The sequence below is a fragment of the Dolichospermum sp. LEGE 00240 genome, from assembly GCF_015207875.1.
GTDB classification, from domain to species: Bacteria; Cyanobacteriota; Cyanobacteriia; order Cyanobacteriales; family Nostocaceae; genus Dolichospermum; species Dolichospermum gracile.
The window spans coordinates 1-57,671 of sequence record NZ_JADEVZ010000018.1; the positions used below are offsets into that span (position 1 = coordinate 1).

Genomic DNA, 57,671 nt, shown 5'->3' on the forward strand with positions numbered 1-57,671 from the left:
CTCTCTATTTGATCACACTATTTTAACAAATAAAAGCCTGAAATCTTTGCTCGGCAATCTTTTCAGGCTTTACTTTCTCTAAATTTTTAATTCCTAAATTTGCTTTAGTATCTGCGGAATGTGGGTTCTAAAGCAGCATTGGTTGATTTTTGATTCTCTGCAAAATTGCTTTGGAGAGTAGCAAGGTTAGTATCTAATCTTCCTACCGTTTCATTTAGTCCTACTACCACATCGTTAAGGATGGCATTTCTCCCCAAAACACTGGTAGCAGTTCCCATAAAGTCATCAACCTTATATATCAGTTCCGTCAGGTTAACTGCTGTAGTTTCCTGTTGAACTGCCACGCGCTCTAATATCGCTTCTATCCGGTCTAATCTATCTACTGGTGGTGTATTCATATTGTTATCGTTGGGTTTCCTTGCGTCAACCCAACCTACTACTAATTTACTCAGAAAGCATTTTCAAGAACTCTTCTGGCAACATTGCCGGCACTAAGGAAGCTACAAAATCAGCTTGATTGCGGGTGACAATTATTTCTAAACCTGCGGACATTGCTGCTGCACTTGTTACCGCATCTTCAAAATCTTTAATTGGACTTTGCAAGGCTTGGTGAATTACTTGATTTGTAACGCTGGCAATTTGAATATGTTGCAATAAGTTTTCTATTAATTTACGTGCTGATTCGCTACCAATTTGACGGCGTAAAATATAGAAAATATTGGTAACAGCGTGTCCAGAAATAAAGCCTTGCACCTGTTTTTTCATAACTGTATTTAATGCTTGTGCTGAAGCAACAACAAACGGTTGACGCTGTGCTAATATATCCAGCAAAACATCGCTGTCAAATAATACCTGTTTCAACTATATTTCTCCTCTAGGTAATTAATATAACTTTCCTCTGGATTTTCTGAATCTAAGCGAATTACACCTATTAGGCTTTGTGTCCAGGGGTCAAGTTCAGATAAGGTTTCTAGGGTAGGTTGAGGAGGAATAGAAGATAGTGTTTCTTGTTGAATTGATGCTAGTAAGGTTTGTACAAGAGTCCAGCGTTCTTTGATTGGTAATTCCAATACCTGTTCTTGCAATTCTTGTAATTTAATCATTACTTTGCGGTTAACTTGATTATTCGCCATTATATACTCAAAACGGCTAGAAGCCGGGCTTTTTTATCATACAAAGAACAAGTTCAAAGCCTCTCCCCGTTGCGGGGAGAGGTTTGGAGAGGGGTTTCATATTTGGTTAAACTATTAACCGTTTTCAGTATAACAGGTCAGAAGATACAGCACTTTGTGTTAATCTGTTCCTAGTAAAGAATAAGGAATAATTTGATTTAAAGTTTCTCCTAAATTTCTTTTTGCTGCCATTATTTCATAAGCATTTTGCAATCTTAAGAAATAACCATCTGAAAGTCTAAAATAGCGACAAAGGCGTAAATCTATATCTGCTGTCATTTTAAGTTTACCTGTAATAATTCCTTGAATAGTAGGATAAGTTAAACCTAAATTAACAGCTAAAGTATTTTCGCTGATGTCTAATTCTTCTAAAAATTCATATTTTAAAATTTCACCAGCATGGGGATTATGTAGTAAGTTATTTTCCATGACATTTTCTCCTAATGGTAATCCACTATTTCTATATTATAAGCATTTCCATTTTCCCAAATAAAACAGATCCGCCATTGCTTTGTAATACGGATACTGTATTCTCCTATTCTATCTCCAGAAAGGGCTTCTAAGCGATTTCCTGGCGGGATACGCAAGTCATCTAAATTAGCTGATGCTTCTAGTTGTCGCAATTTGCGCAATGCTCGTTCTTGGATATCTACTGGTAATTTTCTTGAACTTACCCCCTGCCATATTTTTTCGGTTTCTTTACAACTAAAGGAAACAATCATTATTTTTAATTATTTATTATCATTAATTATAGGTTACGCTGTTATTAGTTATTATTGCGTTTTCTTGTGTCAACCCAACCTACCAAATTACAAAAACCTAATCACCAAGTAATTCTCTTCTCCGTCGCTCCTGTTCCTGCTGCTCAATCCTTGCGCGTGTTTTTCTATATTCTTCTACTGCTTTTGTAGATTCATTAGCTAGTGAGTACCTCAATTGAATAGCTTCATCTTCATCCCCTAAAATAGAAATTACTTCTCTCCTTTGTGGTTTATCAAGTTTAAGAAACCATTCGATAAAAGCTTTTAAAATTGCCTCTTGTGAACCTGATACTTCGTCATGAGCTACAACACAAGAAGGGCAAACATAAGGTAAGTAGGATAATATTAAACCATTAGACCTATATTTTGTGCCTCCAGATATCCTCCTGCAATTGGAGCATACATCACTAGAGGTATCGTTAGCAATAATACAGTCTAACAACTGCATCCTGGTATGACCATAATAACTAAAGATGCTTGCTAGTTGTCCAACAGCTACATAACCAGGATATCCAGGTAATATGTCTCCTGTTAAAGCGAGTTCAGGGAATTTATCCAAAATTAAGGAGCTATAATATCGGCAGTAGATACATTTTTCTAAATCATTGTTATCCCACTGATCAACATCCAGTAGCATTTGTTGATAGTATTCTTTAGAAAACACATCTTGCTGACAACTTTTAGTCACCTCAGCCAGTCTCTTCATATTAACTTGAGCATCACTCCTGATTGAAGTTAAAAACAAAGCAATTAAACGTTTAATTGTGAATTTCATTATTGATTTATCTGTTCTAATTCATCGGAAGCTTTAGGAATGGGATGTGTATTTTCCCAAGCTTTAGTGGCATCAACTACATTATCATGTAAACGTGATGTAGATTCTGAAATGGGGATAACTGGTGATGAATTAGAAATACTAGGACTCTTGCTGAATAAGTTGTCTGTGAGGAGAGGTGACAGGTGCACTTATTCAGCAAACCCTATTTAGTAATTTTACCCATATAATTACCCCAAAGTTGTGCTGCTTGGGCGCTGCTGCCGGAGGTAGGTGAATTATTATCATTTCCTAGCCAAATGCCGGTGACAAGTTGACGACTAGGAATAAAACCAATAAACCAGAGGTCAACATTATCATTTGTGGTTCCGGTTTTACCTGCTTCACCTAAACCAATAGCTGCGCTACGACCTGTACCACTAGTAATTACTCCTCGCATCATAGTAGTCATTTGATTGGCAACTGCTGGTTTTAGCACTTGTTTAGAACCATTTGGATCTGTATCGAAGGAGTAAATCACCCGACAGGTTTCAAAATCTTTAAGATCCTTGCAATCACTACTGTCACGGATTTTACTAATAGCATGGGGAGGATTCCAGACTCCACGATTACCAATTGCCCCAAATGCGCCAGTCATTTCTAAAACATTAACTACACTTTGACCTAATACCAAACCGGGTACTGCCTCAAGATTGGATTTAACACCCAAACGCTGCGCCATATCTACGACTTGATTTAAGCCAATTTCCTTGGCTACCCGCAAAGCAATGGGGTTTTCTGACATTGCCAAACCAGTGGCTATGTCTAAACTACCACCAGCACCAGCCCGACAGGGTTTATAGGTAAAGCCTTGCCAAGTTAAAGGACTGCAAGAATAACTTTTGTAGGTCGAAAACCCTTTTTCTATAGCCGCAGCGTAGGCAAAAATTTTAAAGGTAGAACCCGGTTGTCTTTGGGCTTGAACGGTGCGATTAAACTGGCTTTTTTTGTAATCAGTCCCGCCTACCATAGCTATAATACTCCCGGTTTTTGAGTCGAGAGTCACCATTCCCCCTTGGGAAAAGCCAAAATTTGAGCCGGCTTTGGTGACGGATTTTTTTAACTCGGCTTCGGCTTTGGCTTGGATAGCTGGATCTAGTTGGGTTTCGATGATATAGTTACCTTCTCTGGCTGCTGCTGGACCTAGCCTTGATGTGAGTTCTTGAAAGACGTAATCATAGAAATAGGGGGCAATGGTTTTGGCTTGCCTTTCGCAAACTTTGGGGCTAACTTGAACTGTAGAACGGCGAGCGCGGTTGGCTTCTTCTTGGGTAATTTTGCCCATTTCTAGTAGTCGTTTAATGACTCGATTGCGGTAGTCGGCTGCACCGAGTTTCCGGGGACCACTGCCACAAAAATCGAAGGCATTGGGGGCGGGTAAAATCCCTACTAGGGTGGCTGCTTCCGCTAGGGTTAATTCTTTGGCGGATTTGTTAAAATAATATTTGGCTGCATCTTCAAAGCCGGAGGTGTCTGCACCTAAAAATACGCGATTTAAGTAAGTTAGTAAAATATCGTCTTTGCTGTAAAAGGTTTCTAGTTTGAGAGAGACGACGGCTTCTTTAACTTTCCGTCCTAAAGAGTCTTGACTGCCTACATATTCCCGGAATAAACTTCGAGCTACTTGTTGGGTAACTGTACTTGCCCCCTGTTGAACGTCACCGCTACGACTGTTGATAAGTACGGCTCGCAATACACCCAAGGGGTCTACGCCAAAGTGCCAATAGTAACGACTATCTTCGGAGGCTACAACCGCAGCAGCTAAATATGGGCCAAAGTCTGATATTTTTTTCAGGTCTACGTGGGCGATATTACGGGGTTCACGGAGTGGGGTTGAGCCATCACGGGCATAGACAACGACAGGGGCGCGAGTGGCTGTAGGTAGGGGTCTAACGGAAAATTTCAGCCATTCTGCACCTATGGCTAAGGCAATTAAAGCCGTGACACCACCGACTCCATAGGCTGTCCAGGTGACAGCTTTGACGTACCAGGTAGGTGGGTCTATGTATTGAATGCTCACAGCATCAGCTAGATCCTGTGGTCCTAAGTTAATAACATCACCATGACGCAGTTCTAGGGTATTTATGCGCCTTTTGCCAAGATAAATCCCGTTGGTGGAGTTTTCGTCTTTGATTGTGAAAACGGGGGTGTTTTGGGTGGAGTCCCGTGATAATGAGAGGTGAACTGTGCTGATAAGTGGGTTACGGACGACGATATCACAGGATTTTGAACTCCGTCCTAGTATATAGCGATCGCCTAATAAATCATATTTTTCTTCTTGATTCCCGCCGGCATCATGCACCAATAGTTTTGGTACTCTCGCATTGGGTTTGAGCTTCATGGAAAAGTTGACTCTAGCATGAATGGTGCTGACCGCTTGAGTTACTTGACCAATTATAGTTTTTGGCTTTTGAGGAGGTTGGGGAGAACTCATAAACAATTGCAAGTTAAAAGTTAAAAATTAACGGGAAAGTAGGGGAATTTTCCTAAGAAGAATTAAATTTTTTAATTACTTGGTGTTTTTTTCCATGAGGCAATTAACAAGCAGACTATACCAATGCTAATAAAAGAATCAGCCATATTAAACACGGCAAAATTAATTAACCGAAAATCCAGAAAGTCAATGACATACCCTAGTATAAATCTATCAATACCGTTGCCCATTGCTCCCCCTAAAATCAAACCATAACCCATTTGCTCCCAAAAACTTAACAATGGTCCAGATAATGCAATGGTTATCAATACTAAACTAACGCCCAAAGATAGCCAGCGTAACCATTCTACTTTGCCACTTAATAAACTAAAAGCTGCACCTGTATTAGTCACATAGGTAAAATGAAAGACTCCCCTCAATAGTGGTAGTGTTTGTCCTGGGTTAAAGGTCTTCACTACCCAGTATTTTGTCAGTTGGTCTAATAGAAATGCTATCAGAGCGGCAATCCAGAAGAAGCGATTTTTTATACGCATGATGAATTTGTCAGTTGTCGGTTGTCAGTTGTTCTTCTTTGCTACTGACCAATGACCAATGACCAATGACCACTGACCAATGACTAATAAAACATTATATGTCGTAGCACATAAGCTACTATGGTAACGGCACAAACAACCACTAGTTGTCCTGGCAGTGCAAAGCAGGAGTATTTCAGAATAGCTTGAATCAGTGATAGATTGTCTGTTCCTCTCCAGGGTAAGATATAACTGATGATTAAATAAGCAATACCGCAGATGTGAACGGTGAATAAGCCACAAAGACAACTAAAAGCTAGAGTTTCTAGCCGAGGTCGAGCTTTAAAGGCTAAATATCCACAAATCCAAGCTCCGGGAATAAATCCTAGCAAATAACCAAACTGAGATAGTCTAACATAACCGATACCGCCTCCTTCGGCAAATACGGGCAATAAGGTTAATCCCATGACTAAATAGGCAATTTGCGAGAGCGCACCAGCATTTTGACCTCCTAAACAGCCGACCAGTAGGACTGCACCAATTTGATAGCTGACACCTAGTGAAAGGGTTTGAATTCCGTGCTGACTCCAATTCCAAGGTGAGGTAACACCATAAGCTTCCAGGAAAGTACCACCCACTGTGAGGAGCAAGCCTATCATAGACCATAGCAGTTGATTCGAGGCAGCAAACATTGATTAGGCGCAAGGGTTAATTAACAGTAGGTACAAAAGAAGCGATCGCTAATATAACAGAAATTGTCAAATTATACATTGAAATTCTCCTAATGGATCATCAACCTATCTTTAAGAGGATGTTTGACAAGTTTTCAGTGAATATAATTACGCTATCACCGATACGTTCTCAACTCAAATAGGATTGCTCTACTTAAAATCAGTTTCATGAAAAATCATCATCTGATAGTTTCAATATCTGTATTAACAGTAGTAATTAGTCTATCAGCTTGTGGAGAAACTAACTCAAAGAATCCAATTATGAGTGAGTCTCCTAGTAAAACGACAAATACAACTACTGCCGATGCTCAGAAACTAGATTTAGGAGGTAATGTAGAATTAATCGGCGCGGGTGCTTCTTTTCCTGCCCCACTTTATCAAACTTGGTTTACAGAGTTAAACAAAAAATATCCCAATTTAAATGTTAATTATCAGTCTGTGGGTAGTGGTGCGGGTGTTGAGCAGTTTACCCAAGGAACATTAGACTTTGGCGCTAGTGATGTAGCAATGCAGGATGAAGAAATTAACAAAGTTCCGGCAGAAAAAGGTGTGTTACTATTACCTCTAACTGCGGGTAGTATTGTTCTCGCTTATAATTTGCCAGAAGTTCCTCAACTCCAGTTATCACGAGCAGTTTACACTGATATTTTCTTAGGTAAAATAAAATTTTGGGATGATCCGGCGATCGCTAAAATCAATCCTAATCTAAAATTACCAAAAGAGGAAATCAAAGTTATTTTTCGTGCTGATGGTAGCGGAACTACAGGCGTTTTCACCAAACATCTTAGTGCCATTAGTCCAGAATGGAAAACTCAAGTCGGTGAAGGTAAAAGTGTCAAATGGCCGATAGGAGTTGGTGCTAAAGGTAATGAAGGTATTACCGCCCAAATTCAACAAACTCAAGGTTCTATTGGTTATGTAGAATATGGCTATGCTAAGGAAAGTAAACTCAAATTTGCATCTTTAGAAAATAAATCCAACCAGTTTGTTTTAGCTTCTGAAGAATCAGCATCTAAAACTCTAGCATCAGTAACTTTACCAGAAAATCTTCGTGCTTTTATTGCCGATCCTGAAGGTGCAGAATCTTACCCCATAGTAACTTACACTTGGATTCTCGCCTATAAAAAATATACTGATGCCGGCAAAGCTAAAGCAATGGAAGCAACTATTGAATATGCTTTAACCGATGGACAAAAGATAGCTAGTGAATTAGGATATGTACCCTTACCAGCAAATGTAATTGCTAAAGTAGCAGCAGCGGCAGATCAAATTAGTCCTGATTATCATATTTCCGTTTCTCAAAGTAGGGGCGCAGGGCCTGCGCCCTTTCTCAGAAGCCAGAAGTAAGGAGTCAAGAAAATGACTACAGTTTTTCAAGAAGATTCATTAACCACAAAAAACCGTTCGGAAATAGATAGAAATCTAGATCGCAGCTTTATTTGGATAACCCGAATTTTTGCCCTAGCGATCGCTGCTATTCTATTATGGATTGCCTGGCAAATTACTACTAGTGCTTTACCAGCTATCCAAAAATTCGGGATTAATTTCTTTTTTACCAGCAGTTGGAACCCTGTTAATAATGAATATGGGGTACTCCCAGCAATTTACGGAACTCTCATCAGTTCTTTGATTGGACTGATTTTAACCCTCCCTATTGGTGTAGGAACAGCAATTTTATTGAGTGAGAATTTTCTCCCCCCCCAAGTAAATTTAGTTCTGGTATTTTTAGTAGAACTCCTAGCAGCTATTCCCAGTGTTGTTTATGGAGTTTGGGGAATTTTTGTCTTAATCCCTATGTTAAAAAATTTAGGCACATGGCTACATACTTATCTAGGCTGGTTGCCAATTTTTAGTTCTGCACCCACTGGACCAGGGATGTTACCAGCAGGAGTAATACTAGCAATTATGATTTTGCCAATTATCACGGCTATCTCTCGTGATGCCTTGATTTCTGTACCTTCAAGTCTGCGTCAAGCCGCTTTAGGAATAGGTGCAACCCGTTGGGAAACCATTTTTCAAGTTATTATTCCTGCTGCCTTTTCTGGCATTGTCAGTGCGGTAATGTTGGCACTTGGGAGGGCAATGGGTGAAACAATGGCTGTGACAATGTTAATAGGTAATGCTAATAATATTAATATCTCTCTCTTAGCACCAGCGAATACGATTTCCTCTTTATTGGCAAATCAATTTGCGGAAGCTAATGGGTTACAAATTGCGGCTTTAATGTATGCAGCTTTAGTTTTATTTATCTTAACAATGATCGTCAATATTCTGGCGGATTTTATTGTGGCACGAGTGCGGCGAATTTAGAAGGTATAAGATCCCCGACTTCTTTGATTGATTGTGTCCACAAAATATAAATTGATCTCAGAAGTCGGGGATCTGAGGATAAACGCAGATAATTTTGTATTTTATGAAATTAGTAAATATATTGGTTAAATTATGAATTCTTTGTTTCCGCGAGGAAGCCTGACTCGTTCTCTTTCGTCTCCTCGAACATTAGTTAATATGGTCATGACTGGATTAGCTTTTGTTTGTGGAGTTTTGGCACTGATTCCTTTATTGGCAATGCTTTATTATGTAGTAATTAGAGGGTTTAGTAGTTTAGATATCCATGTTTTTACACAGTTGCCACCTCCTCCCTTTGGTAAAAATGGCGGCTTTGGAAATGCCATTTTGGGAACATTATTAATGGTAGGAATTGCTGCGATAATTAGTGTTCCTGTTGGTGTGTTGGCGGCAATTTATTTAAGTGAGTTTAGTTCTCAAAGAATTGCCAGATGGATACGTTTCGCTACTAATGTTCTCAGTGGAGTTCCCTCGATCATTGCTGGGGTATTTGCCTATGGAATTGTGGTTTTAACCTTAGTAAAATTGAATTTAGGCTCTTATTCAGCCCTGGGAGGTGGAGTCGCCCTAGCAATTTTAATGTTACCGATTATTGTGCGAACTACAGACGAGGCTTTGCAATTAGTGTCTCAAGATTTACGACAAGCATCTATTGGACTAGGAAGCACTAATTTGCAAACTGTGATCTTGGTGGTATTACCAACTGCCTTACCTGCAATTGCCACTGGTTCTATTTTAGCGATCGCTCGTGCTGCTGGAGAAACTGCACCATTACTATTTACGGCTCTTTTTTCTTCTTTTTGGCCAGATAGTATCCTCAAACCAACTGCTTCTCTAGCGGTTTTAGTATACAACTTTGCCACTTCTCCCTATCAAACTTGGCAATCTTTAGCTTGGGCTGCGTCTTTAATTCTTGTATTCATGGTTTTAATTACTAGTATTATTGCTCGCTGGGTTACTAGAAAAAAAAATTAATTTAGCTATCACCAAAAAAAACTTTTTCATCAAACCCGATTTTATGAATACTATCATTAGCACAATTAATGGAACTGAATCGGTTTTACGCACAGAAAACTTAAATATCTATTATGGCAATTTTTTGGCTTTACAAAATGTTTGGTTAGATATTCCTAAAAATCGAGTCACCGCTTTTATCGGTCCTTCCGGTTGTGGTAAAACTACCTTATTGCGATGTTATAATCGGCTAAATGATCTAATTGACTCATTTAGAGCCGAAGGTAAAGTTTATTTCTACGACAAAAATATCTATGCACAGAATATTGATCCTGTAGAAGTGCGAAGACGCATTGGTATGGTATTTCAAAAACCCAACCCCTTCCCCAAGTCAATTTATGAAAATATTGCCTTTGGTGCGAGAATCAATGGCTACAGAGGTGATATGAATGAATTGGTGGAACGGAGTTTGCGACAGGCGGCTTTGTGGGATGAAGTCAAGGATAAATTGCGACAAAATGGGTTATCATTATCCGGTGGACAACAACAGCGTTTATGTATTGCGCGGGCGATCGCTGTCCAACCAGAAGTTATCCTGATGGATGAACCATGTTCTGCCCTTGATCCTATCTCTACTGCACGGATAGAAGAACTAATTCACGAACTCAAAGAACAATATACCATCGTCATTGTCACCCACAATATGCACCAAGCATCACGAGTATCTGATAAAACCGCGTTTTTTAACGTTAAAGCTTCCGAAACAGGTGGACGTAGTGGCTACTTAGTAGAGTACAACTCAACTGAGATGATTTTCAGTGATCCTCAACAGGAAGACACCAAAGCTTACATTAACGGTAAATTTGGTTAATTCTTTTATCTAAAATTAACTTAATTTGAGCATCTATGTTAACCTTGTGGCTGTAATCCTTGATTTAAGGTGATTTAGAAGTTATTAGATCCTAACTTGTTGCCAACCAAACATGATTTTAATAGCAGATTAATGTGATGAATATAGCTAATTTCCCGTGGCTGACGACGATTATTTTATTTCCCATAGCCGCATCACTACTCCTTCCCATCATCCCAGATAAAGATGGAAAAACCGTGCGCTGGTATTCTCTCATTGTCGGGTTGATAGATTTTGTCCTCATTGTCTGCGCTTTTTATACTGGATACGATTTCTCTAATCCCGATTTGCAACTGGTGGAAAGCTATCCCTGGGTTCCCCAATTGGGCTTAAATTGGTCTTTAGGGGTTGATGGCTTATCCATGCCCCTAGTTCTCTTAACAGGATTTATTACCACTCTGGCAATCTTAGCAGCTTGGCCTGTCACACTAAAGCCGAAATTGTTTTATTTCCTAATTTTGGCAATGTATGGCGGTCAAATTGCCGTTTTTGCCGTCCAGGATATGCTGTTATTTTTCCTGGTGTGGGAATTGGAACTTGTCCCCATATACTTCCTGTTGTCAATTTGGGGCGGGAAAAAACGCCAATATGCAGCGACTAAATTTATTTTGTACACCGCTGGTGGTTCGCTGTTTATTTTGCTGTCTTCCTTGACAATGGGGTTTTATGGCGATACAGTGACATTCGATATGCGATCGCTGGCCTTAAAAGATTTTGGACTCAATTTACAACTTTTACTCTACGCTGGCTTCCTGATTGCCTACGCTGTCAAGTTGCCTATCATTCCCCTCCATACCTGGCTACCAGATGCCCACGGTGAGGCTACAGCCCCCGTGCATATGTTACTAGCAGGTATTTTGTTAAAAATGGGTGGTTATGCCTTAATTCGCATGAATGCCCAAATGCTACCCGATGCCCACGCTTACGTTGCCCCAGTGTTAGTAGTTTTGGGGGTAGTAAATATCATCTACGCTGCCCTAACCTCCTTTGCCCAAAGGAATTTAAAACGGAAAATTGCCTACTCTTCAATTTCCCACATGGGCTTTGTTCTCATTGGGATTGCCTCTTTCACCGACTTGGGTTTAAGTGGCGCAGTTTTACAAATGGTTTCTCACGGCTTAATTGGGGCAAGTTTGTTCTTTTTAGTCGGTGCAACTTACGATCGCACACACACCCTCATGTTAGATGAAATGGGTGGTGTCGGTAAGAAAATGCAAAAGATTTTCGCCATGTTTACAACCTGTTCAATGGCTTCTTTAGCATTACCAGGAATGAGCGGTTTTGTCGCCGAATTAATGGTATTTGTCGGCTTTGCCACCAGTGATGCTTATAACTCGACATTTAAAGTCATTGTCATTTTCTTGATGGCTGTTGGTGTGATTTTAACGCCAATTTATCTCCTTTCAATGTTGCGCGAAATTTTCTACGGACAAGAAAATGAAGAGTTAGTTTCTCATCAAAATTTGATAGACGCTGAACCCCGTGAAGTCTTTATCATTGCTTGTTTGTTAATACCTATTATTGGTATTGGTTTTTATCCCAAATTGCTAACCCAAATGTACGACGCTACAACTGTACAATTAACAGCAAGATTGCGTGATTCTGTACCAACCTTAGCCGCAACCAAAGCAGTACAAAATGTCTCTTTGAGTGCGCCGATAATTGGTAATTAATTTGTAATTACAACTGGGGTGGGTTTGATACCCGCCCTTTTTTGTTTCGTGCAGAGTCGCTAAGTAGTCGGACAAAATTAAATTCACTCGTTGGTTTAATTGATGCTGTTTAAGTCCCATTCATTTGTTTCTATGACGCGACGGTGGGAAAATAATTTGCGGTGAGTCCAATGGATACTCAAGAAAATTAAACTTACCAAGGTGAGCATGAGGACTTTGAAAACTGTAACATAAGCATATAAATGCCATAAAACTCGATGTATTGAAAATATGCGGAATAAGTTCTGGAAATCTTGAATCTCCATCTGTTTTGCTAGGTTCATTTTAAACTACGGTAATCCGATAGATTTAGTGATATATATAATATGACATAGATTGAGTGAATAAGCAAGATGGAATGTTAAGATTCTGTTCCTAGGTTATGTTTATATTTGAGGTTTTTAACCTCTTAGTTGCAAGTCACAGTCACAGTAAGAATGTCTAATCAAGTTTGGTTGTCACAGTTAAAATTACATCGAGCGATCGCTGTTGTTCGCGCCCCGAAGATGGTATGGGGTGAGAAAATGGCTTTAGCTGTAGCATCTGGAGGAATGCAGTTAATTGAAATTACCTGGAATAGCGATCGCGCACCAGAATTAATTGCCCAACTCCGTGCTAAATTACCTAACTGTATGATTGGTACGGGGACTTTATTTAACGTTCAACAATTACAAGAGGCGATCGCCTGTGGGGCGCAATTTCTCTTCAGTCCCCACACTGATCTAGATATGATTCAAGCTGCATTAACCGCAAATATCCCCATTATTCCCGGTGCATTGACACCTACAGAAATTATTACTGCTTGGAATCATGGTGCAAGTTGTGTCAAGGTGTTTCCGGTGCAAGCAGTGGGCGGAACTAGCTATATCAAGAGTTTACAGGGACCTCTTGGGCATATTCCCTTAATTCCTACGGGGGGTATAACATTAGAAAATGCTCAAGATTTTTTACAAGTTGGTGCAGTAGCAGTGGGATTAAGTGGCGAATTATTCCCGAAAAAATGTGTATTAGAAGAAAATTGGGATGGGATTATTGAACAAGCAAAGAACTTAAAACAGCGCCTACTAACACTGGATATTAAGTAGCTTTGTTTAGTAAAAGTTAATTTTATATTAAAAAAGCACCAATATAGATGTATACAGTATAGAGTATGAGGCTAAGTGTTAATGATTACATTTATACTTATTAGTATTTGTAACTCAAGTTGAGGTAAATGTAAGAGTATGTCCTTTGAATCATTTATAATGCCGCTCTTGTCTTTCATTATGAGTATAGTTTCAATTTATGCAGACTCAAAGGACAGCAGGCAAAAATGGCTAAAACATATCATAATTTCTGGACTAGTTTTAACTTGTGGATTTAGTATTTATTTTGGAGTGCAGAAAGATACAGAAAATCAACTAGAGAAAGATAAACTATCTGAAAAAATTAAGCAATTGGAAAATAATACAACTCAGATAAGTAATAATACGAATGATATAAAGAAAATACTCACTGAGCGTGGATTTACAATTAATAAAGCTCAATCGGCAACTCTTGATACTGTCCAACAGAGTAACCAGGCAAATGACGAATTAATTCCAGAACTTCAACAAAATAGGGGAAACAAAGAATTAATCACAGTTCAGTATTTTCCTAAAGATGTTGATCCCGATATCATTCGGGAGACTCTACAAAAATTAGGATTTAAATTGGAAATTGGGAACCCTAAAATTACAGAGGTTTCTACAAACTCGATTTGGTTTGGCGAAAAAGTAAAAGTTGAGGATGTCAGACTTATAGCTTACACTATGATCCGTGCTGGTGTCCAGATTAAAGCCATAAGACCATTTAGAAATTTATCAGAAAAAAATTCTTTATTAATTCAAATTGGATCTGATGCTCAGATTCAAGATATTCAGCCTTTAACTGTAGAGAAGATTCGTGAAACTTCTCAATTTACAAGGTAAGAAGTTTCTTGATCTAGTTCTAGTTCTATTTTTTTCATGATTAGTCATTATTGAAGTACAGAGACTCTTTATTATAGCATATTTGAGGAGTATTTTTCCTATTTTCAATCTCTCTATACTCATAATTAATAATACATGATAATTAGGGATAGAGCGCATTGCTGATATCTATCAACTGAAGCAAGGGAATAAATTCCCTGTCTCATAGCTAAAATCCGTTAAAACGGACTAATAAATTTCCCTAGTTTTTAGGGTTCTTCGGTTCTTTTTATGGAAAACCTGGTTCAAAACCATTGAAAGCCTTATTGTGTAGGCATTTCATTGAAAATATGGTCATAATTTTTTATAACCCCTGCCCCGTAAGGGTTTTGTTATAATCAATCCTCAATTACCATAAAAACAACGCAAGAGCCGTTTTTAGTCATCTTTAGATGACTTTAGCTATTAGCCAGGAACTTAAGTTCCTGGCGGGGTGGGGTTTTTACGACTGATTACACTCTAGGATTAAACGCCGGCATGACCTAATGCAATACCCGTCACCAACATTCCCAACACCAAAAACGGTTGGGCGCTGGCTTGATATTTGACATCATTGGCTATGGGGTCACGAAGAAAATACATATCTTGGAAAGTGATTTGGGGAATGATTAATAACACGAGAATGGCTGCATATAAATTCTCGTGAATACTCACCAAATAACCTGCGACCAAACCTTGAAATAAGTCAATCATGACTACACAAATCAAAGCCGCAGTTTTTATCCCAAACATAACTGGTAATGATTGTAATCCCAATTGGCGATCGCCTTCCACACTTTTAAAATCATTGACAATGGCAATCCCTAAACCTGCCAAACTGTAAAATAGAGTCAGAATCACAATTTTCCAATTCAATTCCCCAAATAAAGCATGACCAGCCCACCAAGGTAAAGCAATGTAACTTGCACCTAAAGCATAGTTTCCTAGCCAACCATTTTGTTTTAATTTCAATGGTGGTGCAGAATAGATATAGGCAATGAAACTACCAAAAACAGACAATAGTAAAACATTAGGAACTGAATGACCTGCCCATAAATCTAAGGTGTAGGCTACCCCATATCCTAGTAATAGTAAAACCACGAATTGGCTAACTACTTGCTTTTCCGAAATTGCCCCCGAAGGGATAGGACGGTAAGGTTCGTTAATCGCGTCAATTTCCCGGTCATAATAATCATTAATAGTTTGGGTATAACCAGTTAATAAAGGACCCGAAAGCAACATACATAGGGCAGACTTCAAAACATTTTCTAAAGTCCAGGTATAGTTACCAGAAGAAGCCGCACCACAGACCACACCCCAAATTAGGGGAATCCAGGTAATCGGTTTCATCAATTGCAGACGAATTTTCCAAATAGAAGTTTCTCCAGCGCTCGCACCTTTCATTCCCAGCAATTGCCGAGTTTTAGCATTGCGGTCTTCTGTGATTATTACCTCTGGATTTGCAGATTCCATAGACTCATTCGGCTGCGAATTGGGATTAATAGGAGTTGATTCAGACATAAGGTGTAATGGTAATTGGGGAAGAGGTGATTGGTAATAAGTAATTGGTAATTGGAAAAACTTTTACCCATTACCCATTACCTATTACCTATTACCTAAAAAGAAATTATCAAATAACTATTTTGAAACTTTGCACCAGTGACAGGCTTACCACTTAAAGCCGGGGGAAGGAAGATATTACGCCTTTGATCTCCGGCTTCTACGGTGACTTCTGGACCCTGTTGAATAAGCTTGACTTGTTTTTTGTCGAAACCAGGTAAAAATAGGCGTACTTGGCGATTATGCACGTCAATTTCAATGGGTGGGTTAGCTTGTAATGCTTGTTCAGCAAGGTTGGGTAAAGCATCTATCAGAGGTTGCCATTCCCCATTGACAACATCAGGAACTATGCTCACAGGTAGAGGTGCAAATCCCTCGGATAAATTGGTATTTTCTCCACCAGGAACTAAAATTGCTCCACCAACAGTTAAACCAATTTGTTGAGCGCTTCCCCACAGATAGCGGGAATTTGCCACATCAATAGGTTCTGATGTTGTCACCAAAAAAGCAGCAACCCGCCGAGGATTAGCTAAGGCAGCTTTACCTTCTTGGAGAAAATTATTAACTTGGTTAGTGGGTTGAGAGAAATTATCAGCAGTCCAATTAAAATTAAACAGGCTGCTAATTAAAGGTTGCGTGACGGGAGATTCGGAAATTGTTTTCCCTAAATCGGAGTTAACAAACAATTGTCGGAATCGTCTCATATACCAACTTAAAGATTCTGGCATTCCCAACATTCGCAAACTGGCAGCGTCCCCCGTGCCATCATAAATAATCGCGTCATATTTGCCACTAGCATCATATTCACGAATCGCATTGAGAGCGAGGGCGTTATCCATGCCCGGTAATACTACCAATTCTTGCCCATAAACCTCTTTAAAAATTGGTGTGCGGAGGTATTGAGCCTCCAATTTTTTCACTTCTTCCCAGTTGCGTTCTAGCAGTACAGATGCTTGAAACTGTACTGCTTGGAGATTGGGAGAGATGTCTTGGGGGTCAGAAGTCAGAGGAGTATTGAGTAGAATTGACAAAGTTGGATCTGCTAGTCCTGCTAGGAGTACCCGTTTACCTTGTGTTGCCAAACTAATGGCTGCGGCGATCGCTATCTTACTGCGAGCGATGCCGTTTTTGCCCAAAAATGTCAGTATCAAGGCCATTACTCAATTTCCAATTTTGCCGATCTTGTCAATAACAACTTAGCACTCAACCAATCTTCTTAGCCTCTGCTATAAGTTGTTTTGACTAAGCTGGTTTGATTTCATCTTCAAAAAACCAAGTGGAAGAGTTGTCGTCAAACTTCACCACCACACCAATTCCCCGACCATCTGTGACTTTGTAGCCCTCGATAATGCCGATTTTTCCGAGTTTTTGAGCGATAGGAGAGGATACGCGATCGCGCAAACGAATCACCTTAACTTTCTGTCCGATGTCCATGATCTAGTTAAAATAAAATAATCCAAATCTCAGTGTAGCTGAATCTGGCACTCTGTTTTCACTGTTCATGGCTTAAAATTAAATCAGTAAGCAAGTAGGTATACTCTTATGTTTGTTACAGCCCAACAGCTAGAACAACAAATGCCCGATGCGACTCGTTTATTAAGTGATGAGCCGGAAATGGAAAGTTCTTTGCATTATATGCAGTTACTATTATTGGTAACTAGCTTAGAGTGGTTATGGCGTGATCAGAATGATTTTTTTATTGGTGCAGATCTAACTATTTATTTTAGTCGTCAGCAATTAAAAAATCGAGAATTTAGAGGTCCAGATTTCTTCCTAGTTAAAAATACAGAAAAACGTCCCCGCACTTCTTGGGTTGTCTGGGAGGAAGACGGGCGCTATCCCGATCTCATTATTGAGTTACTGTCCGATAGTACAGCAAAAGTTGACCGCAATTTAAAAAAAGTTCTCTATGAAAGTCGCTTTCGTACCCCTGAATATTTCTGGTTTAGCCCGGAAAGTTTAGAATTTGTGGGTTTTAAACTGGTAGGCAGTCAATATCAAGAAATTGTCGCTAATAAACAGGGATTACTTTGGAGTGAAGTCCTGAATTTATATTTAGGTGTGGCAAATGGTAAACTCCGCTATTTTACATCGGAAGGTGAATTAGTACCAACACCGGAAGAAGCGGCTATAAAGATCCAAAAAGAAGCTCTTGTTGCTCAAAATCAAGCCCTTGCAGCCGAACGGCAGTTAGCAGGTGAAAGAGAGAAAGTACAAATTTTAGCAGCACGATTGCGATCGCTGGGAATAGATCCTGATACAATACTGTTCGGTTAAGACTAAAAAGCAAAAATACGTAGGTTGAGTTGAGGAACGAAACCCAACATTTTCAATTCAATTCGTTCCATATGGCTAACGCCACGCAATGACATTGTGTAATTAATTCTGTCTCACTACTTAGGGAACACCAAAGAATAAATTACCCAATTTCGTGGGATGGGCATCCTGCCCGTCCTTGATGATTAGCGGGCTTTTCGTCCCGCACTACAAGAAATTTTTGGGTATTTTTTTAGTTGGATGTCCCCTATTTGCGATCGCTAGGCGTAAGTGAGTTGGCGTTAAAAATTGTCGTTATGGCAAGGCAAGAGGCAATGGGCAAGAGTAAAGAAGTTTTCGGCGATTTTACGTTTCTTTACACAGTTTGGTTTTATTGTGTTCACCTACTTAGATCCTGATAGTGTGGTTAATTAGGAAAAAACTATGACTACAACCATAAAGTTAACCGATGTCACCATCGAATATCCTAGCTCTGATGGAGAACCCGTGGCAGAAACCTATATACATCTCTATGCGATTTTAACTACCTTAGAAGTTTTAAAACAGTACCTAGCAGGAAGACAAGCAACGGTACTCGCAAATCAATTTTTATACTATGCTCAAAGTTTTCCGAAATTAAGAGTAGCACCGGATGTGATGGTAATTTTTGATGTGCCACCTGGGGGTAGAGATAATTATAAGGTCTGGGAAGAAGGTCAAGTTCCCCAAGTTGTCTTGGAAATGACTAGTGCCGGAACTCAAAGGCAGGATCAAGAGCAAAAGAAGTTATTGTATGAACAATTAGGGATTTTAGAATATTGGTTATTTGACCCGAAAGGAGAATGGATTAACAAAAAGTTACAGGGGTATCGTTTACAGGATGAGATTTATCAACCCATTACCGATAGTTTATCTCAGCCGTTGGGATTGCGTCTAGAAGTGGAAGGGGAGCTTGTAAGATTTTACCGTCTTGATACAGGTGATAAATTACTCATACCCACAGAATTGGCAGAAAAGGCTGAAAGTGAACGCCAAAGGGCTGATGATGCGGAGGCTAAAGTAGCAATTTTGGCTCAACGGTTAAGGGAGTTAGGTATTGACTCTGATAGTTTGTAAGTAATTACCTGAGATAGATAAAATTTCACTTAAGTAGGTGAACACAATCAAACTAAACTGTGTAAAGAAACGTAAAATCGCCGAAAACTTCTTTACTCTTGCCTTTTGCCTCTTGCCTTTTGCCTCTTGCCTTTTGCCTTGCCATAACGACAGTTTTCAACGCCAACCTACTTATCTGAAAATTAATCGTCAATAATTGCACTCCTATGGTATAGAATGCCAAAATGACTTTTTTCCGGTGTGTAATGGTGCTATAAGAATGATACTTTCTCTGAAGGATAATTTAAATTGGTTACAAGTGCAGCGTTATTGCGAACTCCTGCACGTCTTAGTTGGACGGACGCTGAAAGTCCGTTACCGGGGGTCTTTTCTAGGGGTTTATTGGTCACTATTGAACCCATTGATTATGACAGGGTTGTATACTGCCATCTTTGGTGCTACCTTTGCATCCTACTATGGTAACTCCATCATTAACTATATGCTAGCAGCGCTGACAGGACTGTTAGTCATTAATTTTTTCTCCGCTTGCACATCCCAAGCTTTAACCAGCGTAGTCGGCAATGGAGCATTATTAAATAAAATTCGCTTGCCGGTTAGTGTTTTTCCTGTATCAATGATTTCGTCCAATGTCTTTCAATTTTCAGTGGGAGCATTTCCCTTACTAGCAATGATGACATTGCTTAATTCCAAAAGTCTCATCAATGTCATCGCTTTAGTATTTCCATTTTTAGCATTAATTTTAGTTTCTACAGGAGTCGGTTTTTTAGTCAGTGCTTTGTACGTATTTTTCAGGGATTTACCTTACTTTTATGAATTGGTAGTATTTGTAATTTGGATTAGCAGTCCGATCTTTTACCCAGCAGCTATTGTTCCCAAGCCGGTAAAACAGTTTTTAGGTTTGAACCCCCTATCCCCAATCATCGAAAGTCTCCGTCAGATTACATTATCAGGTTCTCCACCAGATTTAGGTCTGATTTGGGGGGCTTTACTGAGTGGCATCATTATTTTAGCCGTGGGATGGACTTGTTTTCACCTGTGGCGGCATCAATTTATGGATTTGCTGTAACATAGCTATCATTTGGTAATTGCATAGACTAGAACCAGATAGTTTATAATTAACCAAAGATAGTAATTTATCCTAATAAAATCTATGGCTTTAACCGCACAAGAAATAGAAGCATTAATGCCAGACTGCACTGAACTACTCAGCGACGAACCAGAAATGGAAAGCTCTTTACACTATACACAACTATTAATATTAGTAACTTGTTTAGAATGGTTATGGCGTAATAGAGAAGATTTTTTTATCGGTGCAAATCTTAGCGTTTACTATAGCCGACAACAGTTAAAAAATCGAGACTTTAGAGGACCAGACTTTTTTCTTGTTAAAGATACGGAAAAACGTCCACGTCTTTCTTGGGTAATATGGGAAGAAGATGGTAAATATCCCAATGTAATAATTGAATTACTTTCTGATTCTACAGCGAAGGTAGATAAGGGATTGAAAAAACAGTTGTATCAAAATCAATTCCGCACCCCTGAGTATTTTTGGTTTTCCCCGAATACCTTAGAACTGGTAGGATGGCGACTAACAGACAGTGAGTATAAAACTATTCCAGCATCAGAAAATGCCTGGTATTGGAGTCAGGAGTTAGGTTTATATCTAGGGGTTTGGGAAGATAAGTTAAGATATTTTACTGTTGAAGGAAGATTAGTCCCTACACCAGAAGAAGCTAATTTAGAAGAGATTAGAAAAGCTGAAGTTGAACGTCAAAGGGCTGAAGTTGAACATCAAAGGGCTGAAGTTGAACGTCAAAGGGCTGAATCTGAACGTCGAAAGGTTGAAGTTGAACGTCGAAAGGTTGAAGTTGAACGTCGAAAAGCTGAATCTGAACGTCGAAAGGTTGAAGTTGAACGTCGAAAAGCTGAATCTGAACGTCAGCGTGCTGATGACGCAGAGAATAAAGCAGATGTTCTAGCGCAAAAATTAAGGGAGTTAGGTATTGAACCCGATAGTTTATAAATCGCCGGGCTTTGCTTAAGAGGATGTTTGAAAAGTGGTATTCCGTAATTTTCATCACATTGCTACCCCCCTTAGTCCCCCCTTGTAAAGGGGGGAAACAATAAAAATCCAGTTCCCTCCCCTTTACAAGGGGAGGGTTAGGGTGGGGTAAAAAATATTTGATACATCAACCATAACTTTTCAAACACCCTCTAAGAGACTTCCAAGAAATAAATTATCCTAAGAAACGAACCACAGAGGCACAGAGTACACAGAGAGAGAATTTCTGCATCAGTTTTGGGACATTTTTTTATTTGGAAGTCTCTAATGGCATAATTATTTTAGCCTTGAGACAATACCTTGTCCATTTCCTGCTTTGTTGGGTTAAGCGACAGCGCAACCCAACGCTCATGTTGGGTTTTATGCTAATTGCTCCGCGAACGTTCACGTTCCACAACCCAATCTACAAATTAAGGCTTTTTTCCAATTTGGACAAGGTATTGCTGGAGATGGACTTGTTTTTACCTGTGGCGACATCAATTTATGGATTGGCTGTAAATGGAAGTAATACGTTTGGACAATGTTTCGCTGTGGAGAAGGACTCAAGAGGAATTTTCCTATGATTTGAAAAAAACGCTCCTATCTGTGGTAGAGGGTAAATATCGTCAACCTGCGAAGAAATTAGTTTTAGATAATATTGACTTGGTGGTTGCGAAAGGAGAAAAAATAGGTATAATTGGTGCTAACGGTTCAGGTAAGTCCACTCTGTTAAAGATAATTTCTGGGATTTTACAGCCTACCACTGGTACTGTCAGAGTCCGAGGTCAAGTTGCGCCTTTAATTGAATTAGGAGCAGGTTTTGATGCGGAAATCTCTGTAATGGACAATATCCTCCTTTATGGTGTATTGTTGGGTTTTTCTAGGGCTGAGATGAAAGCAAGAGCGCGTTCTATTTTGGAGTTTGCAGATTTGGAGGATTATGCTTTAGTTCCAGTTAAAGGTTTATCATCAGGTATGGTAGCTCGTTTGGGTTTTGCTATTGCCACAGATGTACAGCCAGAAATTTTAATTTTGGATGAAATTTTATCAGTAGGAGATGAGAGTTTTAAAAACAAGTGTAAGCAAAGAATGGAGAAGTTCTGGGATGATAATGTGACTATTCTAGTAGTCTCTCATGATTTAGCGTTTATTAGTACATCCTGCAAAAAAGCTATTTATTTAAGTCAAGGTAACATTATATTTCAAGGTGAATCACAGGAGGTTGTGGATTATTATTTAGAACGTATTAAAGAATCTGAAGTATTTACCTATTGAAGTATTTTTTTGTAAAATTGATCGTAGTAATTATTCAGAAAAGAACAAATATAAAAACCTCAATATAGGAATCCAGTTTGATTATTGCTAATTATACTGAGACTCAATCTTTGATTCGATGAGGTTAAGAGTTTAGATTTTGTTCAAAGATCAAATAGTAGTCCTATATAATTTTCTAATAAATAGTTGTTTGACTTTTGATAGCACTATTTAAAAAAATACAGGAAATAACTTATTAAGAAATGTGAGAAATAAAATGGATTCCGAAAAAATACTAGAACGGATGAAAGCTGTTTATCAACAATCTGTCAGATTTCAAAATAATGGGCAAAAAATGCAAATAAACTCAGAATCTCAATCACTCAATAATAGCGACAGCCATTTTATAGAAATAGATGGTAACTACCTATTATTTTTTAATGATATATATACCACTAATTTAGGCAAATTTCTCAAGAATATACTAAAGAAATTAGCATGGCCTATTTTAAAAAGACAGACTTATTTTAACTCTGCCATCAAAGAGCTTGTATATAAGCTAGTACAAAAAAGCTATGAAGATTCAGTAAAAGCTAGAGAAGTAAATGAAAAAATTACTCAACTTGAACTGAAGCTTGAAGAGCTATCTACCAAAACACAAACTGATAATATTCACATAAATCATTTTACATCTGTTGAATCGGCAAAGATAAAAAGTGGATTATGGTTTAATGAACCAATAATTATTGACTATAGTACTGAGGGTGAGGCTTATTGGGCTGTAACGAATGAAAGAATTTTAGAAAAAACCTTTGTAATACATTCCCTAGCTCGTTTTTGTGATTCTAGGGACATAGAAATTTTAGACATAGGAGCAGCCGAAAGTCTTTTATCGTATGAATTAGCAAGCTTTAATTACTCAGTTACAGCAATAGATATTCGTCCCATAGCTTTATCTCATCCTAATTTAAAATTTGTTAAAAGTGATATTTGTCAGCCTGTATTTTCATCAGATAGCTTCGATTGTGTAATTGCTATATCTACTCTCGAACATATTGGATTGGGATGGTATGGAGATAAAAAAGTAAATAATTATGATCTGGAGGCCGTTAAACAAATCTATTTGCTTTTAAAACCAGCAGGCATATTTATACTTACAGTTCCCTATGGTAGAAAAGCTGTAACACCAGTACATCGAATTTACGATCAAGAATCACTCCAAAAATTAACTCAAGATTTTACAGTGATACAAATATCCTATGGAGTGCGTAAGGATAACTTCACATGGACTATCACTGAAGATGAGTTAGAAGCATCAGTCAAAGAACATAATCCATATAACTACCTCCCTGGTGCAGTAGCTATGTTGGTATGTAAAAAAAATATTCTTTAAGAAAAATAAATTTAGAAAATTGGAATTAATACAGAATGAAAATTGCAATTGATATTCAAGCCTTACAAACAAAAAATTCTAAAAACCGGGGAATCGGACGTTATACACAATCAGTGATAGAAGCTTTATTTAATCAACAAAATGCACCTAGCTTCGATCTATATGCCAATAGTACATTACCAGAACCATTGTTGAATAAAAATTTATTTTCATATAGTTCCATAGATTACCCATATATTGGTAGTTGTGCAACTAATGATCTATTGCTCAAAAGTACCTTAATATCCTCTGATGCCAATATGGTATTTATCCCCAGTCCTATGGAGGGATTAGATTCTACAATACCGGACTACACTAATTTTACTAAAAAGATTTTTGTCATTTGTTATGATTTGATCCCACTTATATTTTCTGATAGATATTTATTAAACGATAAAAATATGCAATCTCTTTATATGAGGAGATTAAAAAATATACAAAATGCTGATTTTATATTTGCAATTTCTGAATCTACTCGCCAAGATGTAATCAAATATCTTAAAATACCTCCTAACAAAGTTTTAAACATTTCGGGAGGTGTTTCTCCGTTCTTTACTCCCGTCCAAGTTAATGAGCATTATTCTTGGTTGAAAACTTTTGCTGATAAGTTTGGTATTCACAAAAAATTTATTCTATATACAGGAGGTGAGGATTGGCGTAAAAATATTGAAGGATTAGTTCATGGTTTTGCTAAATTACCCAACAGCTTTCGTGAAAACTACCAATTAGTGGTTGCTTGTAAAGTCTCTGATTTCTTTACTCAAGAAATTAGCCGTTTGGCTGCCAAATTAGGCATTGGTAAATCTCTAGTTTTAACAAATTATATTACAGATGAAGAATTAAGAGCTTTATATTCAACTTGCTCTTTATTTGTTTTTCCTTCTTTTTATGAAGGTTTTGGTTTACCCTTGTTAGAAGCTATTTCTTGTGGCGCACCGGCTATTGCAAGTAATAACTCTTCTTTACCAGAGATTTTAGGTGATTCTGAGCTATTGTTTGATCCACATTCACCTGATGATATAGCTAGGATTATACTAACAGTTCTCTCTAATGAAGAATTTAAAATGAGAATTGCTGAAAATTCTCTTCAGCAAGCAGCCCAATTTTCTTGGGAATCAGTGGCTCAAAAAATGGTTAGTGTTTTTCAAGAACATCAGCCATTAAATAAGATAACTATTACTTTCAACCGAGTTAATATCCCTAATAAAAAGCCTCAAATAGCTTTCTTTAGTCCTTTACCGCCAGCTAAATCTGGTATTGCAGACTATAGCCAAGACCTCATCCCATCATTGCAAGAATATTTTAGTATTGATTTATATGATGATCGTGATTTACCGGATGCTAATATAACGAATAATTTATTTGTTCATACAAAATTTGAAGAGAGGTTAGATTCTCAAAACTATGAAGGGATTATTTATCAAATAGGTAATAGTAGTTATCATTGTAATATGTATTCAAAATTAATGAGGTACTCGGGTATAACTGTTTTACATGACTATTATTTAGGAGGACTAATTAATTATATGGAAACTTATTATCCAGAACTTGGGGTAACACTCTCTCAAGAGTTAGAACACAGTTACGGAAAAGATAGAGCCATAGAAATATCAACATTAATTCAACATAAAAAATTGAATATTCAGGAAACATTACCTGAAGAAAAAATTTATTTAAATAGGAGAGTTTTCACTCGTTCTTTAGGAGTAATTTTGCATAGTAAATGGGCTTATAACTGTGCAGTTCAAGATTTTAGTAATGATAATAGTCATATTGCTCACATACCACAGCTAGTTCCCAAGGTTTTACTGGAAGAAAAATTACTTTCCGATGAACACCAAGCGTTAGGAATTCCTGGTGATAGTTTCATAATTACTACATTTGGATTTATTAATTTAACTAAACGTCCTCTAGAGATTCTCCGTGCTTTTAAAAAATATTTATTTTATCGAACTAATGCATACTTAGTTTATGTAGGTGGTACTGATTATATTGGTCAAATTGATTTGGAAAATGAAATTCAAAAACTAGGTTTGCAAAATCAAGTGAAAATTACTGGCTATATCAATATGTCAGATTTTTATAGATATATAGAAATATCCGATATTTGTCTTAATTTACGATATCCATTTAATGGTGAAAGTTCAGCTTCACTTTTACGCATTTTGTCTGTTGGTAAGCCCACAATCATTACAAATATAGGTTCATTTTCTGATTTTCCTGATGATGTGGTACTCAAAAGTCCTCAACCTCATCAAAGTAATGAAGTTGATGAAATACTTAAGGCTTTAATTTTATTGACTGAAAATCTAGATTATAGACAATCCCTAAGCAAAAATTCATCTGAGTATATTTCTAGAGAACATTCTCCAGAAAAGTGCGCTCGGTTGTATTATGATTTTATTCAGCAAGTTTTACGATCACCCAAAGCCCAGCAAAAAATGCATACAGATTACGTTGCTAGAGAATTAGCCAACATCGAAGCTAATGCTTCTGAAACATTACTAAATTGCTTTGTTAAAGCCTTGGATAATAATAATTCAATGCTGAACAATCAAGATTGAAATTTACTTAATCAGAAAATATTTCTTGAATGAATTTAAAGTTTCTATAATCGTAAAATTTCAAAAATTTAGGAGAATTAATGAGGATTTTCATAGATTGCACCCATACAGCTAATTATACTTATAAAAACACTGGTATTCATCGAGTTGTGCGTCAAATAACATCAGAGTTACTTAAGATAGCTGTAAGCAACCCGAGTCTAGAAGTAATACCAGTTAAATTTGATGGGAATTTTATAACTAAAGTAATTTATCTTGATGAACAAAATGCAAATAATTCTACCCAAGAGATAAAAGAGATAATTCTGATAAAAAAAATAGCTAAACAGTTAAGTTTATATATACGTAAAGCCGAAAATAAATTAAAAAAAATATTACCTAGTTATTTAATTATTAGTAATCCAATAAAACAGAAATCAGAATTTGCAGGTATTAAATTTTCATCAAAAGATATTTATCTCATTGCTGATGCTAATTGGGATTTACCTCTATCCTATCATGACTTTTTGCAAAATCTAAAAAAACATAAAGTTACTATAGTATCAATATGTTATGATTTGATCCCGATTAAGTTTCCAGAATTTTGTTCAAAAGATTTTGTTAAATGTTTTAGGAAATTTTACTATCAGTATTCTGATTGTTTTGATAAAGTGATATGTATATCTCGTCAAAGTGCAGAAGATTATATAAAGGCCAAGAAAGAAGGGATATTACCTAGCAATCATAAAAATCAGGTTGTTGATAGTTTTAGACTTGGATCTGACTACTCTAAAGATAAACAGTTAGAAAATCAAGATGATGATATTGATAATTATAAGATTGCATCACTACTTAATCAAAAATATATTCTAGTAGTTGGTAGCTTAGTTCCTCATAAAAATATTAAAACTATTGTCGCTGCCTTTGATTTATTAACAATATCTAATGACAATATACATTTAGTATTTGCAGGAAATCGAGGATGGCACAAAGATACTGATGTTTTAATTGGAAAAAATAAACTGTATGAAAAGCGAATACACATTTTAGATTCAGTAACAGATTCTCAACTAAATCTTCTCTACAAAAATTGTTACTGTTTGGTTCAAGCCTCATTTTATGAAGGGTTTGGATTACCAGTTGTAGAAGCACTGCAACACAGCAAACCTGTAATTTCAAGCAATGGTGGTTCTCTGCCAGAAGTAGGGGGGGATTTCTGCTTATACTTTGAACCAACTGAACCAACACAACTTTATCAAGCTTTAAAAAAATTGGTCGAGTCAGATCATTTCTACAATCAGTTAGTAAATTTCATTAAAAATGATTATACTCCATTTTCATGGCATGAATCAGCTAAACAGTTGATCTCCGTACTGTCTATAGGAGACAATATATTGTAACTATAAATATAGGATTGAACTGTGCTGTCTCCACTTCTAATCAATCTCTCTTTTCTCACTCCTCAACCTACTGGCATAAGCACTTATGCAAGCAATCTATTTCCATATATACAACCACTGAACCCGATACTACTCATTTCACAACCTATTAATAACTATAATCATTACTCAGTACCACCAAATTTAACCTCAGAACAAGGTACAAAAGGACATTTACGCCGTTTATTGTGGACACAATTTCAACTCCCCCAAATCTATCAAAACCTCAAATCGCAACTTTTATTTTCGCCTATTCCTGAAGCACCTTTATATACTAATTGTCGGTTTATTGTTACAGCATTTGATATGATACCGCTGCGGTTTCCTAAACGCTTTTCACCATTGACGACATATCATAAATACTATACTCCTGAAGTTTTTCAACGAGCAGAACATATTATTTGTATATCAGAATCAACAGCGAATGATATCATTCAATTTCACCAAATTCCTAGTAATAAAATTACACCAATTCTCTTGGCGGGAGATAACTCACATTTCCAATTCCTGAACCTTCCTACCCGCAATTACTTCCTATATATTGGTCGTCAAGACCCTTACAAAAACCTCCAAAGACTAATTACCGCTTTTTCCGCATTACCTCACAAAAATGATTATGAATTATGGTTAGCAGGACCCTATGATCAACGTTACTCTCCATTATTAGAAGCACAAACTCAAGAATTGGGAATAAGTCATCTTGTTAAATTCCTTAACTATGTTTCCTATGACGAATTACCAATAATTATTAATCAAGCATTAGCACTTGTTTTCCCTACTCTGTGGGAAGGATTTGGTTTACCAGTTTTAGAAGCAATGGCTTGTGGTACACCAGTTATTACTTCTAATATTTCCTCACTTCCAGAAGTTGCGGGAGATGCTGCTATTTTAATTAATCCCTATGATGCGAGGGAGATTACAGCAGCAATGCAAGCAATTATTAATGATTCAGAACTGAGAAAACAACTTTCAGAAAAAGGTCTAAAAAGAGCAAATCAATTTAGTTGGGAAAAAACTGGAGTGGCTACAGTTGAGGTTTTAAAAGAATATCTTTGAGCATTACAATTAGTGCAAGCTGGAGAAATACCTTTAACAGCCAAGCCTTTTAAAGGTATTGGAAGCGGTGTATATGAAATTGTGAAACGTTATGATACTGATACTTATAGAGCAGTTTACGCCGTAAAGATTGGGGAAAGAGTTTATGTATTGCACGCTTTCCAGAAGAAATCAAAAAAAGGTATTCAAACTTCACAAAGTGACATTGAATTGATTAAACAACGCTATAAAGATGCACTAGCAAGAGAACAATCACCATGACACAAGAACCAATTTTTGAAGAAAGCAGTGGTAACGTATATGCTGATCTTGATTTAGAAGATGCAGAAGAACTATTTACACGGGGTAAAATCGGGATTCAGGTACTCCGGCTTCTGAAAAAACGTAACCTGAAACAACGTGAAATTGGTCAAATTCTTGGCATTCCCCAACCAGAAGTATGCCATCTTATGAAAGGAGAGTTTCAACGGTTTAGCGAGGGAAAACTCCTCATTTTTCTCAAGCGACTTGATATAGAACTCATCCTACATCTTCGTCATAAACATGGAGAAAATCAATCTCATGAGACAGTAATATCGCTGCAAGTAGGTGAACACAATAAAACCAATCTGTGTAAAGAAAAGTAAAATCGCCCAAGCCCTCTTCACTCTTGCATGATTGCCTCTTGCCTTGCCATAACGACGATTTTCAATACTAACCTACTTAGAATCAAAAGTTAAAAGTTATTATTTTTAGATAACTCATCAAAAAAACATAGCAATGACTCAAAAAACCCTGGTAAAGTAACAGGCTATTTTGATTTGAATTTTGAAAATATCCATGATAAGATTAAAGAACTATTTAATGATTAGTAAAACCAAGGAGAAACCCATGAACACCTCCATAGAACTTCCCAGCGGTAAAATCTTCAACATCACCCGATTTATTGCCCTAATTCCCAATAACAATAATATTGATAGTGATTATCAACTGATCTTAGAAGGATATCCTCATCCCATCAACTTAGAACCATCAGATGCTCAAAATCTGAAAATAATTTTGCAATCAAAACTAGATCAAAATACCCCAACTAGCACCCATAAATCAACATGGAATCAACAAGAACAACTTCAAAAAAATCAAAAAGCAATGTCAATTTTAGCAGAACGTATTGCACAACATAAAAATATGTCCGATGAAGAATCATTACAGCAACAAGAGTTTTTTGAAGAATTAAAAAAAATAGTTGATTCACAAAGACCACTAGGACAAAAATTATATTCAGAATTATGATAGTATTTATTGATTCAGGTGTGCTAGGACTTCTCACAAATCCCTATAAAATGGATGCAGCTAAAGATTGTGAAGAATGGCTTTATGCTTTGCTTGCTCGTGGAGTGTATATTTGTTCTTCTGAATTATGTGATTACGAAATTAGAAGAAGTTTAATCTTAATCTCTCAAAATAAACCTAAATCATCTAGTATTCAGAATTTAGATGAACTTCAAGAAATTATTTCTTTCCTGCCTGTAACTTCAGAATTATTAAAAGAAGCATCTACACTTTGGGCTTCTGCTCGCAGTCAAGGAATACCAACAGCAGATAATAAAAGTTTGGATATTGATATTATTATCTGTAGTCATTGGCAAAAACTTAAAGAAGAGTTTCCTGGTCGCTATGTTGTGATAGCAACTACAAATGTCAAACATTTAAGTCGCTTTGCTGAGGCAAAAAACTGGATGGATATTCAATAGACTAATTACCGCTTTTTCCGCATTACTTCACAAAAATGATTATGAACTATGGTTAGCTAGACCCTATGATCAAGGGTACTCTCCATTATTAGAAACACAAACTCAAGAATTAGGAATAAGTCATCTGGTTAAATTCCTTAACTATGTTTCCTATGACGAATTACCAATAATTGTTAATCAAGCATTAGCACTTGTTTTCCCCACTCTGTGGGAAGGATTTGGTTTACCGGTTTTAGAAGCTATGGCTTGTGGTACACCAGTTATTACTTCTAATATTTCCTCACTTCCAGAAGTTGCGGGAGATGCTGCTATTTTAATTAATCCCTATGATGCAAGGGAGATTACAGCAGCAATGCAAGCAATTATTAATGATTCAGAACTGAGAAAACAACTTTCAGAAAAAGGTCTAAAAAGAGCAAATCAATTTAGTTGGGAAAAAACTGGAAAAGCTACAGTTGAAGTTTTAAAACAATATCTTTGATCGTAGCAGATCCCCGACTTATTAAAGAAGTCGGGGATATTCTTGTTCTTCAAATGTCCTTTATTTGATCATGCTTATTTCCTTAATTTCTCTACTCACAATCACTTTCTATACATCGGTTGTCAATATCTTCAAAGACTAATTACCGTTTTTTAAAAGTTATAATTTTATAGAACTCATGAGAAAAATAGAGCAATGACAGAAAAAACCATCTCAGCAGACCTAGATATAGAAACAGCAGAGCAAATTAGTGCATTATCACAAATGGAAAATCGCTCAACATCCCAAATAGCCAGTGCTGCAATCAAGCTAGGAGCTATGTTACCTCATAATGCTTGGTCAGCACTCTTACAGTTAAATGGGGTTGCTTCTGAAGCACAGTGGCAAGAAATTAGTCAAGAAATTACAAGAGTTTTATTGCATCACCAATACAACCTCGCTCAACAAAGAATTGCCCAAAATATAGATCAAAAGTGGTTAAATTCCTTAGAAACTGAAGATGATATACTCTATGCTTCAGTTGAGTTAACTCGTGATGTCTAATCCTTTACGCTTACGTCTCTATAATCTTTATAATAAAAAAGCAAATAAAAGTTATATAGAATTATTTGAACAAAATTCTTCTGTCAGGATCACTTCTCACCTTCAAATGATATAATAAAATTATGATGAACTAGGAGAAGAAAGAAAACTAAATCTTGAAATACAGATAATTTTAACTCATATTCACACAAAAACAATGGCAAAAGATGTTTTCCATCAACAGGTAAAAAATGCTTTAATAAAAGAAGGATGGAATATTACCCATGACCCCTTAACCATTCGCATTAGTGAAGCAGTCAAACTCCAAATTGATTTAGCAGCAGAAACTACTATAGCCGCAGAAAGGGACTCAGAAAAAATTGCTGTAGAAATTAAAAGCTTTATTGGAGATTCAGATATCAGTAGTTTCCATACAGCATTAGGTCAATATCTTAACTATAGCCAAGCACTTGAAGAACAAGAACCAAACCGAATTGTTTACCTAGCCATCCCTTTTGAGACTTATTATGACTTTTTTCAACTTCCATTTATTCAACGAATGCTACAGCGATATCAAGTCAAGCTGATGATTTATGATCCCAAACAGGAGGAAGTTCGACAATGGATAAAATAGAAAAGTATAGACAATTTATCACACAAATTTTAACAGAACACGCCCAGATTTGTACCACAAATGATCCAGTCAAAGCACAACTAATATTTGATAGGGAACATGACCATTATCAACTCAATTATATCGGATGGCAAGGCGATAAACGAGTGTTTGGACCAGTGATGCACTTTGATATTGAAGACGGCAAAATTTGGATTCAGTACAACGGCACCGAAGAATCTATAGCTGAAAGATTAGTGCAAATGGGTGTACCAAATTCAGATATTGTCCTTGGTTTTCATTCTGCTTTTAAACGGCAATTTACACCTTATGCAGTGCAGTAAGAGGGGGTTTGTAACATCCTATGCGCTAAAAATGAGAAATGCAATTACTCACTAATCTTTCATTCTTACTTACCAAACCTACAGGTACAACTACCTACGCTCTGAATCTTTTACCTCATTTACAAAAACTTGAGCCAATACTTTTAACTTCCCAATCTTTCCCTAACTATAACTGCTATTAAACTCCTACTAACCTAACCTCAGAACAAGGTTTGAAAGGACATTTACGCCGTTTATTGTGGACACAATTCCAACTACCAAAAATCTATCAAAACCTCAAATCCCAACTTTTATTTTCCCCTATTCCCGAAGCACCTTTATATACTAATTGTCGGTTTGTTGTTACAGCATTTGATATGATACCGCTGCGGTTTCCTAAACGCTTTTCACCATAATCAATTTAGTTGGGAAAAAACTGGACTGGCTACAGTTGAGGTTTTAAAAGAATATCTTTGAGCATTACAATTAGTGCAAGCTGGAGAAACACCTTTAACAGCCAAGCCTTTTAAAGGTATTGGAAGCGGTGTATATGAAATCGTGAAACGTTATGATACTGATACTTATAGAGCAGTTTACGCCGTAAAGATTGGGGAAAGAGTTTATGTATTGCACGCTTTCCAGAAGAAATCAAAAAAAGGTATTCAAACTCCACAAAGTGACATTGAATTGATTAAACAACGCTATAAAGATGCACTAGCAAGAGAACAATCACCATGACACAAGAACCAATTTTTGAAGAAAGCAGTGGTAACGTATTTGCTGATCTTGATTTAGAAGATGCAGAAGAACTATTTACACGGGGTAAAATCGGGATTCAGGTACTCCGACTTCTGGAAAAACGTAACCTGAAACAACGTGAAATTGGTCAAATTCTTGGCATTACCCAACCAGAAGTATGCCATCTTATGAAAGGAGAGTTTCAACGGTTTAGCGAGGGAAAACTCCTCATTTTTCTCAAGCGACTTGATATAGAACTTATCCTACATCTTCGTCATAAACATGGAGAAAATCAATCTCATGAGACAGTAATATCCCTATAGTGAACATGATCATGTTTCCTATGATGAATTACCAATAATTATTAATCAAGCATTGGCTCTTGTTTTCCCCACTCTACAGTTTAAGTTTTGAAACAATATCTTTAAGAAAATTCATAATTTTAAAACCTAATTTCTGCACTGTTGTTGTAATAATAGTAAAATCAACTTGATTGGTGAAAATCAAAATTTATCAATCTTGGCTTTTCCTAATGTGAGTGGAATATTTGATTAATCATCGAAATAGACGATTTTGATATATACTTACAGGGTTGCAGATTATGACATCACCTTTTGAACCATCGCAGAAAATCCCAGTTAAACTACCATCTAATCATCCTCACTTATTAATAGGACTAGATAACTTTCTACAACTCGGTTTAATATCCGATGATCAAGTTAAACAATTAGCTCGTCAATATCTCATTTGCACCGTAGTATTTACTCCTGAGACTGAATCTGAACCAGAAGTAATTTTCACCCCTCACACACCTCCACAAAGACCCTTGGTTGCGACTTTACCACCCATTACAAAAGTGCCTAAAAAGCCTAGTTTTGTAAGTTTAATGTTGCAATCTTTGGGTGAAGAATTAAGTGTGCGGTGGTTGCTGTTTTTGGGTGTGTTTTTAGTAGTGCTTTCTTCTGGTGTTCTCGCTGCAAGTCAGTGGGAAAAATTCCCAGCAGTTGGACAGTATGGGGTTTTATTTGCTTATACTTTGAGTTTTTGTGGTTTTACATTGTGGGCAGGTGAACAAAGCAATTTAAGGCTAACTGCACAGACATTATTAATAGTCACACTGTTATTAGTGCCTATCAATTTTTGGGCAATGGATAGCTTTAGTTTGTGGCAAAATCCATTAAACTTAGTTGTTATGGGGATTGCATCCCTAATCCTGACATTCATTACTAATCAACTTTGCCAAAACAGGAATATTATTAGTCATTTTCCCAGTGGTAAATTACCTTTAGCTAATATTATCGGTTTGAGTTATTTACATTGGGGTTGGAAATTAACAGGTTTTCCCCTAATTGCTGTTTATTTAGCAATGATAGGAACAACAGCTATTACTGTTCATGATCAATTAACCCAATCGGCAGGAAGTTCAAATACAGAAACGCCACAATGGGGAATTAGTTTATATTTTACTTTCCTGATTTATGCGTTATTAACGTTACTCACAAGGGCTATTTTTATAGCTGGTGTTAATATTACAGAGTTAGGTTTAGCGATTGGTATTTGCGGTGGTTTGATAATTTGGTTATCAGAAAAAGATTTCTCTAAACATTCTTCTGAACTTTGGGAAAAATTAGGAGGAAGTTTACTTTTATTAGGTTGGTTAGTTTCAGTCATTACTCAACCAGCACAAGCTATTATATTGAGTGGCTTAAGTTTGTGGTTTGTTAATATTCGGTTACAGAGATATAATTTACAACTGGATTTTTTAGCTATTTTCTTAATTGGTTTACAAACAATTTGGCTAGGGTGGCGGTTAGTACCTAATGAATTACAAAGATTAGTAATTAGCACTGTTACTCATTTAACAAATTCTCAAAATGAACCTTGGGCATTATTAAGTATTGCTTTATTTCCTTATATCATTTTGATGTTATGGATAACAAATAAGTTACATCATCAAGAAAAACAAGAACTAGCAAATTTTGGAGAATATCTTACTTTATTTTTAGGAATTTGTTTAACAATAATTAGCTTAGTAAATCCCACATTAAGAACAGTCAACTTTTTATTATCTACGATTACTTTAGCCACATTTATCCAACGCCGGGCAGTTTTTTCTCCTACTTTGATATACTTGACTCATAGTATGGGAATATTGACGCTGATTTCTAGTATTAATTGGTTTTTACCAAGTTTAAATCATGAAATTTGGGCTGGTATTATCTTAGTTATCATGATAGCTGAATGGGTGTTTAGCCTTGGTGAGGGTATCTGGCGACGGAGTGCATGGTATATTGGTTTAGTATTAGCTGCACTGAGTTTTTATTTATTTTGGGTGAATGCTCAAAATTATTGGACTGGTAATTGGCAAAACCCAAATTTTTGGGGAATAATTTGGTTAGTTACACCTTTAGCATTGACAGGTTTAGCTATTCGTACCACTGAACCATATCGCACTACTAACAGTTTTTTAAGTGTCTTAGCTGTGGGTGTTTCTCAATTATTAACTTTACCATTACCAAGAATTAGATTAATTGGTTTGGGTGTGGGTATAGTGGTAATGTTAGTCAATACTCGCTATTTAAGAAACCAAATATATGCAGGAACAATTATTGGTTTTGGGTTAAGTTTCCTCGCAATATTATTAGGAGAAGGTATATTTGGTTTAATTAAACTAACAGTATCAGGTTGGTTTGTTGTTACTGCATTAACAATACTGAGTTTATGGCTATGGCGTGGTGTACTTTTACGCAAAGGTACAGAATTAGCGATAATTTATGCAGCCGCAAGTGATAAATGGGCGATCGCATTATGTACAATGGAATTATCAGCCCTAACTCTCCACTCCAGCTTAATTTATCAAGGTATTCTCAAAACAGAATATTTCTATGTTATTACCACAGCCATAATTTTAGGGGCAATTCTCTATCGCAGTTGGGGACAGTCGCAGGAAGCAGCATTTTATGGTATTGGTTGGTGTTTAGAATTATTAACAGCAGAAATATTAGGATTTGGCGAACATTCAATGATGAGAATCGCCATAGGTAACATTATTCTAGGATTAACAACTCAGCTATTTGGGGAATGGTGGCGACGCAAACATCAATTACAAACATTACCTAATAGTTTTAATATTCTTCCCCTCATTTATGGTGCATTTAGCGTCATTCTCCGGTTAAATATTTTTGCTAACTTTACAGGTTTTTGTTCTTTGGGTGTAGCCTTAATTTTGATTGGAGTCGGAAGACGCAGGGAAGCATTTAAACCTCTACTTTATTTTGGCATTATCGGCGTATCAATTTCCGCCTACGAACTCCTATTTTATCAAATGTCCCTATCTAGCGGTGGGGTTTTAGGTGATGGGTTAATTGCCATGTCAGCCCTTGGTACTAGCATTATGTACGCCTATCGTATTCTCACACCTTGGCTGATTAGTTATCTTTGTTTAACTCCAAGAGAATTAAAAAACATTGCCCATCTCCATTGGGGTTGGAGTAGTATTTTATTCCTATCAGCTATGACTTTACCCATCCAAATTAACTCTTCTATTGTCTTAGGAACTGGATTATTTTTAGTTCGCTATGCGATTTGGCAAGGTAGGGAAAATTCTGAAGAAACAAATCAAGAAATCTGGGTTTATTTAGGTTTAATAGAAGTAGGAATAATTGGTATTTATTTACAAAATTTACCAATATGGAGATTAATATTTGAGCCGTTATTACCTTGGCATGGGGCGATATCCTGCCTATTTGCCTACTTCCTATATATCCTACATTGGCAAAGATTAGGTTGGTCAAAAACACCTTGGCAACGCACGGCTTATGTTCTCCCATTAATTATTTTAGGAACAACAGGATTACAAACTTCTCCTATTACTTTAATTATCGTTGCTGCTTACTACGTCTTTTTAGCAAAAGCTGCTACACAAATCCGGCTTACATACATCAGCTTAATATTAATTGATTGGGCATTATTTACTTGGTTTAATGACTTAAATCTGAGAAATTATCTTTGGTATGTTACACCAATTGGATTATCTTTACTATATATCGCTGAGGTGGATGAACAACTTAAATTATCAACAGTAAAACCCCTGCGTCACAGTTTACGAATGTTAGGAAGTGGTTTAATTTGTGGTTGGACAATTTTGTTTTATCAAAATCTGCCTTTTATCCCCGGTGTTTTTAGTCTGATTACTATTTTTGCTGGCTTAGGTTTAAAAGTCCGTGCTTTTCTTTATGTTGGTACAGGTACTTTTTTAATTACTAGCATTTACCAATTAGTAATTTTTAGTCTGAGTTATTCTTTTTTAAAATGGATTGTTGGTTTATTAGTTGGTATTTTGTTAATTTACATTGCTGCTAATTTTGAAACCCGACGCACTCAAATCACTGCTATACTTCACAATATTAGTGATGAGTTTGCCAATTGGGATTGATTATATATCGTTCGGATACAATACAATTGAGGGCGGGGAAACCCTACAGGTTTTACAATTTAATCACAAAATGTAGAGACGTTCCATAAAACATCTCTACAAAAATTTTAGAAACCGCACATTTAATCAATTGGATCAATACCCAGTGCGCGTAATTGTTCTGCCAATCTTTTAGCCCGTTGGCGTTCCTGTTCAGCCCGTTGACTTTCTTGTTCAGCGCGTTGACTTTCTTGTTCAGCCCGTTGGCGTTCCTGTTCAGCCCGTTGGCTTTCTTGTTCAGCGCGTTGACTTTCTTGTTCAGCCCGTTGGCGTTCCTGTTCAGCCCGTTGGCTTTCTTGTTCTACCTTCTCGACTGCCCAAGGTAACAGATTACCTGCTTGATCCCACCATCTTAGCCAGTAACCTATGCGCCCCTCTTTTTCTCCTTCCCACAATCCTAAAAATAATCCCATGTCTGTAATCCAGTAGCGATTATTCTCGTCTATTGGCTGTAATTTATACTGTCCTGACTCGATTTGATGAACTTCTAATTCAGCCGTCAGGGGGTCAAAAATTACATAGGTAGGGACTTGGAGAATTTGTTCATAAAAAAACCATTTTCCGGGGGGGAAGGCGCGTCTAGCTGAGTATTCTTTCCCGTCTGTATCTGAGCAAAATTCCATGACAATGCGGGGAATTTCTCCTTCCAGATGAGGTGTATAACTGCGTCTATCTGTTGTCCCAGACAAGGGTAAAACTGTCTGCACGAAAAACCAATCTGGGGCTTTAATAACTAGTTTGCCATCCATTGTAGCACAAATACCCAAATTAGCGGCTATCAGCATGGTGGGTTGAATGTATCCACTTAGTTCTAGACTTTCTCGTAATGCCCCAGCAATTAATGGTTGTGCAGTATTTTCCACAGGTTCTTCTTCTAGGATAAAATCTTCGGGTAATGTTTCCCAAGAGATTACTATTGTTGATAGTTGTGGAGCAGTCGAGATTGGAGTAGCCACCATAACTCTAACTCCCTGTTGTGAGGATTTTTTGTAATTTATTATCGTCCTATTGTAGCTGAATATTTCGATTCTTAATTTAACTGAAACTAGTATTAATCAGGTTGAGTAGATGGAGAAAAACCTTCCTGAAAACCTACTTCTTCATATACAGCTAATGTTTCTTGGTGTACACGGGCAACATTTAACCATTCTAGATTGTCCTGCGATCGCTGTTTCCATTCCTGAAGTGTATTTGCATCACTCAATAATTTTACCAATGCCTGAGCCAATTGATGACTATCCTGGACTGGCACTAAGATCCCCGCGTTGCCATTATCTAACGCCTCTGGAATCCCGTCCACCTTTGTAGCCACAATCGCTAACCCTGCTTCCCTCGCTTCCGAAAGCACCAAGGGACAAGGATCACGGTGGGAAGCCAAGACAAAAATATCACAGGCTAGTAAATAACGTTGGGGTTCAGGCTGAAACCCTTCAAAGTGAATCCGATGACTCACAGCCGTTGCTTGGGCTTGCGACTCAAATATTTGTTTATCTGGACCATTTCCCACCAGATATAAATGTACTGCGGGAAAATCCTGGGCAATTTCTTCAAAAGCCGCGATTAACTCAGTGATGCCCTTTCGTTTATACATTCCTGCTACGGTAGCGATCGCCGGACTTTGTAAACTTAAAGGTTGATAATCGGATATTTTCCGAGTCCGCGGACTACCCAATGTCCCATTACAAATTACCCGTAATTTTTGTTCGGGGATTCCCCGTTGTACCATCGAATTTTTGACCGCCTTACTAACAGCAATAACTCGGTCTGCCAAACCCATCAATAGGCTACTAGGTTGAAATTCATTATGGACAGTAGCCACTAAAATATATCTATTTTCCCATCTCAAAGCCCGCGCTAACACCACACCAGTCATCATGTGAGCATGAACTATATCTGGTTGAAATTCCTGCACAATTTTCCGATAAGCGATCGCCGCTTTCATCATTGTTATTGGCTGGCGATTTTGGTTAATTTCGTAATGTTTAACACCAAATTGATTTAATAATTTTTCGTATCCCCCTCCCGCTGAAATTACCGCTACATCATCGCCAAATTGGGATTGTAAACAAGCTAAATCCACAGCTACATTAACAATACCATTACCGATTTCCTGGACATGATTTAATATATGTATGATTCGCATAAAGTTAAAAATGTGTATCAAAACTTAAATACATTTCAGCAAAGAAAGATTAATCATCTAAGTAGGTGAATGGCAAGAAACTAAATATGTAAGGAAAAATTCAGGAATCAAACCGGAGTCCTATATCTATGTCTGTCTTTTTGATAAGTCATGCTTACTATATACAAATTCATTATAATCTAACTGTACATTAAGAAACATATATCGAAGATAATTTGGGGCGGTTAACTTACAGCAAAATTTAGAAGTCACCAAGTCAGGAGTCACCGAGTAAAACTGGCTTCGTTTATAGGTCTCAATAGAGACAATTCTTTTATGCTACAGAGATACTACATAAATTATCACATTGTCAACCGATATCTTCAAAAATGGGTTAATCTTAAATGTATTCCGCTAATTTACCTTGATAAATAATCATCTGGAGGATTGTTTCCAGCTTGCACTATGAGTTTAAAGGCAGTTTTATTTGATTTTAATGGTGTCATTATTAAAGATGGATCAATCCATATCCAATTGATAGATGAGATTCTTGTCCAGGAAAATCTTCAACTTCAACGGGTGCAGGAACGTCAAGCTTTTTTAGGGATAGGCTCTCGCGCGTATCTGCAAAATCTATTGAAAAGTCGTGGTAGGGTGGTGACGGAAGCTTATATGATGCAGTTACTCACCCGCAAAGCTCAAGCTTATGTGCTGGAATTGGAGAAGCTGGAAAAATTGCCTTTGTATTCGGGAATTGAAGATGTGATTTTTCAGATTCGTTCCCGTCATCTGAAAATGGCGTTGGTTAGTGATGCTTTATCCCTAGAGATAGGAATGGTATTGACATCTACTCAATTAGCTGAATACTTTTCTGTGATTGTGTCGGGGGATGATATCAGCAGCAATAAACCTAACCCGGAAGGTTATTTGCTGGCCGTGGACAGGCTAAATCAAGCATATCCAGAATTATATCTCCAACCTGATGAGTGTTTGGTGATTGAACATACTCCAATGGGTATACAGGCAGCTAAACGCGCTCAAATGCAAGTGGTGGGAGTGGCAAATACTTACCCTTTCCATATGCTGCAACGTCAAGCGAATTGGACGATTGATTATCTGATTGATTTGGATTTACAACGGGTACAGGAAGTTTTTTCGGAAAAAGATGTGAAATCTATTGTTCCTGAGTGCTAAGATATGATATGTATGTCAAAGTCGGCAGTTTCTTGGCACTTTCAAGGGGAATTAGCTCAGTTGGTAGAGTGCTGCGATCGCACCGCAGAGGCCAGGGGTTCGAGTCTCCTATTCTCCATTCACGAATTAGTGTCGTTTTTCCCCGGTTAATATCTTTTTTTTGCTTGAAAAATGACAATTACAACCGAGCATTTACAACCATTAGAAAAACAGGTTTGGATTTGGAGAAATTACCAAATTCAATATACTGTGATGGGTACAGGACAGCCTTTGGTACTAATTCACGGCTTTGGTGCTTCCATTGGTCATTGGCGTAAAAATATTCCAGTTTTGGCTGCTGCTGGTTATCAGGTGTTTGCTTTAGATTTGTTGGGATTTGGTGGTTCTGATAAAGCGATCATAGATTACAGCATGGATGTGTGGGCGGAATTATTAAAGGATTTTTGTCATACACATATTCAAACTCCAGCAATATTTATTGGTAATTCTATTGGCGCTCTTTTAAGTTTAATTGTTTTAACAGAATATCCAGAAATTGCGGCGGGAGGGGTTTTAATTAACTCTGCTGGTGGTTTGAGTCACCGTCCCCATGAATTGAATCCTGTGTTGCGATTTGTCATGGCAACTTTTAACAAATTGGTGGCTAACCCAGTTACAGGTAAATTTGTTTTTAATCGCATTCGTCAAAAATCGCAAATTCGCCGAACTTTGTATCAAGTATATAGCGATCGCACTGCCGTGACCGATGAACTTGTAGATTTACTTTATAACCCATCTTGTGACCCAGGAGCGCGACAAGTTTTTGCTTCTATTCTTACTGCACCTCCTGGACCTAGTCCAGAGGAATTATTACCTAAGTTAGAATTTCCGTTATTAGTAATTTGGGGTGCAGAAGATCCTTGGACACCAATCACGGGAGCGAATATCTATACAGCAGCGCGAGAAAATGGTCAACATATTAAAGTTGTTCCGATTCCCGGTGCTGGCCATTGTCCCCATGATGAAGTTCCAGATATTATTAATAGTGAAATTATTGATTGGTTAAGACAGGTATACTAAACACGGGTGGGATATAAACTTTTGCGAAATAACAAATAACCAGGATCTGTAGGGGTTTAGCTCATTTTCTAGATTTCATCTTTGTCGAGGTCTCAAGAAGTTTTCTACTATAGTTCAATTTTTGATACAGTATTAATGCTGAATGTAATATAACCCAATTATTTTCCATGCAAACACAACAACTATCTGTGAGTCTGATTCGGGCTAAATCCTACGAACAGGAAGCTTTAAAAGAATCCTTGGAAACACTCCTAGAACCTTTAGGAGGTATGGCTGCTTTTGTGAAACCAGGAAACCGCGTTTTACTCAAACCCAACCTACTCACTGGTTCTCGGCCGACAAAAGAATGTACCACCCGTCCCGAATTAGTCCGTGCCGTTGCTGAAATGGTAATTGCCGTTGGTGGCAACCCATTTTTAGGAGATAGTCCTGCTTTTGGTAGTGCTAAAGGTGTGGCTATAGCCAATGGGTTATTACCAATTTTGGAAGAACTGAAGTTACCACTGGTGGAATTTCATGGTAAACGTTATCAAACGGTAAACGATAATTTTAATCACTTGCTTTTATCTCAAGAGGCAATGGAAGCAGATGTGATTATTAATCTTCCTAAAGTGAAATCTCATATGCAATTAACTCTAACTTTAGGAGTAAAAAATCTCTTTGGCTGTGTGCCTGGGAAAATGAAAGCTTGGTGGCACATGGAAGCTGGCAAAGATGCTGACAAATTTGGAGAAATGTTAGTAGAAACTGCCAGAGCAATTAATCCAACTTTAACAATTTTAGATGGAATTATTGGTCATGAAGGTAATGGACCAAGTGGCGGAGAACCTCGGAATTTAGAAATTTTAGCAGCATCAAGTCATGTATTTGCTTTAGATAGAGCAATCTTAGAAGTTCTTCAAGTTGCACCGGCACAAGTTCCCACGGTTGCAGCTTCACAACGATTGGGAATATGTCCAGAATTAAGTGATATTCACTTTCCAAATTTATCCCCCGATTTATTACAAATTACAGATTGGCAATTACCGGACAAGTTAATGCCCATAGATTTTGCCATGCCCCGTGTGATTAACTCTACCTTTAGGCATCTTTACATCCGCTTTATTAAAGAACCTATGAGCGCTTATATAAAAACCCCTATAAGATAGACAGTAAATTCCTTGCCTAAATACATTGATTCTACTAACTAAGTATGATACCATGTCAATGCAGGTTATTTATATGTGAGTATGAATCTACTTAACCCAATACTGAAGAATAATTCTTCTATTTTTTCAGTTGCGGTGACAATGTTTGTATTTATTGCCACATCAATGCCCGCAAATGCGGGAAAAATTGAGGACACTGCCGAACAAACTACAGTACAAATTAATAATAATATTATCCCGCCCGGAGGTTCAGGTGTAATTATTGATAAGCAAGGAAAAATTTACACGGTTTTAACAGCTAATCATGTTGTCTGTGATGCGATACAGGGACGCAAAACAGTTATTTGTTCCACAGATATTACCTACACAATTCGTACTCACAATGGCAAAGATTATCCCATTAAAGACCGTCAAATATTACAGAAAAATGAGAATGACCCAGATTTAGCCATAGTTACTTTTGAATCCCCGGAAAATTATCCCGTCGCGGCTTTAGGGAATTCCGAAGATGTAAAAATTGGGGCAGAGATTACAGTAACCGGATTTCCCAGTATTTTTCGTAATAAAGGCAGGAATAGAACATATACTGTCACACCAGGTAAGGTAGTCACTTTCAATCCTGGAGCGGATAACGGTTACAGATTGGTATACAATGCCACTACCTTTATTGGTAATAGTGGGGGACCTGTATTTGATATTTATGGTAGAGTTATCGGTATTCACGGACTGGCAGATGCAGATGGCGGAGATGACAATGATTCTGGTCAGTCAGAAACAAGAGTCAGACGAAAACCAATCACACCCGTGAAAAAGCCAGGAATTGGACAACAGGAAACAAGAGAAGGAGTAAAACCAGCAGTCACACCTGGGAAAAAGCCAGGAATTGGACAACAGGAAACCGGAACATCCACGCAGCAAAAAACAGGATTTAATGCGGCAATTCCTATTAACATCTTTTACTCTCTAACCGGGCGGAAACCGCCTACAGGGGGTGTAAATCCACCTATACTGCCGCCTAAACCAGTATCACCAACTAATAGTGTTCCCGTAAGACCTCCTAAATATATAGCACCAACCCAGCCAGTAAATGTTTGCCCCGGTTATAGCTGTTAAAAAAATTGATGAGGGAATTATCATGTGGAAAAAGTATTTAAGTAGTTTTTCGACTGCATTAGTAATCACAGGATTCTTAAATGGATGGCAAGGAAGAGCGATCGCTCAAACTACTATTGAGGAAGATAAACTTAATACAGATAAGGGCATTTATTGGGCTGGCAGTGGGTTTCCATTTAGCCAAGTAGCCAATATCAAAGATACACTTGTTGATGCCACACTAGGGAAAGTTGTCATAGATCGGCACGGTGAAGGGACAAGTGACTTTAGCAGCTTTATTACTGGGACTGGTCCATTTTCTAGTCCTTTTCCCGGTAGATTTGTAGTTGTTTCTTTCTGGGGTAGTAAAATAGAGGGGTGTTTTGTGAAAATGGTTATCCAATCATCACCTAACAACGGTCAAGCGGAATTTGAAGAATTAGTTCCTAAAACTATACAACTAGGACTTAATAATCAGATTCTGGAACTATCTCGCAGCGAAAGCACCAAAGTCAGACGATTCAAGGGTGATTATACGTATACTGGGACTCAAAACTCTAAACGTTCCAGCACTTGGTATATGACAGATACAAGCTTTGCTATTGATAGCACGGCTGCTAATTTGTTGAAAAATGCACCCCAAAAAGAAATACGTATGCGTTTAACCTTTGCTAATGGTGATACTAAAATTATCCCTATTGGTAAGGGTACAGTTGAAAAGTGGTCAGAAGCCTACGGGTTTAATTCGGCTTGTCTTCCCCCCAACTAAACATCAGGGTCAAGCGCAATGCTATACTCTTTGGCAAAATTATGAGATTTCATGAAAATTAAAAAATTAAATATGTTTGATCCATGCATCCTTGTAGAGACGTTCCATGGAATGTCTCTGTATTTTTTTGCAGATATGTATAATGATTTATCTAGCCGTTCTCAGTTGTAAATTTATCAGTGCTAGAGAAAAGAGAAGCAATTTTTTCACAAGTTATTGGGGACTGCTATAATTTCCTAACTATAATGAGGTTTAATTTTAAGAGTTTAATTAATGATCCCCATAAGGTTACTCTAGGATGAGCGATCGCATAGAATGACAAAACAAAACCCTAAAACTCAGAACTGCTGTTGAATACAACGCCCATGAATCAACTGAACAACGGTTTTACAATATTTCTCAGTCTACTAGTGGAGGCGATGCCATTTTTACTGCTGGGTGTGTTCTTATCCAGTCTATTACTACTATTTGTTGATGAAAGTAAATTGGTGGAGAAAATGCCCAGAAATCCCCTATTGGGGGCTTTATTTGGCAGTATGATCGGCTTTTTATTTCCAGTTTGTGAGTGCGGTAATGTGCCTGTGGCACGACGGTTATTGATGCAGGGAGTACCCACACCAGTAGCAATTGGCTTTTTATTAGCAGCACCAACCATTAACCCCATTGTAATTTGGTCAACTTGGAGCGCATTCCGTGATCAACCGGAAATAGTAGTGTTCAGAGTGGTATTTTCCCTGGCTATTGCGACTATTATCGGTTTTATCTTCAGTTTTCAACCAGATTTAGTTCCTTTTCTCCAGCCAGCGATCGCCCGTTATCTCAAATTTAACCCCCCAGCACCACCAAAAACAAACCGTAGGGGACAAAAATCTCAATTACAACCCCAAACTAATACACCGAGTTTATTGCAATCGGGAACATATATCCTCGGCGGCAGAACAGGAGCATCACAACGCATAGACAATAATTACAGTGAAGTTGCGGCAATTTCTAACCTCAGTAAACCCTTATCAGAGAAACTCCGCTCCCTCTTAGATAATATTGTCCAAGAACTCCGGGAATTAGGCGGAGTCATGGTATTAGGAAGTGCGATCGCTGCCGCTACCCAAGTTTTAGCCCCCCGTGATTTGATTCTTAGTCTTGGGGCTGGCCCAATTAGCTCGATTTTAGCCATGTTAGTATTAGCAGCAGTTGTATCAATATGCTCTACAGTTGATGCCTTCTTTGCCCTATCTTTTGCTTCCACTTTTACTAGCGGGTCATTGTTAGCATTTTTAGTATTTGGACCGATGATTGATATTAAAGGTATTGGTTTGATGCTATCAATTTTTAAGCCCAAAGCTCTGATCTATCTATTTTTCTTAGCTGGACAATTGACGCTCTTATTCACCTTATTTCTGAATCTACACGTGATCTAATTGAGATTCAGTCCCATTTCTATCAGAATTTTCCCCTTGATCTCGGAAATGTGGGGTGTGAGGTATAGGGTTTAAACTTGGGGAAAGTGAGAATATAGTAACTGAAGATTAAGAAAAAGGTAAGTAGGTGAACACAATAAAACCAAACTGTGTAAAGAAATGTAAAATCGACCAAACCCTCTTCACTCTTGCCTCTTGCATGAGTGCCTTTTGCCTTGCCATAACGACAATTTTCAACACCAACCTACTTAGTCAATAATTTCTGTTCATCTACTCCCTGCCCCCTGCCTCTATCATCTGTGATACCCGAAAATGCTCAATTCCCAAACTAAAGCCCCAAATAAACTTACCCCTTGGCTAGATGTATTAGCCATTACAGCTTGGGGTATTCTCATGTTGAAATATTGGCTAACAGGCAAACTCTACTTATTAATTCACCCGGACTTCTTTTGGTTAGTAGTTCTCGCTGGAATAGCTTTATTAATCATTGGTTTCTCTAAAGGATTGCAACTGTGGAAAAACCGTCACCGTCCCCCAATATCTAATCCTGGGCATATTAACTTATTTCCCCCTGGTTGGGGCAGTTTTTTACTACTAACAACGGCAATTTTAGGGTTAATGATTACACCCCGTGTCTTTGCTAGTCAAACAGCCCTAGATCGGGGTGTCACTGAACTAACTGGTGCTAGCCGCGCTCAACCCCAAGCATTTCGGGCTACAGTGCGCCCAGAAGAGCGATCGCTTGTAGACTGGGTACGCACACTGAACGTCTATCCTGAACCGGACGCATACACAGGGCAAAAGGCAAAAGTCCAGGGATTTGTGATTCATCAACCTAACGTCAGTGAAGAATATATATTTTTAGCCAGATTTGTGCTCAGTTGTTGTGCCGCAGATGCTTATCCCATAGGATTACCAGTGCAAATATCTGGAACACGGCAACAGTATCCGCCTGATACATGGTTAGAAATAGAAGGACAAATGACCACACAAACAGTCGCCGAAAAACGTCAATTAACAATCAAAGCCAACACTATTAAAAAAATTCCTCAACCTAAAAATCCTTACAGTTATTAAGTAGGTAGGCGTTAAAATTTATCCTTATGGCAAGGCAAGAGGCAAGAGGGAAGAGACTTTCAGGGATTTTACTTTTTGTAACATACCTCGGTTTTTTCAAGCCAACTTACTTAGTCAGGATCAATCTAAAATCTAAAATCCCAAATCCCAAATCGTTAGATGAGTAAATCCTATAAACTTATACAACCATTAGACAGAATTGCGATCGCAGTCATGCTCCTACTGAGTATGCTCATCGGATTGATCATCTGGAAAGGCGATGTCGTCAAACCTAGCGTCCGCAACTTCACCTGGGAAAACCAACAAATCGGCGCAGAGGATCTCTCCTTCTCCCTCACCTTTAGTCGGCCAATGGACTTCAAAAGCATTGAAGAGAACTTAAAAATAGATCCACCCCTAGCCGGTAAAACCAGTTGGGCTGGTAGAAGAATGGTCTACACCCTCCTTACCCCAGCCCCCTACGGCACAACCTACCAAGTCAAATTAGAAAAAGGTAGAGACAAGTATTCCCAAGCCGAAGGACAAAACCGCGTCATGCAGCCCTTCACAGGCAGTTTCACCACCCGCAATCGCGCCATCCTTTACATTGGCTCTGCGCCAGAAATCCAAGGGCAGTTGGTACTTTATAACTTAACCCAAGAACAAAAAAAAGTCCTTACCCCCAAAGACTTAATTGTTATGGATTTTGAGCCATTCCCCAAAGGTGAAAAAATCCTCTTCTCTGCCCGTTCCGCCAAAAATCCCGACCTCCTGTCCGCCCAACTTTACACAGTCACCACAGGCATACCTAATCAAATTGGTCAAGAAACCGCAGCCCCAGGTAAAGTTGACCTAATTTTAGATAACAAAGAATATCAAAACCTCAAATTTGACCTCTCCGCAGATGGACAAATCATTGTTGTTCAACGAGGTAAGCGCGATAATCCCGGTGACTTTGCCCTTTGGTACTTATCCACCCAAAATGACAATTCCGGCGAAAAACCCACCCCAAAACGATTACAAGGACAACCAGGTGGAGATTTTCTGATTACACCCGACAGCAAAGCCGTAGCCGTTTCCCAAGGGCAGGGAACAGCAATTGTTTCCTTAGAAGGTAGCAGTAAACCCCTGGATTTTCTGCCTCAATTTGGCTTGGTACAAGCCTTCTCCAAAGACGGTTCACAGGCAGCAATGGTCAAATTCAACACCGACTATACCAGAGATTTGTTTTTAGTCACCAACCAAGGCGTACAAAAACAACTATTAAAAACAACAGGCTCAATTCTTAGCTGTCAGTTTGACCCAGCCTCCCCTAGCCTTTACTGCTTAGTGACACAACTGGTTTCTAAAGAACAATACATAGAACAGCCTTACTTAGTATCCATTGACCTGAAAACAGGAGTCCAAAAACCACTCTTACTTTTACCCCCTGCTCAACGCAATGTCCAAACCAATTTAGCCCCCGACGGTTTAGGCTTCTTATTTGACCAAGTAATCCCCATTGCCAATAACACTACCCAACTACCCGCCAACACCTTAAAAACAGATGACGGTGAACCTATTTCCAGTAGTAGTCTTTGGTTAATGCCTTTGCTACCCATCGCTGATAATACCAACATAGATATTAAACCAGAACAACTACCTCTAGCGGGCTTTCATCCCCATTGGTTACCTTAAGTAATTGACAATTGCCAACTGATAATTAACAATTGTCAAATATCAACTGTCAATTTTTCTTTATGTAAATAACGGATAACGGCTACGTATTTGTGAATCATCACAATATGACCGTGACAAATTTATCTCTGATAAAGCTAACGCCACGCTATCGGCCAACTACAGATTGTCAATGTGAAACCGTAGTTATGGAAAAATTGGAAGACAGCAACCAACAAGACTGGATTGCAGAACCTAATATTGATCAACAAGCACAGGTCAACTTAGAATTTCAGCAATTACTGAAGTTAAATACAGAATTAACTACAGCTAATAATCATCTATATGCCCAGGTCGAGCAGTTAAAAACCGAATTAGCTGAAGCAGAAAAGATTTTGCAGTGGCACAAAACTCGGTCTAGTGTTACCGAATCTATGTTTATCCAACAAAGTCAAGAACTTTCCGCTGGTCAAGAACAAATTCATTCCCTGTATCAACAGTTAGAAACCTCTGTCCAAACAGTTCAACAACAAGAAATTTGTATTGAAAATTATAAAGCTAATCTGCAAATTAGCCAACAGCGGTTAGCGCATTTGGAAAGGGAATGTTCGCTTCTACAAGCTAACTACAGCCAAGAGTCCCAACAGCTATTACACTCGGAAAATACCTGTCGTGAATTGCGGGCTAGACTCATGCGTCAACAACGACAGACTATGCAGTTTAAATCGGCTTTGGAAAAATGTTTAGATACTTCCATTCCTAGCCATGAGAATCTGGAGGATCATATTCATCATCCCCAGGATGTTATCCACAAGCAAACCCGATTCTCCAGAAAAGCCCGGTCTTTGTTTCCCAACGCTCAACCTATTCGACCTTGGACAGGGGAGACAGATTCTGTAAATAAGTCTGTCAATAGTTCTTGGGTTAAGTCTACAGTTACGACTTCGGAAAACTATACCCATCATCCAGAACCAGTCATCTCTGAACCTACACAAGTTAATGAAGCAACTATGCCCTCAACAACTGGAGATGATTCTGAACTATTATCTCTAGACCAACAACTGGAAGGGATAATTCATCGCTTTTTTATTACACCATTATCTGAAGAAACAGACCAGGGAACAGGGACAGATGCAAATATTCATCAAGGTGACACATCTATTTTAGAGGCTTTAGTATCTACTCCAGAAAATCATCCACAACCAGAAATAATCATTCAACAGGATTTGCAGATGGAAATTGATCCTTATGCTAATACTGAAAATTCGGGAAAGGAAGATTTTCCCATATCACTAATACAGGAATTTCCAGTGATTTCTAATTCCCGCAGTCATCAGATCCATACTGAGGAAATGGAAGATTATTGGTTAGATGTTTCCCCAGCAACAGCATCTTTACCCACTAATGATATTTTGCCGGATTTATTGGATGATCATACATCTAATCATCAATCTGACAATAAGTCGCCTTCACCATTGATTTATCCCCGACGACCACCCAAGGGACGCAAATCTTTAGCATCTGTAGAATTGCCGAATTTCCAACCTAAGCATAAGTAGATCTTCAAAACGTAAGCATTCAGCTATCAGTGGTCAGCAGTCAGCTAAAATCGGATTTGAGGGGTTTTGAAGTAGGGAAACTGACATCACCTGAGTTCAGAGTTAGGAGTTCGGAGACGCTACGCGAACGGAGTTATGATTTTTTCAGGGAGATCATAAGGGCTTGAGACTCCTACGTGGGGAAGTTTTCCAAAAATTATTTTATGTCGAACTCAGGTAATCTAGCAGGCAGAAACGGGAAAACTCTCTTGTACGGGGAAAGTGGGGTAGAAACAACCAAGAGAGCGATCGCCTTTCTTTCATCAAAGCCATTTCACCAAAGCGCGATCGCCCTACTTGTCCCAGAGAGTGATCGCTTTTTTGATTTCTGGACGGCGATCGCACTTCCCACATCCCCAAGAGCGATCATTTCTAATCTTGACTCAAGGGTATTTTACCGGAAAGTGCGATCGCTACTTCCTGAGCCAACACCCCCAACGCTTCAACCATTCTGAGCCATCCAAATCAGAAAGCCCAAAATCTGATCAACTGGTGGTAGTGAATAATCATTCAAGTCAATGGTTACAGTTTGTCCTTCTAGTTGAAGAAACCGCCAAACCGTACCACTTGTCACCGTTCCGTAAATTGTGGAAATCGGCTGCTGCTTCTGTTGATTAAAGCGTTGTGCTGCTACCATTTCGGCTAAACATTGTCCCAGTCCTGGTTTCAGGTCTTCTTTCTTCGCTTCCACCAAAACCACAGCCGGGGCTTTAATATACAATTGCTCTGGAGAGCGACTAATCAGAAAATCAACATAACCCGTCAAATCAACCTCTGGCTGTACGTTGAACTCTTCGCCGGAAAAGACGCTAATTTGTCCATGAAGCTGACGTTTGACTTCTAGTAAAACGGGATTGATAATGCCTTCAGAACGCGCTTTTTCACTACCTACTGCAACTGCCCAAGGTAGGGTTTCTTTCAAGGTATCTTGAAGCAAAGAACTCGGATTAAATGGGGAAATCTCTGGTAGAAAGCGATCGCCTTCAACAATTGTCAGTTGAAAATCATCTACAGCTTTACTCAAAGTAAATTTACTATAAGGCATAAAAATTTTCTCCATCTGTCGCTCAAGACTGTGAAAAAGATAGTTGACATTTCTCTAACTCCCAATCGCATCACTATAGACTATTAGCGCCGTAAACGGGAAATATTTCCCTGACGAATTGCCGTTAAGAAAGGTTGTATTTTATTTACCAGGATAGCAATAAGCTGTTGTGCAGCTTGATTGTATAATATAAAATTAAGTTAATAAGCAATCACCAGGAAGTATGCCAGCAAAAAACCATCTATCACAAGAGCAGAGAGAAAAGCTATTAAAAAACCTAAAAGAGCAAGAAAACCCATACATAAGAGAGAAGATACTCATCTTGTTGTTGATGAATGATGGGAAAACTTACCAAGAAATTAGTAATTTTTTAGATATCGCATATCCAATTTTCAATGAAATGCCCACACAATAAGGCTGCTAATGATTTTGAACCAGGTTTTCCGTAAAAAGAGCCGAATAACCGCATATTTTAGAAAATTAAATATTATTAGTAACTCTGGTTATGAGACAGTTGTTACTGTGATATTATCTTTGATATAGAATTAGAATAGCCGGAAAGGGCGCAGACCCTGCGCCCCTACGAAATAGACATCTCCAAAAAAGAATGTAGAGACGTTCCATGGAACGCCTCTACAAGGGTTCTAGGATACGCATATTTAATTTCTGGAGATGTCTAATGATTTTAATTAATACTTTCTTTCTTTTGGTGCAAACATTGTGATTGTGACGGGACGATATTGAATATCAATTCCTGTTGGTGAATAATAAGCCATTGTGTGTTGTAAGAACTTATGATCATCTCTTTCGGAAAAGTCTTCTCTAAAGTGTGCGCCGCGACTTTCTTGGCGATTGAGGGCGGAAGTTAAAATGGTTTGTCCAACTACCATTAAACTTTGTAGTTCTAAGGCTTCAACTAATTCTGTATTCCAGCTTTTTCCTTTGTCATCTAAATATATTTGTGAATATTGTTGTTGTAGTTGGGCGATTTTTTCTAATCCCTGACGCATTACTTCGTCGGTGCGGAAAACGCCACAATTTTCAGTCATATTATCTTGAAAAGCTTGACGGATTTGATTAATTCTGTACTGTCCTGGTTGTTGTATTAAGAGTTGTATTTGTTGTTTGGCTTCGTTGATGTAGCGTGTTTCATCTATGGATGGTAATTGCCGATTTTGGACATAATTAGCGATCGCCGCCCCGGTCCTTTTACCATAAACTACACATTCCAATAAGGAGTTACTACCGAGACGATTTGCGCCGTGAACCGACACGCAAGCAGTTTCCCCAGCGGCAAAAAAGCCCTCGACAAAACTATCATTATTACTTCTGACTTGTCCGTCAGTATTGACAGGAATACCACCCATACAATAATGATTAGTAGGACGCACAGGCATGGGTTGAGTGACAGCATCTACACCGACCAAACGATGGGCCTCTTCCCAGCAAAAGGGAACACGACTCATGATTTTTTCCTTACCCAAATGGCGCAAATCCAGATAGACAAAGGGACCTCCCCCACTCCCATTAGTATTTACACCACGACCCGCCCGGATTTCATAAGCGATCGCCCGTGAGGTAATATCACGAGGGGCTAACTCCATGCGACTGGGGGCGTAATTAGCCATAAAGCGATCGCCATCGGCATTAATCAAATATGCCCCTTCACCGCGCACAGCCTCGGAAATCAGCACCCCCACAGGATACAAACCGGTAGGATGAAACTGAACAAACTCCATATCTGCCAAAGGTAAACCAGCCAAAGCCGTCATCGCTAAACCATCACCAGTAGAAGCATAATCATTAGAAGTCGTGTTATAAACCCGACCATAGCCCCCAGTGGCAAACATCACAGCCTTCGCCCGTAGCACCTCAATATGCCCATCCAACAGGTGAAACATCACCACACCCTTCGCCTGACCATCCTCCAAAATCAGGCGCATTACATACCATTCTTCGTAAATCTGCACCCCATAACGGCGCAAATTATTCACCAACTCATGTAAAATTGCATGACCAGTTTTATCAGCCGCATAACAAGTCCGGTTATGAGAATGGCCACCAAAAGCCCGTTGCGCAATCCGACCATCAGGTAAACGAGAAAACAATACCCCCAGATGTTCCAAATCAATCACCACATCCGGTGCTTCCTGAGTCAAAATTGCCACCGCATCTTGATCCGCCAAATAGTCGGAACCCTTGACAGTATCAAAAGCGTGAGCTTCCCAAGAATCCGTATCATCCACATTTTTTAAAGAAGCCGCCATACCACCTTGAGCAGCCACCGAATGAGAGCGAATTGGGTGAGTTTTGGCAACTACCGCTACCTTTAAACTAGGGTCAGTCCGGGCAATTTCCACCGCAGCCCGACAGCCAGCCAAACCACCACCAACAATAATTACATCATGTTCAAGCATCATCAACCACCGATTAAAAAAAAATTCCCCATCTACAAGACAGGGTAATAGAGAAATTGTAAATTTGACATCTGGTGCAAAAAAATGTAGAGACGCTTCATGTAACTTCTCTAGAAGGGTTGTAGCAAACACACATTTAATTTTCTGACCCTTTAGCTAGTTACTTGGACTGGGTTTTGTGAAATACTACTTTGTATTGATTCTGTCTTGGTTTTTGGCTCTACAGCATTGAGTTCAATATTATTTAATAAAGTCGTCACAAAGGCGAAAAGTAAAAAAGGTAGAGATAAAAGAACCACAAGACCTACCGTAGCTAAAGCGTATACAGGTCTTTTTGCGCCCATCAGTGCTAAAGCTGATGCCAAGCTAATAGTAATCGTAATTAACCAAACAATAATTTGACCGTAAATATCACCAAAAGTTAAGGTACAGACAAAGCGATAGTTTTGAATATTATTTTTGTTCATTTTAAACTGGCCTCAATTTTGTCCTATAGCTTCTAGCTTAAATCTATGTTTGCCTCAAGAACAATTTCTCAATATATTTCCAAGGTTTGTAATATTACTTTACAAAAAACTAATGTTCAGTCACATCCCCTGGGAAATTGTCAATTAATGTATTTTATGTATAACCATTTATACAGAGAACACGGTTAAAAAGAAAATTTCTTCTATACAAAATTCGCCAAAGGCGATCGCTCGACTGAATACAATTCCCGACATCAATCTGTATCAATAAAAGCATTCCCATCTCAGGGTTAGCAAATCAAGTTTCGTTAAAGGTAATGGAAATTTATTCATTCAACATAGTCTCTTATAATTAATAAAAACTTATCCTCAATTTAAAAATCTATGATATAAAAGTAAATAAAACTTAATCATTATTCATGCAAATGCTAAATGACTCCCCTACCTTACCCAAATTCAAAGATCTACTAACCAAAAAAATTCTCTTAGGTAACGAACCCAGTCCTGAGTTAATAGCAATTCTTACCATCTATTTTGTTCAAGGTATACTGACATTATCGCGTTTAGCTGTCAGCTTTTTTCTCAAAGACGAATTACTGTTAGGTCCCGTGCAGATGTCAACAATTATGGGAATCTGTGCTATACCTTGGATGATTAAGCCATTATATGGATTTATTTCCGATAGTTTACCCATATTTGGTTATCATAGAAAACCTTACATAGTTATGTCAGGAATTCTGGGCTGTGTAGCTTGGGGATGTTTAGGAACGGTCGTTCATACTAGCACAACAGCTACAATTATGATTATAATTTCTTCTCTCTCTGTGGCTATTAGTGATGTGATAGTTGATTCCATAGTAGTTGAAAGAGCCAGAAACGAATCAGAAGCCAAAATAGGTTCTTTACAATCTCTTTGTTGGGGTAGTTCAGCTATTGGTGCCTTATGTACAGCTTACCTGAGCGGGTTACTTTTAGAATATTTTACCACCCGTATAGTATTTTTAATAACAGCATTATTTCCTTTAATTATTTCATCTGTAGCTTGGTTAATTACTGAAAAACCTTTTAATCAAGATCACAAAAAAGGCAATAACACAAAAGATCAACTATTGAAAATCCGCCAAGCAATTACTCAAAAAACAATTTGGTTGCCCACATTATTTATATTTATTTGGCACGCTACACCAAAAACCGAATCAGCATTCTTCTATTTCACAACTAATGAACTCCACTTTCAACCAGAATTTTTAGGACGAATTCGGTTAGTGACGAGTTTTGCTTCCCTAATTGGAGTTTGGGCTTTTCAACGTTACTTTAAACACATTCCCTTTAGAACTATGATTACTGCGGGTATTTTCCTATCCACAGCTTTAGGAATGACGAATTTATTATTAGTAACTCACACCAACAGAATGTTAGGCATAGATGATCATTGGTTTAGCTTAGGTGATAGTTTGATTATTACTGTGATTGGGCAAATTGTATTCATGCCCATATTAGTATTATCAACAAAGCTTTGCCCTCCCGGCATAGAAGCCACATTTTTTGCGTTAATCATGTCTGTACTTAATGTAGCAGGAACAGTTTCCTACGCATTAGGATCAATAATGATGAAATGGTTAGGAATCACAGAACATCAATTTGACTCCCTGTGGTTATTAATCATTCTCACTAGCTGTGCTTCTCTGATACCCATATTTTTTGTTAAATTGCTACCAGATGATAGAATTGATAATGATGTACTTATTTAATAGATAAAAATCTCGAAAACAATTAGATTTATCTCTATATTTACTTACATCCCCGGGTTTCTGAAGAAATTTACCATAGCCAAGAAAAAATGCAAATATTAGAACCTCAAGATCAGCAAAATCTCCAAAAATCCTATACTCTCAAAGATTGGCAAGGAGGATATGAATCTCTTCACCAGGAATTTGATTACTGGATTGATGATATAGAAGGAGAAATACCACCAGAATTGCAAGGAACATTATTTAGAAATGGACCGGGTTTACTAGATATTAATGGGCAAAAATTACATCATCCCTTTGACGGTGATGGCATGATTAGCCGCATTACATTTACCAATGGCCGCGCCCATTTTCGTAACCGCTTTGTTACCACAGCAGGTTATTTGGCAGAAAAAAAAGCGGGTAAAATTCTTTATCGTGGTGTTTTTGGTACACAAAAACCGGGCGGCTGGTTAGCTAATATCTTTGATTTCAAAATCAAACATATTGCTAATACTAATGTAATTTATTGGGGTAAAAAACTATTAGCCCTATGGGAAGCATCCGAACCCTATTTACTTAATCCGCACACTCTAGAAACATTAGGAAATGAATACTTTAACGGTGTTTTATCTAAAGGGGAAGCCTTTAGCGCCCACCCGCGAATTGATGCAAATGGTACATTAGTTAATTTCGCTATTACACCAGGACTATCAACTACAATTAACATATTTGAGTTAAATACCGACGGAGAAATCACCAATAAACAAAATCATAGCGTTGCTGGTTTTTGCTTCATTCATGATTTTGTGATTACAGAAAATTACTGTATTTTCTTCCAAAATCCTGTTAGTTTTAACCCCATACCTTTTGCTTTGGGAATATCTAGCGCCGCCCAATGTATTAAAGTCCAAAAAAATCAACCTACAAAAATTATCATTATTCCTCGCCAAAACCCAACTGGAAAAATCAAAGTTTTAGAAACTCAGGCAGGTTTTATTTT

At 38.0% G+C, this 57,671-nt stretch carries 57 protein-coding genes, 1 tRNA gene and 3 pseudogenes (1 of these 61 running past the window's edge); 42 read left to right on the forward strand and 19 right to left on the reverse strand.

Features of this window, described 5'->3' with window-relative positions:
* Positions 1-104 precede the first annotated feature (104 nt).
* The 10 genes from IQ226_RS08170 to IQ226_RS08215 form a co-directional block, all read right to left on the reverse strand.
* A complete protein-coding gene (locus IQ226_RS08170) occupies positions 105-398 on the reverse strand; it encodes a hypothetical protein (RefSeq protein ID WP_193894402.1) in 294 nt (97 codons plus the stop codon).
* A 46-nt stretch (positions 399-444) separates the two neighbouring features.
* On the reverse strand, positions 445-861 hold the full coding sequence (locus IQ226_RS08175) for a PIN domain-containing protein (protein WP_193894404.1): 417 nt from the start codon (positions 859-861) through the stop codon (positions 445-447).
* Positions 858-1,133, reverse strand: a complete 276-nt coding sequence (locus IQ226_RS08180; RefSeq protein ID WP_168465806.1) for a hypothetical protein — start codon at positions 1,131-1,133, stop codon at positions 858-860. Before IQ226_RS08180 ends, IQ226_RS08175 begins: the two co-directional genes overlap by 4 nt.
* A gap of 159 nt (positions 1,134-1,292) precedes the next feature.
* Positions 1,293-1,601: a HigA family addiction module antitoxin gene (locus IQ226_RS08185; RefSeq protein ID WP_168465807.1), complete on the reverse strand. Its 309-nt coding sequence runs from the start codon at positions 1,599-1,601 to the stop codon at positions 1,293-1,295.
* Between the two features lie 11 nt (positions 1,602-1,612).
* The gene (locus tag IQ226_RS08190) at positions 1,613-1,894 is read right to left on the reverse strand and encodes a type II toxin-antitoxin system RelE/ParE family toxin (protein WP_193894405.1); all 282 of its coding nucleotides are present in this window, start codon (positions 1,892-1,894) and stop codon (positions 1,613-1,615) included.
* 97 nt (positions 1,895-1,991) lie between these two features.
* Positions 1,992-2,708, reverse strand: a complete 717-nt coding sequence (locus IQ226_RS08195) for a hypothetical protein (protein ID WP_193894406.1) — start codon at positions 2,706-2,708, stop codon at positions 1,992-1,994.
* Complete coding sequence (locus tag IQ226_RS08200) at positions 2,708-2,899, reverse strand: hypothetical protein (protein WP_193894407.1); 192 nt, start codon at positions 2,897-2,899, stop codon at positions 2,708-2,710. Before IQ226_RS08200 ends, IQ226_RS08195 begins: the two co-directional genes overlap by 1 nt.
* 14 nt (positions 2,900-2,913) lie before the next feature.
* Positions 2,914-5,181 carry a transglycosylase domain-containing protein gene (locus IQ226_RS08205; RefSeq protein WP_193894408.1) on the reverse strand — a complete coding sequence of 756 codons (2,268 nt, stop codon included), beginning with the start codon at positions 5,179-5,181 and terminating at the stop codon, positions 2,914-2,916.
* Between the two features lie 71 nt (positions 5,182-5,252).
* Positions 5,253-5,714, reverse strand: coding sequence for a signal peptidase II (gene lspA / locus IQ226_RS08210; RefSeq protein ID WP_039201128.1), 462 nt, complete (start codon positions 5,712-5,714; stop codon positions 5,253-5,255).
* Between the two features lie 83 nt (positions 5,715-5,797).
* Positions 5,798-6,385, reverse strand: coding sequence for a biotin transporter BioY (locus IQ226_RS08215; RefSeq protein WP_193894409.1), 588 nt, complete (start codon positions 6,383-6,385; stop codon positions 5,798-5,800).
* A gap of 207 nt (positions 6,386-6,592) precedes the next feature.
* On the opposite strand from IQ226_RS08215, the gene pstS reads away from it, so the two are divergent.
* The 5 genes from pstS to ndhD1 all read left to right on the forward strand — a co-directional run bounded on the left by pstS (position 6,593) and on the right by ndhD1 (position 12,310).
* The gene (gene pstS / locus IQ226_RS08220; protein ID WP_193894410.1) at positions 6,593-7,771 is read left to right on the forward strand and encodes a phosphate ABC transporter substrate-binding protein PstS; all 1,179 of its coding nucleotides are present in this window, start codon (positions 6,593-6,595) and stop codon (positions 7,769-7,771) included.
* A gap of 12 nt (positions 7,772-7,783) precedes the next feature.
* Positions 7,784-8,734: a phosphate ABC transporter permease subunit PstC gene (gene pstC, locus IQ226_RS08225; protein ID WP_193894411.1), complete on the forward strand. Its 951-nt coding sequence runs from the start codon at positions 7,784-7,786 to the stop codon at positions 8,732-8,734.
* Positions 8,735-8,866: 132 nt separating this feature from the next.
* A complete protein-coding gene (pstA, locus tag IQ226_RS08230) occupies positions 8,867-9,748 on the forward strand; it encodes a phosphate ABC transporter permease PstA (RefSeq protein ID WP_193894413.1) in 882 nt (293 codons plus the stop codon).
* A 43-nt stretch (positions 9,749-9,791) separates the two neighbouring features.
* A complete protein-coding gene (gene pstB / locus IQ226_RS08235; RefSeq protein WP_193894414.1) occupies positions 9,792-10,598 on the forward strand; it encodes a phosphate ABC transporter ATP-binding protein PstB in 807 nt (268 codons plus the stop codon).
* Between the two features lie 137 nt (positions 10,599-10,735).
* Positions 10,736-12,310 (forward strand): photosynthetic/respiratory NAD(P)H-quinone oxidoreductase subunit D1, encoded by a 1,575-nt coding sequence (gene ndhD1, locus IQ226_RS08240; RefSeq protein ID WP_053539161.1) that lies wholly within the window; start codon positions 10,736-10,738, stop codon positions 12,308-12,310.
* A gap of 95 nt (positions 12,311-12,405) precedes the next feature.
* On the opposite strand, the gene IQ226_RS08245 is transcribed toward ndhD1, so the two are convergent.
* Positions 12,406-12,633, reverse strand: a complete 228-nt coding sequence (locus IQ226_RS08245; protein WP_193894415.1) for a hypothetical protein — start codon at positions 12,631-12,633, stop codon at positions 12,406-12,408.
* A 153-nt stretch (positions 12,634-12,786) separates the two neighbouring features.
* Between IQ226_RS08245 and IQ226_RS08250 the strand changes: the two genes are divergently transcribed.
* Positions 12,787-13,434 carry a bifunctional 4-hydroxy-2-oxoglutarate aldolase/2-dehydro-3-deoxy-phosphogluconate aldolase gene (locus IQ226_RS08250; RefSeq protein ID WP_193894416.1) on the forward strand — a complete coding sequence of 216 codons (648 nt, stop codon included), beginning with the start codon at positions 12,787-12,789 and terminating at the stop codon, positions 13,432-13,434.
* Positions 13,435-13,614: 180 nt separating this feature from the next.
* The gene (locus IQ226_RS08255) at positions 13,615-14,298 is read left to right on the forward strand and encodes a hypothetical protein (RefSeq protein ID WP_193894417.1); all 684 of its coding nucleotides are present in this window, start codon (positions 13,615-13,617) and stop codon (positions 14,296-14,298) included.
* Between the two features lie 504 nt (positions 14,299-14,802).
* Here the strand turns inward: IQ226_RS08255 and chlG are convergent.
* The 3 genes from chlG to IQ226_RS08270 all read right to left on the reverse strand — a co-directional run bounded on the left by chlG (position 14,803) and on the right by IQ226_RS08270 (position 17,310).
* Positions 14,803-15,837, reverse strand: coding sequence for a chlorophyll synthase ChlG (gene chlG, locus IQ226_RS08260; RefSeq protein WP_193894418.1), 1,035 nt, complete (start codon positions 15,835-15,837; stop codon positions 14,803-14,805).
* Between the two features lie 95 nt (positions 15,838-15,932).
* Positions 15,933-17,033: an ArsA family ATPase gene (locus tag IQ226_RS08265; RefSeq protein ID WP_193894419.1), complete on the reverse strand. Its 1,101-nt coding sequence runs from the start codon at positions 17,031-17,033 to the stop codon at positions 15,933-15,935.
* 85 nt (positions 17,034-17,118) lie between these two features.
* Complete coding sequence (locus tag IQ226_RS08270; RefSeq protein ID WP_193894420.1) at positions 17,119-17,310, reverse strand: DUF2862 domain-containing protein; 192 nt, start codon at positions 17,308-17,310, stop codon at positions 17,119-17,121.
* 108 nt (positions 17,311-17,418) lie between these two features.
* Between IQ226_RS08270 and IQ226_RS08275 the strand changes: the two genes are divergently transcribed.
* The 21 genes and pseudogenes from IQ226_RS08275 (at position 17,419) to IQ226_RS08375 (ending at position 37,858) form a co-directional block, all read left to right on the forward strand.
* Positions 17,419-18,153 carry a Uma2 family endonuclease gene (locus IQ226_RS08275; protein WP_193894423.1) on the forward strand — a complete coding sequence of 245 codons (735 nt, stop codon included), beginning with the start codon at positions 17,419-17,421 and terminating at the stop codon, positions 18,151-18,153.
* Positions 18,154-18,576: 423 nt separating this feature from the next.
* Positions 18,577-19,248 (forward strand): Uma2 family endonuclease, encoded by a 672-nt coding sequence (locus tag IQ226_RS08280; protein ID WP_193894425.1) that lies wholly within the window; start codon positions 18,577-18,579, stop codon positions 19,246-19,248.
* A gap of 259 nt (positions 19,249-19,507) precedes the next feature.
* Entirely contained in the window at positions 19,508-20,314 is an 807-nt protein-coding gene (locus tag IQ226_RS08285; protein ID WP_193894426.1) for an ABC transporter permease, read from the forward strand.
* Between the two features lie 84 nt (positions 20,315-20,398).
* The gene (locus IQ226_RS08290) at positions 20,399-21,271 is read left to right on the forward strand and encodes a Uma2 family endonuclease (protein WP_193894428.1); all 873 of its coding nucleotides are present in this window, start codon (positions 20,399-20,401) and stop codon (positions 21,269-21,271) included.
* Positions 21,272-21,808: 537 nt separating this feature from the next.
* Positions 21,809-22,564 carry an ABC transporter ATP-binding protein gene (locus IQ226_RS08295; RefSeq protein ID WP_193894430.1) on the forward strand — a complete coding sequence of 252 codons (756 nt, stop codon included), beginning with the start codon at positions 21,809-21,811 and terminating at the stop codon, positions 22,562-22,564.
* A gap of 256 nt (positions 22,565-22,820) precedes the next feature.
* Positions 22,821-23,936 carry a bifunctional 2-polyprenyl-6-hydroxyphenol methylase/3-demethylubiquinol 3-O-methyltransferase UbiG gene (locus tag IQ226_RS08300; RefSeq protein WP_193894432.1) on the forward strand — a complete coding sequence of 372 codons (1,116 nt, stop codon included), beginning with the start codon at positions 22,821-22,823 and terminating at the stop codon, positions 23,934-23,936.
* A gap of 35 nt (positions 23,937-23,971) precedes the next feature.
* Positions 23,972-26,539 (forward strand): glycosyltransferase, encoded by a 2,568-nt coding sequence (locus IQ226_RS08305; RefSeq protein WP_193894434.1) that lies wholly within the window; start codon positions 23,972-23,974, stop codon positions 26,537-26,539.
* Positions 26,540-26,619: 80 nt separating this feature from the next.
* Complete coding sequence (locus tag IQ226_RS08310) at positions 26,620-27,918, forward strand: glycosyltransferase family 1 protein (RefSeq protein ID WP_193894436.1); 1,299 nt, start codon at positions 26,620-26,622, stop codon at positions 27,916-27,918.
* A 21-nt stretch (positions 27,919-27,939) separates the two neighbouring features.
* Entirely contained in the window at positions 27,940-29,013 is a 1,074-nt protein-coding gene (locus IQ226_RS08315; protein ID WP_193894438.1) for a glycosyltransferase family 1 protein, read from the forward strand.
* A 12-nt stretch (positions 29,014-29,025) separates the two neighbouring features.
* Positions 29,026-29,274, forward strand: coding sequence for a type II toxin-antitoxin system RelE/ParE family toxin (locus IQ226_RS08320; protein ID WP_193894440.1), 249 nt, complete (start codon positions 29,026-29,028; stop codon positions 29,272-29,274).
* The gene (locus tag IQ226_RS08325; protein WP_193894442.1) at positions 29,271-29,639 is read left to right on the forward strand and encodes a helix-turn-helix domain-containing protein; all 369 of its coding nucleotides are present in this window, start codon (positions 29,271-29,273) and stop codon (positions 29,637-29,639) included. The genes IQ226_RS08320 and IQ226_RS08325 overlap by 4 nt, the downstream gene beginning before the upstream one ends.
* A gap of 244 nt (positions 29,640-29,883) precedes the next feature.
* A complete protein-coding gene (locus tag IQ226_RS08330; RefSeq protein WP_193894444.1) occupies positions 29,884-30,285 on the forward strand; it encodes a hypothetical protein in 402 nt (133 codons plus the stop codon).
* A complete protein-coding gene (locus tag IQ226_RS08335) occupies positions 30,282-30,746 on the forward strand; it encodes a type II toxin-antitoxin system VapC family toxin (RefSeq protein WP_193894446.1) in 465 nt (154 codons plus the stop codon). Before IQ226_RS08330 ends, IQ226_RS08335 begins: the two co-directional genes overlap by 4 nt.
* Positions 30,745-31,227, forward strand: a pseudogene (locus IQ226_RS08340) (glycosyltransferase family 4 protein); the annotation flags it as partial. The gene IQ226_RS08335 and the pseudogene IQ226_RS08340, both read left to right, overlap by 2 nt.
* A 195-nt stretch (positions 31,228-31,422) precedes the next feature.
* Positions 31,423-31,770, forward strand: coding sequence for a hypothetical protein (locus IQ226_RS08345; RefSeq protein WP_193894448.1), 348 nt, complete (start codon positions 31,423-31,425; stop codon positions 31,768-31,770).
* 196 nt (positions 31,771-31,966) lie between these two features.
* Positions 31,967-32,383, forward strand: coding sequence for a XisH family protein (locus IQ226_RS08350; protein WP_027404141.1), 417 nt, complete (start codon positions 31,967-31,969; stop codon positions 32,381-32,383).
* Positions 32,371-32,706, forward strand: a complete 336-nt coding sequence (locus IQ226_RS08355) for a XisI protein (protein ID WP_027404140.1) — start codon at positions 32,371-32,373, stop codon at positions 32,704-32,706. The genes IQ226_RS08350 and IQ226_RS08355 overlap by 13 nt, the downstream gene beginning before the upstream one ends.
* A gap of 38 nt (positions 32,707-32,744) precedes the next feature.
* Positions 32,745-33,098 (forward strand): annotated as a pseudogene (locus IQ226_RS08360) (glycosyltransferase family 1 protein); the annotation flags it as partial.
* A 64-nt stretch (positions 33,099-33,162) separates the two neighbouring features.
* Positions 33,163-33,423: pseudogene (locus IQ226_RS08365) on the forward strand (type II toxin-antitoxin system RelE/ParE family toxin); the annotation flags it as partial.
* Positions 33,420-33,746: a helix-turn-helix domain-containing protein gene (locus IQ226_RS08370; RefSeq protein ID WP_193894452.1), complete on the forward strand. Its 327-nt coding sequence runs from the start codon at positions 33,420-33,422 to the stop codon at positions 33,744-33,746. The pseudogene IQ226_RS08365 and the gene IQ226_RS08370, both read left to right, overlap by 4 nt.
* Before the next feature lie 278 nt (positions 33,747-34,024).
* Entirely contained in the window at positions 34,025-37,858 is a 3,834-nt protein-coding gene (locus IQ226_RS08375; protein ID WP_193894454.1) for a DUF2157 domain-containing protein, read from the forward strand.
* Between the two features lie 122 nt (positions 37,859-37,980).
* Here IQ226_RS08375 and IQ226_RS08380 read toward each other — a convergent pair whose 3' ends face one another.
* Entirely contained in the window at positions 37,981-38,856 is an 876-nt protein-coding gene (locus IQ226_RS08380; RefSeq protein WP_193894456.1) for a Uma2 family endonuclease, read from the reverse strand.
* A gap of 92 nt (positions 38,857-38,948) precedes the next feature.
* The gene (locus IQ226_RS08385) at positions 38,949-40,040 is read right to left on the reverse strand and encodes a glycosyltransferase (RefSeq protein ID WP_193894458.1); all 1,092 of its coding nucleotides are present in this window, start codon (positions 40,038-40,040) and stop codon (positions 38,949-38,951) included.
* A 444-nt stretch (positions 40,041-40,484) separates the two neighbouring features.
* Here IQ226_RS08385 and IQ226_RS08390 point away from each other — a divergent pair, with 444 nt between their 5' ends.
* The 11 genes from IQ226_RS08390 to IQ226_RS08440 all read left to right on the forward strand — a co-directional run bounded on the left by IQ226_RS08390 (position 40,485) and on the right by IQ226_RS08440 (position 51,464).
* Positions 40,485-41,213, forward strand: coding sequence for an HAD family phosphatase (locus tag IQ226_RS08390; RefSeq protein ID WP_193894460.1), 729 nt, complete (start codon positions 40,485-40,487; stop codon positions 41,211-41,213).
* Positions 41,214-41,258: 45 nt separating this feature from the next.
* Positions 41,259-41,331 (forward strand) — tRNA-Ala (locus IQ226_RS08395).
* Positions 41,332-41,384: 53 nt separating this feature from the next.
* Positions 41,385-42,272, forward strand: coding sequence for an alpha/beta fold hydrolase (locus IQ226_RS08400; RefSeq protein ID WP_193894462.1), 888 nt, complete (start codon positions 41,385-41,387; stop codon positions 42,270-42,272).
* Between the two features lie 167 nt (positions 42,273-42,439).
* Positions 42,440-43,420, forward strand: a complete 981-nt coding sequence (locus tag IQ226_RS08405; protein ID WP_193894464.1) for a DUF362 domain-containing protein — start codon at positions 42,440-42,442, stop codon at positions 43,418-43,420.
* 81 nt (positions 43,421-43,501) lie between these two features.
* Positions 43,502-44,533: a serine protease gene (locus IQ226_RS08410; RefSeq protein WP_228039320.1), complete on the forward strand. Its 1,032-nt coding sequence runs from the start codon at positions 43,502-43,504 to the stop codon at positions 44,531-44,533.
* Between the two features lie 22 nt (positions 44,534-44,555).
* A complete protein-coding gene (locus tag IQ226_RS08415) occupies positions 44,556-45,281 on the forward strand; it encodes a hypothetical protein (RefSeq protein ID WP_193894466.1) in 726 nt (241 codons plus the stop codon).
* 365 nt (positions 45,282-45,646) lie between these two features.
* Entirely contained in the window at positions 45,647-46,699 is a 1,053-nt protein-coding gene (locus tag IQ226_RS08420) for a permease (RefSeq protein WP_193894468.1), read from the forward strand.
* Positions 46,700-47,011: 312 nt separating this feature from the next.
* Positions 47,012-47,776: a TIGR03943 family protein gene (locus IQ226_RS08425; RefSeq protein WP_193894470.1), complete on the forward strand. Its 765-nt coding sequence runs from the start codon at positions 47,012-47,014 to the stop codon at positions 47,774-47,776.
* Positions 47,777-47,935: 159 nt separating this feature from the next.
* Positions 47,936-49,432, forward strand: a complete 1,497-nt coding sequence (locus IQ226_RS08430; RefSeq protein WP_193894472.1) for an Ig-like domain-containing protein — start codon at positions 47,936-47,938, stop codon at positions 49,430-49,432.
* Positions 49,433-49,539: 107 nt separating this feature from the next.
* Positions 49,540-50,970 carry a hypothetical protein gene (locus IQ226_RS08435; protein ID WP_193894474.1) on the forward strand — a complete coding sequence of 477 codons (1,431 nt, stop codon included), beginning with the start codon at positions 49,540-49,542 and terminating at the stop codon, positions 50,968-50,970.
* A gap of 203 nt (positions 50,971-51,173) precedes the next feature.
* Positions 51,174-51,464 carry a hypothetical protein gene (locus tag IQ226_RS08440; protein ID WP_193894476.1) on the forward strand — a complete coding sequence of 97 codons (291 nt, stop codon included), beginning with the start codon at positions 51,174-51,176 and terminating at the stop codon, positions 51,462-51,464.
* On the opposite strand, the gene IQ226_RS08445 is transcribed toward IQ226_RS08440, so the two are convergent.
* Complete coding sequence (locus IQ226_RS08445) at positions 51,452-52,054, reverse strand: hypothetical protein (RefSeq protein WP_193894478.1); 603 nt, start codon at positions 52,052-52,054, stop codon at positions 51,452-51,454. The genes IQ226_RS08440 and IQ226_RS08445 overlap by 13 nt on opposite strands.
* Before the next feature lie 223 nt (positions 52,055-52,277).
* Here IQ226_RS08445 and IQ226_RS08450 point away from each other — a divergent pair, with 223 nt between their 5' ends.
* Positions 52,278-52,469: a hypothetical protein gene (locus tag IQ226_RS08450; protein ID WP_228039321.1), complete on the forward strand. Its 192-nt coding sequence runs from the start codon at positions 52,278-52,280 to the stop codon at positions 52,467-52,469.
* Between the two features lie 274 nt (positions 52,470-52,743).
* On the opposite strand, the gene IQ226_RS08455 is transcribed toward IQ226_RS08450, so the two are convergent.
* Together IQ226_RS08455 and IQ226_RS08460 are read right to left on the reverse strand one after the other, a co-directional pair.
* Positions 52,744-54,471 carry a succinate dehydrogenase/fumarate reductase flavoprotein subunit gene (locus IQ226_RS08455; protein WP_193894510.1) on the reverse strand — a complete coding sequence of 576 codons (1,728 nt, stop codon included), beginning with the start codon at positions 54,469-54,471 and terminating at the stop codon, positions 52,744-52,746.
* A gap of 152 nt (positions 54,472-54,623) precedes the next feature.
* On the reverse strand, positions 54,624-54,938 hold the full coding sequence (locus IQ226_RS08460) for a hypothetical protein (RefSeq protein WP_193894480.1): 315 nt from the start codon (positions 54,936-54,938) through the stop codon (positions 54,624-54,626).
* Positions 54,939-55,363: 425 nt separating this feature from the next.
* On the opposite strand from IQ226_RS08460, the gene IQ226_RS08465 reads away from it, so the two are divergent.
* Complete coding sequence (locus IQ226_RS08465) at positions 55,364-56,689, forward strand: folate/biopterin family MFS transporter (RefSeq protein ID WP_193894512.1); 1,326 nt, start codon at positions 55,364-55,366, stop codon at positions 56,687-56,689.
* 89 nt (positions 56,690-56,778) lie between these two features.
* On the forward strand, positions 56,779-57,671 hold the 5' portion of the coding sequence (locus tag IQ226_RS08470; RefSeq protein WP_193894482.1) for a carotenoid oxygenase family protein. It continues 574 nt past the right edge of the window; only the first 893 of its 1,467 coding nucleotides appear in the window; its start codon is at positions 56,779-56,781; its stop codon lies off the right edge, out of view.

Bases quoted from the DNA above. Each gene is read 5' to 3' on its own strand.
- IQ226_RS08435 (WP_193894474.1), top strand. From the start codon at position 49,540: ATGACCGTGACAAATTTATCTCTGATAAAGCTAACGCCACGCTATCGG.
- chlG (WP_193894418.1), bottom strand. From the start codon at position 15,837: ATGTCTGAATCAACTCCTATTAATCCCAATTCGCAGCCGAATGAGTCT.
- IQ226_RS08350 (WP_027404141.1), top strand. From the start codon at position 31,967: ATGGCAAAAGATGTTTTCCATCAACAGGTAAAAAATGCTTTAATAAAA.
- pstS (WP_193894410.1), top strand. From the start codon at position 6,593: ATGAAAAATCATCATCTGATAGTTTCAATATCTGTATTAACAGTAGTA.
- IQ226_RS08375 (WP_193894454.1), top strand. From the start codon at position 34,025: ATGACATCACCTTTTGAACCATCGCAGAAAATCCCAGTTAAACTACCA.
- IQ226_RS08380 (WP_193894456.1), bottom strand. From the start codon at position 38,856: ATGGTGGCTACTCCAATCTCGACTGCTCCACAACTATCAACAATAGTA.
- IQ226_RS08450 (WP_228039321.1), top strand. From the start codon at position 52,278: ATGCCAGCAAAAAACCATCTATCACAAGAGCAGAGAGAAAAGCTATTA.
- IQ226_RS08415 (WP_193894466.1), top strand. From the start codon at position 44,556: ATGTGGAAAAAGTATTTAAGTAGTTTTTCGACTGCATTAGTAATCACA.
- IQ226_RS08460 (WP_193894480.1), bottom strand. From the start codon at position 54,938: ATGAACAAAAATAATATTCAAAACTATCGCTTTGTCTGTACCTTAACT.
- IQ226_RS08310 (WP_193894436.1), top strand. From the start codon at position 26,620: ATGAGGATTTTCATAGATTGCACCCATACAGCTAATTATACTTATAAA.
- IQ226_RS08185 (WP_168465807.1), bottom strand. From the start codon at position 1,601: ATGGAAAATAACTTACTACATAATCCCCATGCTGGTGAAATTTTAAAA.
- IQ226_RS08305 (WP_193894434.1), top strand. From the start codon at position 23,972: ATGAAAATTGCAATTGATATTCAAGCCTTACAAACAAAAAATTCTAAA.
- IQ226_RS08250 (WP_193894416.1), top strand. From the start codon at position 12,787: ATGTCTAATCAAGTTTGGTTGTCACAGTTAAAATTACATCGAGCGATC.
- lspA (WP_039201128.1), bottom strand. From the start codon at position 5,714: ATGCGTATAAAAAATCGCTTCTTCTGGATTGCCGCTCTGATAGCATTT.
- IQ226_RS08170 (WP_193894402.1), bottom strand. From the start codon at position 398: ATGAATACACCACCAGTAGATAGATTAGACCGGATAGAAGCGATATTA.
- IQ226_RS08265 (WP_193894419.1), bottom strand. From the start codon at position 17,033: ATGGCCTTGATACTGACATTTTTGGGCAAAAACGGCATCGCTCGCAGT.
- IQ226_RS08430 (WP_193894472.1), top strand. From the start codon at position 47,936: ATGAGTAAATCCTATAAACTTATACAACCATTAGACAGAATTGCGATC.
- IQ226_RS08180 (WP_168465806.1), bottom strand. From the start codon at position 1,133: ATGGCGAATAATCAAGTTAACCGCAAAGTAATGATTAAATTACAAGAA.
- IQ226_RS08285 (WP_193894426.1), top strand. From the start codon at position 19,508: ATGATACTTTCTCTGAAGGATAATTTAAATTGGTTACAAGTGCAGCGT.
- IQ226_RS08410 (WP_228039320.1), top strand. From the start codon at position 43,502: ATGAATCTACTTAACCCAATACTGAAGAATAATTCTTCTATTTTTTCA.
- IQ226_RS08445 (WP_193894478.1), bottom strand. From the start codon at position 52,054: ATGCCTTATAGTAAATTTACTTTGAGTAAAGCTGTAGATGATTTTCAA.
- IQ226_RS08215 (WP_193894409.1), bottom strand. From the start codon at position 6,385: ATGTTTGCTGCCTCGAATCAACTGCTATGGTCTATGATAGGCTTGCTC.
- IQ226_RS08280 (WP_193894425.1), top strand. From the start codon at position 18,577: ATGACTACAACCATAAAGTTAACCGATGTCACCATCGAATATCCTAGC.
- IQ226_RS08345 (WP_193894448.1), top strand. From the start codon at position 31,423: ATGACAGAAAAAACCATCTCAGCAGACCTAGATATAGAAACAGCAGAG.
- IQ226_RS08190 (WP_193894405.1), bottom strand. From the start codon at position 1,894: ATGATTGTTTCCTTTAGTTGTAAAGAAACCGAAAAAATATGGCAGGGG.
- IQ226_RS08455 (WP_193894510.1), bottom strand. From the start codon at position 54,471: ATGCTTGAACATGATGTAATTATTGTTGGTGGTGGTTTGGCTGGCTGT.
- pstB (WP_193894414.1), top strand. From the start codon at position 9,792: ATGAATACTATCATTAGCACAATTAATGGAACTGAATCGGTTTTACGC.
- IQ226_RS08195 (WP_193894406.1), bottom strand. From the start codon at position 2,708: ATGAAATTCACAATTAAACGTTTAATTGCTTTGTTTTTAACTTCAATC.
- IQ226_RS08205 (WP_193894408.1), bottom strand. From the start codon at position 5,181: ATGAGTTCTCCCCAACCTCCTCAAAAGCCAAAAACTATAATTGGTCAA.
- IQ226_RS08325 (WP_193894442.1), top strand. From the start codon at position 29,271: ATGACACAAGAACCAATTTTTGAAGAAAGCAGTGGTAACGTATATGCT.
- pstA (WP_193894413.1), top strand. From the start codon at position 8,867: ATGAATTCTTTGTTTCCGCGAGGAAGCCTGACTCGTTCTCTTTCGTCT.
- IQ226_RS08465 (WP_193894512.1), top strand. From the start codon at position 55,364: ATGCTAAATGACTCCCCTACCTTACCCAAATTCAAAGATCTACTAACC.
- IQ226_RS08390 (WP_193894460.1), top strand. From the start codon at position 40,485: ATGAGTTTAAAGGCAGTTTTATTTGATTTTAATGGTGTCATTATTAAA.
- IQ226_RS08245 (WP_193894415.1), bottom strand. From the start codon at position 12,633: ATGAACCTAGCAAAACAGATGGAGATTCAAGATTTCCAGAACTTATTC.
- IQ226_RS08335 (WP_193894446.1), top strand. From the start codon at position 30,282: ATGATAGTATTTATTGATTCAGGTGTGCTAGGACTTCTCACAAATCCC.
- IQ226_RS08290 (WP_193894428.1), top strand. From the start codon at position 20,399: ATGGCTTTAACCGCACAAGAAATAGAAGCATTAATGCCAGACTGCACT.
- IQ226_RS08300 (WP_193894432.1), top strand. From the start codon at position 22,821: ATGGATTCCGAAAAAATACTAGAACGGATGAAAGCTGTTTATCAACAA.
- IQ226_RS08400 (WP_193894462.1), top strand. From the start codon at position 41,385: ATGACAATTACAACCGAGCATTTACAACCATTAGAAAAACAGGTTTGG.
- IQ226_RS08270 (WP_193894420.1), bottom strand. From the start codon at position 17,310: ATGGACATCGGACAGAAAGTTAAGGTGATTCGTTTGCGCGATCGCGTA.
- IQ226_RS08405 (WP_193894464.1), top strand. From the start codon at position 42,440: ATGCAAACACAACAACTATCTGTGAGTCTGATTCGGGCTAAATCCTAC.
- IQ226_RS08330 (WP_193894444.1), top strand. From the start codon at position 29,884: ATGAACACCTCCATAGAACTTCCCAGCGGTAAAATCTTCAACATCACC.
- IQ226_RS08275 (WP_193894423.1), top strand. From the start codon at position 17,419: ATGTTTGTTACAGCCCAACAGCTAGAACAACAAATGCCCGATGCGACT.
- IQ226_RS08295 (WP_193894430.1), top strand. From the start codon at position 21,809: ATGGAAGTAATACGTTTGGACAATGTTTCGCTGTGGAGAAGGACTCAA.
- IQ226_RS08370 (WP_193894452.1), top strand. From the start codon at position 33,420: ATGACACAAGAACCAATTTTTGAAGAAAGCAGTGGTAACGTATTTGCT.
- IQ226_RS08385 (WP_193894458.1), bottom strand. From the start codon at position 40,040: ATGCGAATCATACATATATTAAATCATGTCCAGGAAATCGGTAATGGT.
- ndhD1 (WP_053539161.1), top strand. From the start codon at position 10,736: ATGAATATAGCTAATTTCCCGTGGCTGACGACGATTATTTTATTTCCC.
- IQ226_RS08420 (WP_193894468.1), top strand. From the start codon at position 45,647: ATGAATCAACTGAACAACGGTTTTACAATATTTCTCAGTCTACTAGTG.
- pstC (WP_193894411.1), top strand. From the start codon at position 7,784: ATGACTACAGTTTTTCAAGAAGATTCATTAACCACAAAAAACCGTTCG.
- IQ226_RS08440 (WP_193894476.1), top strand. From the start codon at position 51,174: ATGTCGAACTCAGGTAATCTAGCAGGCAGAAACGGGAAAACTCTCTTG.
- IQ226_RS08425 (WP_193894470.1), top strand. From the start codon at position 47,012: ATGCTCAATTCCCAAACTAAAGCCCCAAATAAACTTACCCCTTGGCTA.
- IQ226_RS08255 (WP_193894417.1), top strand. From the start codon at position 13,615: ATGAGTATAGTTTCAATTTATGCAGACTCAAAGGACAGCAGGCAAAAA.
- IQ226_RS08355 (WP_027404140.1), top strand. From the start codon at position 32,371: ATGGATAAAATAGAAAAGTATAGACAATTTATCACACAAATTTTAACA.